We start from the raw sequence: 53,358 nt of genomic DNA, 5'->3' as shown, positions 1-53,358 counted from the left end.
CGCCGGGTCGTGGCTTTTCTTCGGTGACACCGTAGTCATTATCGGTGAAACTCCTTCTAGATCAGAGCCTCACACACAAACTTCCTGACACCCTGCCACCGAGCAGACCGAGCAGGGTGATCGCGAGCCACACCGGCAGGCGCACCGGGTCGCGGTGAGTTTGGATGAGGGCCCGCACCGCAAAGATGAGCGCGGCCACGGCGATGATCGCGGCCATGCGCGTGACCGCCCAGCCGCCATCGACCGCAAGCGCGTTCGTCCGGTAGTTCACGGCGAGGTTCGCGACCGTCACGATATAGGCGATATACAGCACCCACGCCCCAATCGCCGCCAGAGCTGCGGCGCTCGAGGTACGTAGCAGTGTCCACGTCGCCGCACGCGAGACCCCCATGGCGCGCTCGCCACGTCGGCCCCGCACGAGCCGCGTGATGCCACCGGTAGCGAGCCCGAGGAGCGGGAGTGCCACGACCATGGCGGGGCCGGCGAGCAGCCCGATGACGATCATGTCCCCGTCGGCATACCACTTCGGTTTCGGCGGCGGCTCGGCGAGGAACTGCTGGACCGGCTGCTCGCCTGCGACGCGGGGTTCGGCCTTCGCGGTATCCGGCAGGCCGGCGGTCCAGCGCGACACGTCGCGCAGGAAGGCGGGCACAATCTGCTGGTTGACCTTGATGCCGTGGTTCGCGTTCGCGTAGTAGCGCACCGTGTAGGCGGAATTCCCATTCTTCGCGATATCGGCGATGACCTGCTGGGCGCCCTGGACGATCGGCATCGACGTATCGCCCGTGCCATACGCCATGAACACGGGCGCTTTGACGCGTTCGAGATAGGGACGCACATCGAAGTCGGCATATGACAGGACACCGCCGGGCATCTGGGGGCCGAGCCCGCGCGGGATGATCGTCAGAAGCGGCTCCGGCACGTGCGTATTGCGCAGGTAGTTATCGGTCGCATAGGTCGCCTGCTCGCGCGGCGGCACGACCGGCGCCGAGACGAGGATGAGGAATGCGCTATCGGGGTAGCTCCCGGCGATGATCGACGCGATATACGCGCCTTCAGATTCGCCGTAGTACCCGACCTTCGTGCGGTCGATCTCCGGTAGCGACTGCAGGTATTCACCAGACGCGCGGTAATCGCGCGCCATGGCGACGTAATCGCGCTCGGCCGTCGTGTAGGTATCGAGGCGTTTATCGGGCACGATCGTGACGATGCCCGTCGACGCGATCGCCCGCGCGTGCGGCTCAAACTGGCGGTGCGTCGCAGTCCCGGCGCCATGCAGGAAGACCATGCCCGGCCGTTTGCCCGGCGCACCGATCGGACGGTAGACACTGGCAAGGACGCTAACCTCGTCGGTCAGTTTGATCGTCACGACCTCGACGCTCGTCTCGTAGGAGCCCTGGGGCGCCGTCAGAGCGCGAGAGCCGATCGAGGTATCGGCGCGTTGGACGGTCAAGCTCGCCGTCAGCGGCGTGGGCGCCCAGCCGGGGCCGGAGATGGACCCGAGCAGCGTAAAGCCCATGACGGCCACCAGGATCAGCGCGATGATCGCCCCGTTCTTGGGCGTGCGCGCCTTGTCCTTAGAAGCCGAGGCGTCCAAGGAGTTTAGGGTCACGCTGCCAATCCTTTGCGACTTTAACGTGCAAATCTAGGTAAATCATCTCGCCCAACAGCGCCTGGATCTGCTGGCGGGCGCGCGCGCCGACATCGCGCAGCCGCGAGCCGCCGCGGCCGATGACGATCGCCTTTTGCGAGTCGCGCTCGACGTACAGCGTGCAGTACACGTGGAGCATGTCGCCGCCGTTCTTCGCGGGCATGCGCCGCGTCTCCTCGACGACGACGGCCAGGGAGTGCGGCAGTTCCTCGCGCACGCCTTCGAGCGCGGCTTCGCGCACAAATTCGGCGATGAGGACGTTTTCCGGCTCGTCGGTGATGTCCCCGGCGGGGTACAGCGGCGGGCTGAGCGGCACGTGCGAGATGAGGACGTCGGTGAGCGTGTCGACCTGGTGTCCGGAGACGGCCGAGACGGGGACGAGGTCGACGAAGTCCGCGAGCTGGCTAGCCTCGATCAGTGCCCGTGCGGTGCGATCCTTGCCCGCCAGGTCCGTCTTGGTGATCGCGGCGACCATCGGCGTCTTCGTGGCCGCGGCCTCGGAGACGATGAACCGGTCACCGGGGCCGATCTCGTCGGTCGCCGGCAGGCACACGACGATGACATCGACCTGCGTGAGCGTTTCACGCACGACGTCGTTCAGCCGCTTTCCGAGCAGCGTGCGGGGCCGGTGGAAGCCGGGCGTGTCGACTAGGACGAGCTGGGCGTCGTCGCGGTGGATGACGCCGCGGATGGTGTGGCGCGTGGTTTGCGGCCGCAGCGACGTGATAGCGATCTTCTGGCCGACCATGGCGTTGGTCAGCGTCGATTTACCGACGTTCGGTCGGCCCACCATGCACGCGAATCCGGCACGGAAGTCCTCGGGGTATTCGGCAATCAGATGCTCTGGTGTGACGTCCTCGCCGGACATCAGCTCCTCGTCGCTGGGAAAGTTCATGACTCCTCTTCGTCTTCTTGCCATAGTCTACGTGCGAGAACCGTCTCGATCTGACGGCGCCGTCCCCCGGCGCGTTCCGCGATGAGTTCCAGTCCCTGGGCCTCGGCGCGGGCGCCTTCGATCGGGACGCGGCCGATCGCCTTGGTGAGCAGGCCGCCAACGGTATCGACGTCGTCATCGTCGACGGGCAGGTCAAAGATTTCGCCCAGCTCGTCGACGGGCAGGCGCGCCGGCACGCGCCAGGTGCCATCGCCGAGGTCTTCGACTTCGGGTTCGGCGTGATCGTGTTCGTCGGTCATTTCTCCGACGAGTTCTTCCAAGAGGTCCTCGAGCGTCACGAGGCCAGCGATGAGGCCGTATTCGTCGACGACGATCGCCATATGGAAGCTGCGGGTTTGCATCTGCTCGAGCAGTTCGTCGACCAACAGCGTCTCGGGGACGAATTCCGCGGTGCGGGCGACGTGCTCGACGGGCGGCGGTTCGGCATCGCCGTGGGGCGCCTCGAGGCGGCGCAGGAGGTCCTTCAAGTACAGGATGCCGCGCAGGTCTTCGACGTCATCGCCGACGACGGGGATCCGCGAATATCCCGAGCGCACGAATAGCTTCATCGCGCTCTTCAGCGTCGTTCCCGCATCGATCGTCACCATTTCGGTGCGCGGCACCATGACTTCGCGCGTAATGGTGCGGCCGAGCTCGAAGACGGAGTGGAGCATTTCGCGCTCGTCGTCCTCTAAGTGTTCCGATTCGGAGACAAGGTCGACCATGTCGCGCATCTCTTCGGCGGTATCGGCGCTCTGCTCGCGCCGCGTGCGGGCGGCCTTCGGCGTAAAGCGCAGCGACAGCGCCCAGATGGGTCGGCCCAGGGTCGCAAGGGCCAGAAGGATCGGGGCGAGCGTGTGTGAGACGTTGGCGGGGTGGCGACGGCCGAGCCGGCGCGGTGAGGCACCGGTGATGAGTAGGAGCAGCACGGCGGAAATCGCGACCGCGCTGGCCAGCACCGCCCACCACGTTTTGACGAGGGTCGCGAGCACGAGCGTGATCGCGACGGCGGCGGTCATCTCCGCGAGGACGCGGATAAATCCGGTCCCGAGGATCGCACTGTGGCGGTCGGCGACGAGCCGCTCGACCTTACGGGCTCGGAGCTTGCCTTCGGCGATCAAGTCGGCGGCGTGCGCCCGGGTCACGCGGGTGAGCGCGGCCTCCCCCGCCGTGAGGATGGCGCCGATGATCAGGCCGACGACGGCGAGGAGGATGAGCGGAAGGACCGGGACCTCGTTCATCGGCCAGCGAGGAACGTCAAGAGGAGTTTGCGCTGCAGGTCGAACATGACCTTCTCGTCTTTTTCCTCGACGTGGTCAAATCCCAACAGATGCAAGATACCGTGCGTGGCGAGCAGCAGCATCTCTTCGGTCGCGCTGTGCCCGGCATCGCGCGCCTGCGCCGCCGCGACCGATGGGCAGATCACGACATCGCCGAGGCAGCCTTCCGACAGCTGTTCACTGTCCTTGCCGGGACGAACCTCGTCCATCGGGAAGCTCATGACGTCGGTGGGACCTGGAAGGTCCAGCCACTTGAGGTGGAGTTCAGCCATCTCGGCCTCGTCGATGAAATGCAAGAACAGTTCTGCCTGCGGGTGCACGTGCATTTCGTCGAGCACGAACCGGGCTAGCGCGGCAAACTCGGTGAGCTCGATATCGGCCGTGGTTTCGTTCGCTACCTCAACGCTCATCGCTTATCCCTCCCCTGGTGGGACGCCGCCGGGCGCGTGGCATCCCACCGTTCGTAGGCATCGATAATCTCGGATACGAGGCGATGTCGCACCACATCGGCCGACGTGAGGTAGCAAAACTCGACGTCATCGACCCCGGTGAGGATCTCCTGCACGACGCGCAGCCCCGAGGCAGTCCCGCGCGGGAGGTCGACCTGCGAAATATCGCCCGTGACGACCACGGTCGAGTTAAAGCCGAGCCGCGTGAGGAACATCTTCATCTGCTGGGGCGACGTATTTTGTGCCTCGTCGAGGATGATGAACGCGTCATTGAGCGTGCGGCCGCGCATATACGCGAGCGGTGCTACCTCGATCGTGCCCGCCGCCATGAGGGACGGGATCGAATCCGGGTCGACCATGTCGTGCAGCGCGTCGTACAGCGGCCGCAGGTAGGGATCGATTTTGTCGGTCAGCGAGCCGGGCAGGTAGCCGAGAGACTCGCCCGCTTCGACGGCAGGCCGGGTGAGGACGATGCGGTTAACCTTGCGCATTTGCAGCGCCACAACGGCCTTGGCCATCGCGAGATAGGTCTTGCCGGTACCCGCAGGGCCGATGCCGAAGACGATCGTGTTCTGGTCGATCGCGTCGATGTACTTCTTTTGCCCCAGCGTCTTCGGTCGAATCGTCTTGCCGCGCGCCGAGACGATGTCTTCGGTCATGACCTCAGAGGGACGGCCCGCGTGCGAGCGCACCATCGAAATCGCGCGATCGACCGCGTCGGCGGTGAGCGGCGTTCCGGTGCGCGCGATCTGGATGAGTTCTTCCATCAGGTGCAGCGCCGTCGTCACGTCGCCGGAGGGTCCGGATAGCGTGACGACGCGGTCGCGCACGCCCAGGCTGATGCGCGGGAAGCCCTTTTCGAGGCTGGAAAGGACCTCATCGCGCATGCCGAACAGGCCGACGGGGTCGAGGTCGTCGGGAATGGTGATGGTGTCTTGCCGGAAGCTGGTATCAGTCATAGCTGGTATCAGTCTACGCGGCTATTCCAGCGGCCGATCCGCGAGGCGAGGTGAGCGATCGCGACCGGTCCGGCGGTCGAGGAGCGCATGACGTGTGGGCCGACGATCACCGGCGTCGCCCCGGCGCTCGCGAACAGCTCGAGCTCTTCGTCGCTAATGCCGCCCTCGGGGCCGACGATGACCGCGATCTGCTCCGTTTCGGGCAGGTCGATATCGAGGATCGACTGCGTGGCGCTCTCGTGCAAAATGAGCCAACAGCCGCCGGAGCGGATCTGTTCGGCCAGCTGACGCGAGGTCGCCATCGCGGAAACGGTCGGGACGAAGGCACGCCGCGACTGTTTTGCCGCTGCGAGCGCGATCGACTCCCAACGCTCCCGCCGCCGTTCGGCCTTCGCCGCGGGCCACGTGACGACCGAGCGCTGTGCCTGCCACGGCACGACGTCATCAACGCCGACTTCGCACGCCATCTCAACGGCAGCCTCATCGCGGCTACCCTTCGCAAGGGCTTGGATCAGCGTCAGACGCGGCTCAGCGGCCGCCTCGGTCACGACCTCGATCGCACGCAGCTTGAGTCGACTGTCGGGTTTACTCGCCGCCGTCACTTCGCCGATGACGCGAAGGCCACGCCCATTGACGACGTGGATGATCTCGCCTTCGCGAATCCGCCGCACGGCGATCGCATGGCGCGCCTCGTCGCCGCTGAGGGCGACGGACTCCCCCACGCGCGCAGCAGACAGCTGCGGGTCGACGAAGACGGGAGCGGTCACAGCCCGATCTTCTCGCGGAGCCTGCTAAAGACGGAAGACGCCGGTGCGATCGTCGGCTCGACGCGCTCTTCGCCGCGCAGTTCGGCGAGGCGCTCGAGCAGTTCCTTCTGCTCACTCGACAGGCTCGTGGGGACCGCGACGTCGATGTGGACGAGGAGGTCACCGCGGCCCGCAGCCCGCAGGTGAGTGACGCCGAGGCCGCGCAAGACCTCGGTGTGTCCGCCGGGCGTTCCGGCCTTCACCGTAAACTCGCGTTCGCCATCGAGCGTCTCGAGCGTGATGACGGTGCCGAGCGCTGCCGCGGTCATCGGAATAGTGAGCGTGCAGTGCAGATCGTCGCCCTGACGCGCGAAGACGGGATGCGACATGACGTGCGTTTCCACGTATAGGTCACCGGCGGGACCGCCTCCGGGTCCGACCTCGCCGCGCCCGGTCATGCGGATCCGGGTACCGGAGTCGACGCCGGCCGGGATATCGACGGTGATCGTCGTGCGAGTGCGCACGCGTCCGTCGCCGGAGCATTCCGTACACGGCGTTTCGATGACGGTGCCGTGGCCTCGGCAGTCCGGGCACGGCGCGGTCGTCATGACCTGGCCGAGGAAGGAGCGTGCGACGCGCTGCACACTGCCGCGGCCGCCACAGGTGCGGCAGGTCATCGGGCTCGTGCCCGGTGTGCAGCAGGACCCGTCACACATGGAGCACACGACCGCGGTATCGACGCGGATGTCCTTCGGCGTGCCGAATACGGCCTCGTCGAGGCTGATATCGAGTCGCACCAGCGCATCCTGGCCGCGGCGTCCGCGCGGCGTCGGACCGTTGCCCGCCCCACCGGTCGCGGCCGAGAAGAACGTGTCGAAGAAGTCGGAAAAGCCTCCGAAGCCGCCACCGGGCATCCCGCCGCCACCGAGGGCCGATTCGCCCCCGAGGTCATACATTTGGCGCTTCTCGGCGTTGGAGAGCACCTCGTAGGCCCGCTGGACGTCTTTGAACTCGTCCTCGGAACCCGGGCCGGCGACATCGGGGTGAAGCTTACGAGCGAGCTTGCGGTAGGCACGCTTGATCTCGTCGCTGCTGGCCGTTTGAGATACGCCCAGGATGTCGTAGTAATTCTTCACTACTCGTCTTCTCCAGACAGGATTCGGGAAATGTAACGGGCGACTGCCCGCACGATGGTCATGGTGGCGGGATAGTCCATCCGCGTGGGCCCGATGACACCGAGGGCCGCAAGGGATTCCGCAGGTGCCGCATACGTCGAGGTCACAAGAGAGGTTTCGGCGAGCGAATCATGATGCGTCTCCGACCCGATCCGCACGGTGACGGCCGCATCATCGGTCATTTCGGAAAGCAGCTTGAGCAAGATGACCTGCTCTTCAAGCGCTTCGAGAACGGGGCCGATGGAACGCGGGAAGTCCGACGGGGTACGCGCGAGGTTCGCCGTACCAGAGAGTGCGACGCGATCCACCGATTCGCTTTCGAGGATTCGCACGAGTTCCTGGCTGATGGCCGCGAGCAGCGGTTCGAGATCATGCGGAACGAGCGTCGCGAGCTCGCCGAGGGGCTTATCGAGTTCGGGCAGTTTCTTCCCGACGATCGCGGCGTTCACCGCGGTCTTGAGCGCATGCAGTTCGTCTTCGGTCAGTTCGCTTAGGCACCCGACGGTGCGCTGCTCGACGCGGCCCGAGTCCGTGATGATGACAAGGAGCAGCAGGCGCGGCGTGAGCTGGACGATCTCGAGATGACGGATCGCGGCGCGATGCAGCGACGGATACTGGACGATCGCGACCTGCTGGGTCAGTGTCGCGAGCAGCCGCACGGACCGGTCGATGATGTCTTCGAGGTCGACGGCGTCGTGCAGGAGTGTCTCGATCGCGCGTCGCTCTGCCGGTGATAGTGGCTTCAGCCGCGAGATCTGGTCGACGAACGCCCGGTAGCCGAGGTCCGTCGGGATCCGACCGGCCGAGGTATGCGGCTGGGTGATCAGGCCGGCTTCTTCCAGCGCGGCCATGTCATTGCGGATGGTCGCGGGAGATACGCCGAGCTGGTGGCGCTCGACAAGAACGCGGGAGCCGACGGGCTCCTTGGTGTTGACGTAGTCCTGCACAATTGCCTGCAGAACCTGCAGTCGGCGGTCGCTCGCCATCGGATGCCCTCCTCTCGGCTAGCCTGTCACTCTCCCCTATCGAGTGCCAAGTCTACCGCTCATGTCCGATTCGGTCAGCCGCGGGGTGTGGTCAGGTTCGTCACGGGCGAACTGGGGTAGCTTAGTCCGCGTGATTGACCGCTATGGCACTGATATTTTCGCCTCTGACCCGCATGCCGGAGCGAAACGGACGTCCCGTTCTCACGAGCTTTCCTTAGGGGACGTCGTCGAAGAGGTGGAGACCGGCTGGGTCGGCGCCGCGATTCGAGTCGAGAAGTCCGGAGGCGTCCACGTGGTGGAGCTGGAGGATCGTCGCGGAAGGATCCGGACCTTCCCGCTCGGTCCCGGCTTCCTCATCGATGGCCAGCCCGTCATTCTCACTCCCCCGCGTTCGGGTCCGAAACCCGCCCCGGCCGCTACGCGTACGGCCTCGGGATCGGTCGCTACCGGCCCGACGAAGGCCAAGGTGGCGCTGCCTTCGCGCATTTGGGTCGAGGGTCGACAAGACGCCGACCTCATCATGAAGGTGTGGGGCGAGGACCTCGCCTACGACGGCGTCGCGATCGAGCTCCTCGAGGGCGTTGATAATCTCGCGCAGATGCTGCGTGAGTTTCAGCCGCAGCAGGGCAAACGCGTCGGGGTCCTCGTCGATCACTTCGTGCCGGGTTCGAAAGAGACTCGCCTCGTCGATGAGGCCCTTCGCGGGCTGCCGGGGCGTGACCACGTTCTCGTCCTCGGCCACCCCTACGTTGACGTCTGGCAGGCGATTAAGCCCGAGCGGGTGGGACTTTCGGCGTGGCCCGAGATTCCCCGCCATATCGGCATCAAGGTCGGTTCGCTTCAGGCACTGGGCCTGCCGCATGCTAACCAAGCCGATATCGCCCGTGGCTGGCAGGCGATCCTCGCTCGGGTGCGCACCTATGCCGACCTCGAGCCTTCGCTCATCGGACGGATGGAAGAGCTCATCGATTTCGTGTTGGCCGATAAATACGGCCAGTAGTGGCCCGTGACGACTGCGCGCGAGCAAGGTTTAGAACGGTGGCGGGCCGTCGTCAGTCCGAATGTCTTTTTCGGTGAGGTAACCAAATCGCCTCGCTTCCCGTGGGATCTCCCAGGATTTCACTCCGCCGATTTCCCATAGGCGCGCACCACTGTCCTCCTCGCGGGCCACGCGGGTGAGCCCGACGGATTTGAGTCGGTGACAGCGCCGGCACAGGAGCTGGAGGTTATCGAGTGAGGTGCTTCCGCCGTGTTGCCATTCGACAATGTGGTCAATGTCGAGGTTTGTTTGGCGGGTGCACCCGGGAGCTCGACAGAATCTATCTCGCCTCTTGACAGCTGAGACGATGTTTTCCGGCGGTCGGTACCGTTCGCGGCCCACATCGAGTGGGGCGCCAGTCAGCGTATCGGTCACGATCCGCTGCCAGGTCCCGCCCGCAGCCATGAGGATCGCTACGGACGGAGCAATCGGGCCGTATCCCTCGATCCATGCGGCGTCCAGGCGCGGCCGCGTACCGTCGGGAAGCGGTTCCATCTGGGCTGCGACGTCGAAATCGGCGTGCGCCCGCATGAGGACTTCCAGCGGGATTGTCACCGATATCTTCGTCGGGGGCACGATGAATGCCTTGCCGCAATCCGTTTCCGATTCGAAGCCGTCGCGCAATACCCGGGTGAACGCCTCGGCTAAGAGGTCTCCGCGAATCTGCTGGTAGGTCCGGCAGTCCCCGGCGCCGAGCGCTCGTTTCGCCGCGGTGTCGAGCGCGACGTCAATCGAGACGCACTGCTCGATCGGAAGATCGAGCACGATCCTGCCCATGCCGGGGCTCGTCGCGCGCGGTCGAGAAACGCCGCGGCTTTGAGCATTGTTGTCCTGCGACGTATCAGAACCGTCAGGATTGAGTTCGACCAGGAGCCGATCGACTTCACGCGTCGCCTCCGTGGGAGTCAGGTGGGCAAGCTGAGGGGCGAGAGCAGTGTCAATCGCCAGCCACACCTCGGACGTCAGGTCCTTGAGTTTTTGCGTAATCGTCCGCACCAGGGACAGGGAGATGTCGCCACGGTGGAAGGCCTCCATCGTCGCAGGCATTCCGAAGTAGAGCACGTCGGCACTTTCCCGAAGCCGGGCGACGATGAAGGGCGTGGCTCCTAGGGCCGCGCCGATAGCTTCTGCCCTGACGTCGAGGTCACCGTGTTCGTCTTGCCGAGCAAAACTTGGATCGTCGAAACAGCCCCACAGGTACCGCAGCTTTCGCGCATCGGCGCGGTTGGACAGGCGGTTGGCCTCTTGCAGCGCGAGGAGATTCGTCTGGGGCGTGGTTTCGTTGAAGACTGCCGAATCGAGCAGTTCCATCTCGGCGTCCATCATGAGGTTCATGACGGTGGCGGAGCCGAGGCAGGCGTCACGAAGCTGCTCCTCGACCTTCGGGTCGAGACGCTCGGTGTCGTGCGTCGTGGCCGTCATAGATTCATTCGATCATCGACCACTGACATTGACGTCTTGAGCTATCGAACACCCAGGAGCGCGTAGGTGACGCGGTCCGCGAGCAGGCGTCCGCGCAGGGTGAGTACGACGCGGCCCTTGATGGCGGCGGCGCCGTCGATCAGTCCGTCGGCGATGAGGGTGGGGATGGCATCCTTGCCCGTCGGTGGGATTGACAGGCCTTCGCGCAGCCGGATGCCGAGCATGATGCGTTCTTCTTCGCGCGCTTCCGGGCTTAATACCTCGCGGGCGTGGGCGGGCGAGACACCACGGATGAGGCGTTCGGCATAGGCACGGGGATGTTTGACGTTCCAAAAGCGCGTGCCGCCGATATGGGAATGCGCTCCCGGGCCGAAACCCCACCAGTCCGAATTTTTCCAATAGTGCACGTTGTGGCGGCATTCCTTGCCGGGGCGCGCCCAGTTGGAAACCTCGTACCAGTCGTAGCCGGCAGCGGCGAGGACGGCGTCGGCGATCTCATAACGATCGGCTTGAACGTCCGGATCTACATCGTCGATCAATCCCCGACGTACCTGCGCCCCGAGCTTCGTGCCCTCTTCGATACCAAGGGCGTAGGCGGAGATATGGTCCGGCTCGTGGCCGATGGCTGTTTCGAGCGAGTGTCGCCACGACTCGTCGCTCTCCCCAGGCGTGCCGTAGATCAGGTCGAGGGAACATGCGAGGCCCGCCGATTTTGCGGCGGCGACGGCCGATGCGACATTGTCCGGATTGTGGGTGCGGTCGAGGATGGCGAGCACATGCGGATCGGCCGACTGCATCCCGATCGACACCCGCGTGAAGCACGCTGCTGCGAGCGCCTGCGCGTAGGCAGGTGTGAGTGTGTCGGGATTGGCTTCCGTCGTGATCTCGGCGCCGGAAGCGAGGCCGAACGCGTCGCGCAGCGTCGCGAGCATCCCGGCCAGATCGCGCGCAGGCAGGAGGGTGGGCGTGCCGCCACCAAAGAACACGGTATCGAGCGGGCGTGCCGGGAAACCGGCGAGTACGCGCTGCGCGAGCGCGATCTCGCGACCGAGTGTGGCCGCGAAGTCCTGCCGGTCGGCGCCAGGCCCGAGTTCGCTCGCGGTGTAGGTATTGAAATCGCAGTAACCGCAGCGGACGCGACAAAATGGGACGTGGACGTAGACCGCGAACGGGCGTGCAGCGGCGCCGTCACTCGACGCTGCTGGCAGCTCGCCGGTTTCGGGTGCGGGCTCGCCGTCGGGGAATGCAGGCATCGTTAACGCGGGTGCCGGTAGGCGATGAGGTCATAGGCGAATCGCCCCTCGTCCTCGGCACGCGACTCGAATTTCGTCATCGTGCGGCCCTCATAACGCCCCTCGTTGAACACGTCGAAGTCCGGGTGCTCGCTCAGCACATGGATCATGTGGGAGGCGTATCCTCGCCAGTCGGTCGCGAGGCGCCACACGCCGCCGTCGCGCAGCACGTGCGCGACATCGGTCGCGAAGGACTCCTTGACGAGGCGACGCTTGTGGTGCCGGGCCTTTTGCCACGGGTCCGGGAAAAACGTCCAGACCTCGGCCGCGGCTCCCTCAGCAATGAGTTGGATGAGGCCCTGTTCCGCGTCGGCCTGAATGAAACGAATATTGCTGACGCCGGCCTGGTTGGCCTTGATGAGGCCCTGCGCGATGCCGGGGCGCCACACCTCGAACCCGAGGAACCGGTCGTTGCGACGTTCGCTAGCTGCGTGGACGATCTGGTCCGAGGTGCCGGTGCCGATTTCGACGATGAGGTCGCCGGTCACGCCCTCGAATGCGGTGTCGAGATCGATGAGCTGGTCCGGCGCGACGCTCGTCATGCCGCCGGAGCGTTCGATCTCGAGGACGAAGTCGTCGCGGTAGCGTTCCCAGGCGGCCTCCTGGCTGCGCGTCATCCTGTCTCCGCGCCGCACAAAGGACGTGGTGCGGGCGAAGTGGCGAGCTTCCGTCATGCGTGTTCCTCCCGTGCGACGGCCGCGAGCAGATACTTCAGCGTATAGTGCGCGACCGTGATGTCGCCGCGATCGTGCATCGCGAGGATGGCGCGCGCGTCCGCCGGGTCGTTGTGCTGGAACCAGCGGGCGACCGAGACGCCATGACCGGGCCGGTCGATGAGTTCGACCGTATCTCCGGTCCGGACCTCGCCGGGCGTGATGACCTTCAAGTACACGCCTGGGCGGCCGTGGTCGCGGAAGGTACGCGCCCAGCGGTCGATCCCCATGTGATAGCCGAATGTCGCACACGGGTTGCGTGGCCCGGTCACCTCGAGCACCGTCGATCCAATGCGCCAGCGCTCCCCGATTTCGGCGTCGTCGGCGCCCCAGCGGGCAGGCGATGAGATCCGGAAGTTCTCACCAAAATGGCCATACGGCAATTCGGTATCGAGTTCGCGCTCCCAGTACGTGAACTCGGCGGAGTCCATGACGTAAACCGCCTTGTCGACGCCACCGTGGTGCTTGCGGTTGCACTGGATATCGCCGCGCAGGCCAAGCTCGCCGATCGCGACCGGTTCGGACGTCGGTCGCTTGTCGATCGCGGAGATCCCAACGGGACCCGGAACGAGCGTCAGGACGGGGTGCGCGAGGCAGACGGTCTCAAGGTAGCCAAGTTCGGTCATTTCTTCCCCGTCGGCGCATCCGAGGATAACGCGGCAACGAACGCTTCCTGGGGTACCTCGACGCGTCCGATGGCCTTCATGCGCTTCTTGCCTTCCTTCTGCTTTTCCAGCAGCTTGCGCTTACGCGAGATGTCGCCGCCATAGCATTTGGCGAGCATGTCCTTGCGAAGCGCGCGGATGGTTTCGCGGGCGATGACGCGCGAGCCGATCGCCGCCTGGATCGGCACCTCGAACTGCTGGCGCGTGATAAGGTTCTTCAGCTTGCCCGCCATCTCGACGCCGTATTCGTAGGCCTTGTCCCGGTGGACGATGGCGGAGAAGGCGTCGACGGTATCGCCGTGCAGAAGGATGTCGACCTTGACGAGGTTCGCGACCTGGTCGCCGGTCGTGTCGTAGTCGAGGGAGGCGTAGCCCTTCGTCTTCGATTTCAGCTGGTCGAAGAAGTCAAAGACGATCTCGGCAAGGGGCAGTTCGTAGCGCAGCTCGACGCGCTCCGGCGAGAGATAGTCCATGCCGAGCAGGTTGCCGCGTCGGGTCTGGCACAGTTCCATCACGGCGCCGACGAAGTCGCTCGGCAGCAGGATCGTCGCCTTCACCATCGGTTCGTGCACGGCGTGGATCTTGCCGTCGGGAAACTCTGACGGATTCGTCACGGTGAGGGTCGTGCCGTCTTCCATCTCGACGGTGTACACGACGTTCGGGGACGTCGAAATGAGGTCGAGGTTGAACTCGCGCTCGAGGCGTTCGCGGACGATTTCGAGGTGGAGCAGTCCGAGGAAGCCACACCGGTAGCCGAAGCCGAGCGCCGCGGAGGTTTCCGGCTCGTAGACGAGCGCCGCGTCGTTGAGTTTCAGCTTGTCGAGCGCCTCACGCAGGGCCGGATAGTCCGAGCCGTCGATCGGATACAGGCCCGAGAACACCATCGGTTGCGGATCGCGGTAGCCCGACAGCGGCTCGGTTGCCTCGCGGGCCGTCGTCGTGACCGTATCGCCGACGCGCGACTGGCGGACATCCTTCACGCCCGTGATGAGGTAGCCGACCTCGCCCACACCGAGTCCCTTTGATGGGGTCGGCTCGGGCGCGATGACACCGATTTCGAGCAGTTCGTGGCGGGCCTTCGTCGAGAGCATTTCGATGCGGTCGCGCGGCTCGATATGGCCGTCGACGACGCGGACGTAGGTGACGACGCCCCGATAGGTGTCGTAAACGGAGTCGAAGATCATCGCGCGCGTCGGACCGTTCGGGTCCCCGTGCGGCGCCGGGATTTCGTCGACGATCCGATCGAGCAGTTCGGCGACGCCGACACCGGTCTTGCCGGAGACCTGCAGGCAGTCCTCGGGCTCACCGCCGATGAGGCCGGCGAGTTCTTCCGCGTATTTCTCGGGCTGCGCGGCTGGCAGGTCAATCTTGTTCAGGACCGGAATGATCGTGAGGTCGTTTTCGAGCGCCATGTACAGGTTCGCGAGGGTCTGCGCCTCAATGCCCTGGGCGGCGTCGACGAGGAGGACGGCTCCCTCACATGCGGCGAGCGAGCGGGAGACCTCGTAGGAGAAGTCGACGTGGCCGGGCGTGTCGATCATGTTGAGGGCGTAGGCCTGATCTCCGACGATCCAGGGCATGCGAACGGCCTGCGACTTGATGGTGATGCCGCGCTCGCGTTCGATATCCATCCGGTCGAGATACTGCGCGCGCATCGCGCGTTCGTCGACGACCCCGGTCAGCTGCAGCATCCGGTCCGCCAGCGTCGATTTACCGTGATCGATATGCGCGATGATGCAGAAATTGCGCAGCAGCGACGGATCGGTGGCTGCCGGCCGAATCCGCTTCATGGCCGACTCATTGCTCATGGGCACGAACTTTTTCCTCGTTTCACGCTTGTCCTAGCGGTCATTGTCGCACGATCAAAGCACCGCTTCCCAGTTGCGCCGACGACGAACGAGACACGTTCACGAGTGCCATTGCCGCGTTGCGGTGTCACAGTAGAAATATGGCAGCATCCCAGGCAGTATCGCGGCTCCTTCCGACGCTGTTGCGCATGGCGCACCGGCCCGGTGGCGTCTTTCTTGCCGCCAGTGCGGCAGCGAACGCCCTCTTCACGTTGATGTCGATCGCGGTGATCGCTTCCGGCACCTCCCCGATGCGCTACCTGCCGCTGGTCGTCGCAGGCCTGTTGTGGATCTTCATCGGAGCCTTTACCTACTTTCGGGATTTCCTGCGCCGTAACGTCAACGATATTGCCCTGCAAGCGAGCTCCAGCGCGGTCGTGATCGACGGCAATGTCGTCTCCCATGACGCGGAGGTTGCCCGCACCGACGGCTCCTCGAGCGAGTTGCGCTCGTCGCTGCACGATGAGTCCGAAGCCCTCGGCGAGGCCTACCGCGAGACGACGTTCCGCACCGCGAAGTACTTCCCCCGCATCGAGGCGGCGCAGCGCGGCCTCATTCGCGCCGCTGGCGGCGTCGTCTATGCGCCCTACCTCAAACACGATCTGCGCCTCGTCGTCGGATCCTTCCTCGGCACCGCGCTCGCCCTGCCGATCGCACTGACCGGGTTCATGGTGTGCGCACTCGCGCTGCTCATTTCGTAGGGTAGGGCCGTGTCCGATATTTTTTCTCGGAGCCTGCGCCTCGTTAAGTACATCGCCCGCGACGCCATCAAAAGCAAGTCGCTGAGCTATCAGGTTCCCCAAACCGAAAAGTCCGCGACGATCGGCGAGTACGACCTGACACGCGGCCTGCCCGCATTCCAGTACGCCCCGGATCCCGATGGCGACGCCGATCCCGGCGAGGTCGTGCGGACCTGGGTTCCCTACGAGGAGGACCCGAGCAAGGGCAAGGACCGTCCGGTCCTGGTTCTTGCGCATCAGGTAGGGCAGTTCGTCGTCGCCCAGCTGACGAGCAAGGACCACGATCGGGACGCCGAACAGGAAGCCCGCTACGGGCGCTACTGGTTCGATATTGGATCGGGCGCGTGGGATAAGCGCGGCCGCCCCTCGGAGGTGCGGCTCGACCGGCTGCTCTGGGTGGTTCCCGAGGCTATTCGCCGCGAGGGCGGGCGTCTTGATAAGCCCGTGTTTGATGCGGTGACTGCTGCTCTGATTGAGCTGCATCGCGCTTAGCGGCCTCCCAGGCCTCGCGAGTCTTTTTCGACTTGCGAGCCCGGCGCATCGCGATGATGCCGGCGACGATCCCGACCAGAATCGGAATCCACAGTTTCGGGTGCCCAAGGAGCCACACCACCCATTCGGGCAGCTCCGACCAAGGGATGTTGATCTCGGGCCACGTGATATTGATGTCTGGCCAGGGGATGTTGATCTCCGGCCACGGAATATTGATCTGGGGCCAGGGGATATTGATTTCGGGCAGGAAGCTGAACAGCCAGGAGAAGAATGCCTTGAGAATCGGGGCGAGCAGCGCCCAGCTGACCTTCCCGATCCCTGCGATGATCGGAAAGACGAGCCGTTTGATGGGAGAGGCTTCCATCGCCGCGAATCGCCGTGCTGCCGGCGAGCCAGCGGGCACGTCGAACAGCGCCGTCGCGGACTTCGACGGCCAGCGGTAAAACACCGAGCGCGGCTCGCCAAAAAAGTTCACGTCGATATCGATAAACGGCGCGGGCTCCACCGCCCGGTTACCACTGCTCGCCGGTTTTTCTTCGTCGGTCCCTTCCTCGGGGTCGTAGTCGCTAATAAAGAGCGGGACTCGCGGAGATTGCATGTCCTCGAGACGGCCGCGCACCTCGCCATTACGCGTGACGAGCATGGAGCGGCCGGTGCCGGCGCTATAGCGGTTCCACAGGCCCACGGTCGCCCGCTTGATGCGGCTTTTGGCCTCGGACTTAATCTCGAACGCGAGAACTGCGCGGCGTCCCCCACAGGGAAGAAACCGCGCAGACGTGCCAGGATTCACACGCTGGACACCGCCGAGCGCGTGGTAGTGTAGATCCCCGGTGTACCGCATGGTCGTGCGGAGCACCTGTCGGAGCCAACCACGTGCCATCCCCACGGCCCAGTCCCGGTTCCGGCGACTCCCTCACTGACCGAATCCGATCGCGTAAGCGAACAACGAAAGAGTTCACCACAAGTGGCTAACATCAAGTCTCAGATCAAGCGCAACAAGACGAACGAGAAGGCTCGTCAGCGCAACAAGGCTGTGAAGAGCGAGCTCAAGACGTACGTCCGTCGTGTCCGTGAGGCTGTGGCAGCGGGCGACAAGGAAGCTGCCGAGAAGGCGCTCGCCGTCGCCGGCCGCAAGCTCGACAAGGCGCACTCCAAGGGCGTCATTCACAAGAACCAGGCGGCGAACCGCAAGAGCCGGCTCGCTCGCACCGTGAACTCCCTCTAAGGGGTTCGCGCCGGGAGCATCCCGGAACATCAAAAACCGCCGAGACATCACGTCATCGGCGGTTTTTTGTGCCCTACTTGCCCCGCCCGCTTCTCGCGCGGCCGATGCTCAGGATCGCTTTTTCGATCGCATAAACGGGGTCCTTCGCTGCGCCCTTCACACCTTCATCGGCCTCGGCGACGGCGATGATCGCCTGACCGATTCCCTCCGGGCGCCAGCCGCGCAACTCGCGACGGGCGCGGTCGACCTGCCAGGGGGCCAGGCCGAGATCGCGTGCCGTGAGGCCGCGCGGCTGCATCCCTGCCACCTTCGCGAGGGTACGCAGTTTCATCGCGAGCGCCGCCACCAGCGGGACCGGAGACGTGCCGGTTTCGATCGCGTGGCGTACGAGGGCGAGTGCCTTGGGCACATCTCCCGCGAGTGCCGCGTCAGCAACCGCGAAGCCGGAGGCCTCGACCCGGCTGCCGTAGTAGCGGCGCACCGTCTCCATCGTGATGGTGCCCTCGGTGTCGGCAATGAGCTGGGTGGCGGCCGCGGCGAGTTCCGCGACGTCAGAGCCGACCGCCTCGACGATCGCGGTGGTGGCGTCAGGTTCGATGCGTCGGCGGGCGCGCCTAAAATCCTGCTGGAGGAAATGGGCTTTATCGCCGTCGGTCTTGATCTCGTCGCAAGCGATGACCGGCACCTGCTTGGTCATGGCGTCAATGAGTTTTTTGCCGCGCTGGCCCGAGCGGTGGTGCACGATGACCCAGCACTCGTCTTCGGGTGCCCAGAGGTAGGCGAGCATGTCGGTTAAGAAGGCGTCGTTCATGTGCTCGGCGCCGTCGATGAGGATGAGGCGCCGCTCGCCGAACAGGGACGGGGAGGACAGGACTCCGAGCTGTGCGGGCGCGTAGGCGGCGGCATCGACCTGGGTGATTTCCGTGTCCGGGTCGACCTCGCGAGCCTGGCTGATCAGGCGCTGGCGCGCGCGGTCAGCAAGGACGGTCTCGGGGCCCTTGATGAGGACGATGGGGGCGAGTTCGGCCTTGTCCCAGGAAAGGCCCGGGTTGGCAGTTTTCCGACGTGGAGGCACCTACTCACTTTCTCATGAACTGGGTCGCTTCGTGAGCACGATTCCCTCGGGCGTCGAAGCGAGGGTGAGGTGGCCGTCGCGGTCGGTGCGGTAGACCTCGCCGTGCGTGTCGTAGAGGTCGATCGCGTGCGTGCTCGGGTGGCCGTACTCGTTCTCCCCCACCGAGATGAGGGCAATGGGTGCGGCGAGATAGGCCGCGAGTTCGGGGCTCTGGCTGGCAGAGCCGTGGTGGGCGACGATGACAACGTCGATCGCGAGACAGCCGGGCGTGGGGCACGTGCGTTTGAGGGTGGCAAGGAGTGATTCCTGCCCGGCCGCCTCGAGGTCACCTAAGACCAGGGCGCGGATCCCCGCGGTTTCGATAAGCACGACGAGGGAAAGGTCGTTAGCGCTCGCCTCGGTATCTCCAGCTGCGAGGAGTGCGGCGCTTGGGCCGATGATCTGCCACGTCGCGGCGCCGACGGCGCCGGAGCGGGGCGATGCGTCGCGGATGGGGTCATGCAGGGTGAGTCCTGCCTGCCTGGCCGTGGTCTTAGTCGCGGCGACGTTGGCTGCCGGGTGGCTGGCCGGCCCAGTAATGAGCGAGGCGACGTCGGCGACGGAGACGACATCGGGCAGGCCGCCCACGTGATCCGCGTGGGGGTGGGATAGGAAGACGTGGGAAAGCCTGTTGATGCGGGCGTCTGCCAGGCAGCGGGCGATACCGGCCCCGGATTTGCCGGTGTCGATCAGCAGGGCCTCGTCGTCGCCGGTGCGTGCGAGAAACGCGGAGCCCTGGCCGACATCGCACTGCCACAGGTCCCAAGGTCCGGCGCCGCGCGGCCAGAAGCGCGGCGCGAAGATGACTAGGAGCATGGCGGCGAGCAACGCCACGGCGCGGCGGGTGCGCGGCTTGCGGTCCGGTGGGTGGCGACGGTCGAGCGCGAGTACGAGGACGATGACGAGGACGCAGACAACCAGGACTAGCCCGGCGCCGAGAGCGCCTTCGGGCAGGGGCAGCCGAGCGCGCGGTGCGGATGCGATGGTGGTCGCGACGGTGGCGAGCCAGGAGGTGAAGAACGCCGAGACTTTCGCGAGCGCCAGGGCCGCGGTGGGCAGGAACGGAGACAGGAGAGCCGCGGGCAGCGCGAACAGGAGTGCGGGCACGAAGGCGGGGGTCGCGATGATATTGGCGAGGACCCCGTAGCTTTGGAACTCGGCGAGCATCAGCGCGAGGATCGGTGCGCACGCGAGTTGCGCGGCGACGGGTACGGCGATGGCGGCAGCGAGTCGACGCGGGACATAGCGTGCGAGGACCCGGGTGAGCACGGGCGTCAGCAGCATGAGCCCGGCGGTCGCGGTCACGGAGAGCGCGAAGCCATAGGAACGCGCGGAATGCGGCCACAGCCCGATCACGACGATGACCGCGACGGCGAGCGCGGGCACGCCCGCCGGTGTCCTGCCTCGCAGGCGTGCCAGGAGGACAACGAGGCCCATGACCATGGCCCGCTTGACGGACGGCAGCGGCCCCACGAGCAGGAACATGGCGAGGAGCGTCGCCGCCCCGCAGGCGAGCGATGCGGCTCGCGGGAGCACGATCGTCAGCGCGAGGACGGCGCCGAGGATGACGGCGATATGGGCGCCCGAGACGGCGGTGAGATGGGTGAGGGACGCGGCCTTCATGGCGTCGTCGAGGTCGGAGGGGATCGCCCGGCGATCGCCGATCGAGATTCCCGGTACGAGCCCGGCGCCCTGCGGCGAAAGCTGCGTACTGACGTCGCGAAACGAGGAACGAATCGCGTCGGTCACCGCCCCGATTCCACGCGGCGGCGCCGTTACTTCGATGCGCTTGGCCGTGAGCTGTGCGACGGCCTCTCCGCCCGGTGGCGCGGCGGCAAGGCGACCCACGGCGCTCAGGCGCATGCCGGCGCGGACGTCGGGGGCCGCGCCGTAGACGAGCGCGACCTCGCGGCTGGCGTGGCATTGCTGGCGCGCGCACACTCGCGTGAGTTCGACGATCATCCGGTGTCGCGCCTCTGCCCATTCCGGTCCGTCGACGGCGACGGGATCGACGCGCGCGATCCCTTCGATCTCGACGATGAGGGGCGAATCAACCTCGCTAGTCAGCTGCTGCAATGCCGCGCCACGCGTGCTCGTCGCGACGGCGGCACACGCGGCGCCGTAGGCGAGGCCGAGAGCAAGGAGCATGACGAGCGCGAAGCGGTGCCCCTGGCTGTGGCGAGCGGGACGGCGGCGCGCGGCGATGAACGCTGCCAGGGCGGTAAGGAGGACGATGCCGCCGGTGATCGGTGCCGGCGCGCTGAGCGCGAGCCAGGCGCCAGCCCACGCTCCGAGTGCGATCGGCGCGAGGCGGAGGTCGAGCGTGCGGATCACGTCGTGGCACCGGAATCTCGGATGCGGGAAAGGAGCGCCGGGCCGATGCCCGAGACGTCATCGAGGGCGTCGATCGAAGCGAACGGTCCGTTCGTCTCCCGATGGTCGACGATGCGTTGCGCGAGCGCGGGGCCGATGCCTGGGATTTCCTGGAGCTCAGTCGCGCTCGCGGTATTGACGTTCACGCCCGAGCTCGACTTGGCCGCACCCCCAGGCTGCGCATCTGACGGGGGCGGCTCGCCCGGCGTGGGAACGTGCACGTGCTCACCGTCGGCGAGATGCCGGGCGAGGTTTTGGGCGGCGGCATCGGCGTCGGGCAGCATCCCGCCCGCGGCGGCAATCGCGTCGGTGACACGGGCGCCGGCGGGCAACGTATAGACCCCGGGCGCTTGGACCTGACCGGTGACGTAGACGACGACGGTGGCATCTGGCGATGGCACGCCGCTCGGTTCCTCCGCCACGATTGGGGGTGGTGAGGGCGCGGCCGGGTCTTTTTTCACGACGCTGCCGGTCCCGCTCATCACGTGCCACGCCGTCGCCGCCAGGGCCGCGATGACGATGCCGACGATCAGCGCGAGCACGGTGCGCGGCGCCATCAGCACGCGGATGCGACGGCGTTCGATTGCCCGATCGGATGAGCCAGCCATGCGGCCACCGTAGGGCGGCGCGGCATGGCGGAAGCAGGGTGCCTACCGCGGGGTGGGGATAGCTAGGTAGCGGAGCCCACCGGGTGGATATCCCCGGCCAGCACGGGCGTGACGCACAGCCCCCAGTAGCACGCACCTGTGTGTGCTTCCAAGACCGCGGGCAGGGGCAGGTCGTAGCGATGGCGGATCCGCACGCCTGCGGCCGCACAGGACTGCTCGAACTCGTCGGCAAGCAGGTGTTCGGCGCCTTCGTGGCACACGACGTCGATCTCCTCCAGCATCCCGCCGCGCTGGCGCGCCCCCAGGACCCGGCTGATCATCTGGCTGCGGGCGCGCGCCTGACCGCGCACCGCGTCGGCCAGCTTTAACTCACCGTCGCGCATTTCGATGACGGGAACGATCCCGAGGGCGGTTCCGATGCTCGCGGTGGGTGCGCGCAGCCGTCCGCCCGCGACGAGCGGTTTGAGATCGGCAACGACGATCGCAGTGCGTGATTTGGCTACGAGCTCTCGAATGACGGCGAGGGCGCCGGCGGCATCGGATTGTCGCGTCGCCGCGAGTACCGCGAGTCCGATCGCTCCCCCGACCGTGCGGGTATCGATGATGTCGCAAGGGTAGTCCCCCTCGGCGACGATGGCGCTCAGCGCTGCGCCGGTGCCGGAAACGCGCGAGGACAACACCGGCGCGATGACGCGACGGGCACCACCGTCGCTAGCGGCATCGAGCGCGGCAATGAGCGCCTGACGGCTCGGCTGGGACGTCGTCACGCGCTCGCCGACCTCGCTCACCTCGAGCGGGACCTGGAACACGGGGGTATCGCCAGCGGAAAAACCCTGGCCGAGCGTCGCCGGTAGGGCGCACGAGGAATCGGTCAGGATCGAAAATGACATGCCACAAGCCTAGGATGGTTTCATGACCGACGCTGATCACCTCGCCGAACTCAAGGCCACCGCGGCCAAGGCCGCTGCCGAAGCCGCCGAAGCCGAAGCCAAAGCAGCCGCCGCGAGAGCCGCAGCCGCGCAGGCTGCCCTCGAAGCCGCTAGTGCTGGCCAAGCCGCTCCCCCGCCCGAACCCGAAGCCGCGCCGGAACCTGAGGCTGCGCCTGCGCCCGCTGACCTCAGCGAACAGTCCGCTGCCATTCGCGATGGCTACACGTTCGACGGCGAGGTCCTGCCGCTCGGCGTCCTGCTCGATGGCGATCAGGTAGTTCCCGACGCGAAGATTTCCCTACCGCTCGCGATGATGAACCGGCATGGCCTCGTCGCCGGCGCGACCGGCACGGGCAAGACGCGCACGCTCCAGCTCATGGTCGAGGGCCTGTCGGCCGCGGGCGTGCCGTCCTTCGTCATGGATATCAAGGGCGACCTCACCGGCCTGCTCGAGCCCGGGGTGGCCTCCGACAAGCTCGCCGCCCGCACTGCGGCGCTCGGCCAGGACTGGCAGCCACGTTCCTTCCCCGTCGAGCTGTACCGCCTCGGTGACAAGGGGACGGGCATCCCGATCCGCACGACGATCACGGACTTCGGCCCGCTCCTGCTCTCGCGCGTTCTCGAGCTGAACGATACGCAGGAAAGCGCGCTGCAGCTCATCTTCCACTGGGCGGATTCCGAGCAGCTCGCGCTCATCGACATGAAAGACTTACGCGCCGTCGTCGCCTACCTCACGAGCGATGCGGGCAAGCACAAGCTCAAGACGATCGGCGGCGTCTCCGCCGCGACGGCGGGCGTGATTCTGCGTAAGCTCGCGGCTCTCGAGGCCGAGGGCGGCACCGAGTTCTTCGGTGAGCCCGCCTTCGATACCGCGGACCTGCTCGCGACGACGCCCGAGGGCGGCACGATTTCGGTGCTGGAATTGCCGTCGGTGCACGATCAGCCGACGCTGTTTTCGACGTTCGTCATGTGGCTGCTCGCCTCGCTCTTCCAGAACCTGCCGGAGGTGGGAGACGCCGAAAAGCCGAAGCTCGTGTTCTTCTTCGACGAGGCGCACCTGCTGTTTAACGGCGCGACGTCGGCGTTCCTTTCGGAGGTCGTGAAGACGGTGCGGCTCGTGCGTTCCAAGGGCGTCGGCATCTTCTTCGTCACCCAGACGCCGAAGGACGTGCCCGCCGACGTGCTCGCGCAGCTCGGTGCGCGCGTGCAGCATTCGCTGCGCGCGTTCACGCCTGATGATGCGAAGAAGCTCAAGGAGACGGTCTCGACGTTCCCGTCCTCGCCGTACGATCTGGGCGGAATTCTCACCTCGCTCGGCACCGGCGAGGCCGTCGTGACCGTCTTGGACCGCCAGGGCCGCCCCACGCCCGTCGCGCCGACGCGGTTGTATGCCCCGGCCGCGAATATGGGTGAGGCATCGGCGGGCGCCACGCAGGCGCACGTGGACGCGTCGGCGAAGCTCGCGCGCTACCGCGATCCCGTCGACCCCGAGTCGGCGTTCGAACTGCTCGATGCCCGGATTGCCGCCGAAGCGGCGGCCGCGCAGCAGGCGAAGGAAGCCGAGGCCGCGGCCAAGGAGGCCGAGAAGGCCGCCGCCGAGGAGGCGAAGGCGCGCGCGAAGGAATACGAGCGGATGCGCCGTCAGGCCGAAAAGGACGCCGAGGCGGCCCGCAAGGCTGAGCAGCGCGCGGCCGAGAAGGCGGCGGCTCAGCGCTCGCGCGTCATGGAGGACATGCTCCGCACGGCGGGTCGGACGATCACGCGGGAGATCACCCGCTCGATCTTCGGCACCCGCCGCCGGTAGCTAGTCGCGCGGCGGCACGAGGTTCACGAGCTTCGGGGCGCGCACGATGACCTTCATGGGCTCACGGCCCTGCAGGTAGCGCTGCGCGCCCGCCGACGCGATCGCCTTCGCGGCGAGCTCGTCGTCGGCGATATCCACCAGGACCTCGAGACGGTCGCGCACCTTGCCCGCGATCTGCACGACGCAGGTCACGGTTTCTTCGACGAGCTTGGACTCGTCGGCGACCGGGAACGGCTCGCGCGCGAGCGACTCGTCATGCCCGAGGCGCTGCCACAGCTCTTCGGCGATATGCGGCGCGAGCGGCGAGACCATGAGCACGAGCGGCTCGATCGCCGCGCGCGGCACGGCGGGAAGCGACGTGAGGTGGTTGTTGAGCACGATCATCTTCGCGATCGCGGTGTTCATGCGCAGGTTGTCGAGCTCTTCGGTGACGTCCGCGATCGTGCGGGCGAGCAGGCGCTCGGTTACCTCGTCCATGGGGTCGTCGGTGACGGTGACCTCGCCGGTGTTCTCGTCGATGACATTGCGCCACAGCCGCTGCAAGAAGCGCTGCGAGCCGACGACGGCGCGGGTTTCCCACGGGCGGGATAGGTCCAGCGGGCCCATCGACATCTCGTAGATGCGGAAGGTGTCGGCGCCGTAGGTCTCACACATGTCGTCAGGAGTGACGATGTTCTTTAAGGACTTGCCCATCTTGCCGTATTCGCGCGTGACAACCTCGCCCTGCCAGGTAAATCCGGTGGTCTCATCGCCCTTGACCTCGTCGGCCGGCACGTACTGGCCGCGCGCGTCGGTGTAGGCATAGGCCTGGATGTAGCCCTGGTTGAACAGGCGGTGGAAGGGCTCGAAGCTCGAGACGTAGCCGAGGTCGTACAGGACCTTATGCCAGAAGCGGGCGTAGAGCAGGTGCAAGACGGCATGCTCGACGCCGCCGACGTACAGGTCGGCTCCGCCGGCGCCGCCGGGCGTGCGCGGGCCCATCCAGTAGGCCTCGTTCTCGGGCGCGATGAACGCATCGTCGTTGTTCGGGTCGAGGTAGCGCATCTCGTACCAGCACGAACCGGCCCACTGGGGCATCGTGTTCGTGTCGCGACGGTAGGTCTTCGGCCCGTCGCCGAGATCGAGCTCGACGTTCAGCCAGTCGGTCGCGCGGCCGAGCGGCGGCTCGGGTGCGCTCGTGGCGTCCTCGGGGTCGAAGGTGCGCGGCGAGAAGTCGTCCATTTCGGGCAGCGTCACGGGCAGCATGTCCTCGGGCAGCGCGTGGACGCGGCCGACCTCGTCGTAGACGACGGGGAACGGCTCGCCCCAGTAGCGCTGACGGCTAAAGAGCCAGTCGCGCAGACGGTAGGTCGTCGTCGCCTTGCCTAGGCCCTTCTTTTCGAGCCAGGCCGTCATCGCGGCCTTCGCCTCGTCCTTATTCATGCCGTTCAGGCTCAGCTCATCGTTCGCCGAGTTGATGATGATGCCATCGCCCGTGTAGGCGGCGTCCTCGGCGCCGTCCGGGGAGTCGATCGTCGCGGTGATCGGCAGGTCGAAGCGCTTGGCGAACGCGTGGTCGCGCTCGTCGTGGGCGGGCACGGCCATGATGGCGCCGGTGCCGTATCCCATGAGGACGTAGTCGGCGACGAAGATCGGGACCTGCTTGCCGTTGACGGGGTTGATGCCGAAGATGCCGGTGAAGACGCCGGTCTTGACGCGCTCCTCGTCCTGGCGTTCGGCCTCCGACCGGTTCGCGGCCTGGGCGCGGTAGGCGCGCACGGCCTCGGCGGGGTCGAGGGCTCCGCCCTTCCACGCCTCGCGGGTGCCGGCGGGCCAGAGCGCCGGAACGAGCGGGTGGTCGCTATCCTCGCCGAGCAGCGGATGCTCCGGGCCGATGACCATGAACGTCGCGCCGAACAGCGTATCGGGGCGCGTGGTGAAGACCTGCAGATCGCTCGCCTCGCGCCCATCGCCGGCGGGCACGGTGAAGGCGACGGTCGCGCCGTCGGAGCGGCCGATCCAGTTGCGCTGCATCGAGCGGATCTTTTCCGGCCAATCGATCGTATCGAGGTCGTCGGCCAGACGGTCGGCGTAGGCGGTGATCCGCATCATCCACTGGCGCAGGCGCGAGGCGAAGACGGGATAGTTGCCGCGCTCAGAGCGGCCGTCACTCGTGACCTCTTCGTTGGCCAGCACCGTGCCAAGGCCCGGACACCAGTTCACCGGCGCGTAGTCGATGTAGGCGAGGCGGTAGGAGTCGATGAGCGAGGCCCGCTCGGCCTCCGTGTATTCGGTAAACGGCCGGCCATCGGGCGTGGTGCGCTCTCCGGAGGTGAACTCTTTGATGAGGTCGCTGATCGGGCGGGCGCTGCCCTGCTTGCCGTCGTGACGCGTCGCCTCGGGGTCATACCAGGAGGAGTAGACCTGCAGGAAGATCCACTGCGTCCAGCGGACGAATTCCTCATCCGTCGTCGCAACCGAGCGACGAAGGTCGTGCGACAGCCCGATGCGGGCGAGCTGGCGTCGCATGTTCGCGACGTTCTCGTCGGTCGTGATGCGCGGGTGCTGGCCGGTTTGGACCGCGTACTGCTCGGCGGGCAGGCCGAAGGCGTCGTATCCCATGGTGTAGGCGACGTTCTTGCCCTTCATCCGCTGGTAGCGGGCGACGACATCCGTAGCGATATATCCGAGAGGATGCCCCACGTGCAGGCCCTTGCCCGAGGGGTAGGGGAACATGTCGAGCAGGAAGAACGGCTCGCGCTGCGCGCCCTCACCGGCGAGGTCGCCGACGGGATTATCGGCATGGAACGTTCCGCGCTCGCTCCAGGTGCGCTGCCAGGCGGATTCGAGTTCGCCAGCAAGCTCCGCGGTGTAACGGTGGGCGGGCAGGCTAACGTCAGGCATGGTCTCGGATGTCATGATTCGCATTCTAACGGTGGCGTGGGACTCGAAATGCGGACGTCCGTCTTAAAGGACGCTCGCGATCTGGTCGCGCATTCCGATCACGACCACGAGGACGATGATCGCGTACAGCGCGAGGGTATAAAGCCAGCGGAACGTCCACAGGTTGGCGCCGAGGCTGCGGGCCGGAAGGTGGCCAAGGGCCATGGCGCGGGCGATCGTAAAGACCGCGATCGGGATCGTCGCCGCCCAAATCACCATGCAATAGGGGCAGAGCGCCGCAAAGACCGCGATCGACTGGTAGGCGAAATAGCCGATGAAGGCCAGGCCGCCGAGCGAGCCGGCAGCAAGAGCGAGCCACAGCCAGCGCGGGAACGTGAGTTTCGACAGCTGCAGGAGTGCGATCAGGATCAGGACGCCGAACGCGATCGCACCGACGGCGGAATTGGGGAACCCGAACAGCAGGTGCGCCTGCGGTGAGAGCAGTGAGGTGCCGCAACCGATCAGCGAGTTGACGTCGCACGTCGGGGTCGAAAATGGGTCTTTGAGCTGGGTGAGCTCGGCCTTGAGGAGCGCGAGGCTCGCACCGAGGCCGACGACGGCGCACAGCAGGAGGACGAGTCCATACTGGGTGGCGCCGAAGACCTGGCGGGCGCGACGGTTGCGGGTCATTCTTCTACTCTAGCGATCGCCTCGGACGCCAGAAGCTGATAGTAGGGTCGCAGCGGTGTGATTCCCACGCTCGCATCGGGCCGGATGGAGACGACGCGGTAATCGATCGGCGAGCGATGTTTGGTATCGAAGCGCAAAATCGTGATCTCGGCGTCGGAGCCCATCGCGCCCATGACGGTGTCATCCTTCAGGCCGCGACCGGTCGACGCGTTCGTATAGCGCACTTGCGCGCCGTCGGCGCCCGGCACGATCTCGGGGCCGACGCGGCGGTGGACGTGGCCGGAAATCCACATGGGCGCGCAGCCGGTGTTTTCGGGCACGCGCTGCGTATACGGGTCGTGGACGACCATGAGATCGATCGGGGCGCGGCATGCGAGCGTCGCAAGGCGCTGCGCCATCTCCGGTTTTGACTCCTCGCGCTTGGCGAAGGTGCCCTGACCCAGCTTCGTGATCGTCGGGGCGATATCGCCGAGGATTCGCAGGCCCCCGACGGTGAGGGCCTCCCCCGCAAGGACGTGCCAGCCGACCTCGCGCTCCTGGGCGGTCGTCGTCGTGGAATCGTGGTTGCCATCGGATACGACGACGGGATAGTTCTTCCACGCGGTCGCGAAGGCGTCGACGCAGAACCGCTCAGCTGAGGTGCCGTTCGTCGTCGTATCGCCGCCGTTGATGATGAGGTCTGCGCCCGCCGCGTCGGCGATCCGCGCGATCGAGCCCGCGAGCGCGATATTGCAGTGCAGGTCGGTGGCGAAGACGGCGGTGACGATATCGTCGCCGCTCGCTTCGACGGCCTTGCCGCGCGTGCCATCGGCGTTCAGCAGCCGGTAGACGACATGTGAGGGTGCCGGGCGCAGCTGGGCCGCGATTGCGGCGTCGGCCCGCGCGTAAAAATCCATCGTCTTGGTGTACTGGCCGACGGCGGCATCGGCGCCGAGTTCGAGCAGCGGGCCGAGCTGGCCGACGACGCCGACGTCGGCAAACGGGGTGTCGGCGAGGGCAGAAATCCGTCGCGCGCCTTCGACGGGGGCGCGCAGCAGCGGCACGATGAGCAGCAGGGCGCTCACCCCCGCGACGCTGATGGCAAGCGGCCGTACGCCAGGGCGGCGCAGCAGGTTGGCGAGGGTGCGGCGCGCGTGCCCACCCGTAGCGAGGCGCAGCGCGGCGATCCCCATGACCGAGAACCCGAATGTGATCGCGGCTTTGGACAGGACATCGCGGATGAGGGCATCGCGCGGGCCGCGGATCGCAGCCTCCGGGTTTTCCGCCAGTTGCAGGTAAGCGTTGAGGTTGGCCGACAGCTGGGTCTGCAGATCCTGGGTGATATCGGCGGCTGGCACTTCGTGGATATCGATCTGGATCCCGAGCGGCGCCGGCAGCGGGGAGTCGAGGACGACCGAGCCGAGGGGGCCGAGCCCGACGCGAATATCGTTGCTCGCCGTCGTGTGGATGACGGCCTTGTGCGGGCCGATTTCGGTGTTAACGCGCGCGGTCGCCCACCCGGTGGCAAGCGAGACGATGAGCACAATGAGCAGCGCTAAGCCAGCGCGGATGCTCCGCCGCGCCGCGACCGGCAGGGACCACCACCAGCGGGTAGTGGGCGAACCCGGCGCTACGGGCTCGTGGATGCTAACGAGCCGAGCCACGAGGCAATCGAGACGATGAGGACGTTACTCCCAATCCCGAGCGCGATGAGGGACGCCCAGGTCGCGGCACGCCGCTGCGCCAGCGCAACGACCGCGACGACCACGACGATGAGGGAGACGATCAGCGAGATGAACAGCAGGACCGACGCCGCGGTCTGGTCACCGCTGGCAAGCGATCGGCCCGTCGAATAGGCGAAGGCCGCCTGAATGAGGACGACGAGCAGCGCGAGCGCCAGCGCGATCCAGGGCAGCCACGAGTCACCGGGCAGCTTGAACGGGTTTTTAGCGGAACTGGGCTCAGGATCGGTGGCCTTCATACCTTAAGTTTGGCACGCTAGTGGTCCTCGTCAAGGCGAGCAACGACGTCGTGGATGTAGCTCGCGGTATCCCGCCAGCTCGCGACCTCGTGGCAGGCGACGCCGAGCGCCTTGACCGGATAGTCATTGCCGTGTTCGTCGAGCCGGTCGCCGACGAAGAGCATGTCCGCAAGGCCGATGCCCGTCGCCTTTTCCAGCTCCTTGATCCCGTAGGCCTTGTCGATTCCACGGGCGGTGATGTCGACCGATGTCGAACCGCCGGAGCGGACCTCGAGATCCGGCAGTAGCGGGGCGAGGGTATCGCGCAGCAGGTTCTTCTTACTGCCGCTCATATCCCACGCGACCTTCGCCTCCAGGGGCGCTTCCTGCCCGAGCGCAGAGAACGTGATCTGCGAGCCGCGGTCCTCGATGATGTCGCCCCAGGGATCTGCTTCCCACAGGCCGAGGTCGCGAGCCGTCGCTTCCACCGCTTCGATCGCGCGTGCGCGCTGTTCATCGGACAGGTTGCGCGCGTAAATCTCGGCGTACTTCGTGCCATCCCAGCGTAGGTAGCGCGTCCCGCAGGTCGGCATGAGATGCAGCCGGTCGGCGGCCTCGTCTCCCAGGTGCAGGGCAGGCAGCAGCTGGGTTTCGAATTGGCCGAATTGGCCGCCGGAGATCACGCAAACGGGGACGCGACGCAACAATTCATTGAGCGCGTCGGCGACCTCAGGGGGAACTGGCGATTTCGACGGGGCCAGCGTATCATCGAGGTCGAATGCGACGATCTTCGGCGCGGGCCGGGTGGCAAGTTCTCGTTTGTCAGTCACACTGGCGATGCTATCCCAGAAGGACGACACCTCAGACTTGTGGGGGACGATTTCGCCCACGACGGCCACTAACGTGGCTCGGGTAGAAAACCGGTAGATCATTTCGCGGAGGAGTATTCATATGACTCGTGAGCGTCGATGGGCAGTTACTGCTGTCGCGCTAGCCATTGTCTTTGTCGTGGGATTAGCGCTGACCAACGCCTGGTGGGTGCGCACCCACCGTCCGGAGGCTGCCTCCCCGCCGGTGACTGCTACTCCGAGCGCGAGCCCGACCCCGGAACCTGAACCGCTAGTCTCCCCACCGCCGACGCGTGGCACGACGAGCATCGACAACCTCACCGACGTCCACGACTCCGTGACGGAGGAAGGTGCGAGCATCGATATCTCCGAGCCGAAGGCGACCGGTGCTTCGCAACTGACCGACCCGATCGCGCAGTACATCGCCAAGGTGCGCTCCGATTTCGCAGCCCACGCCAAGAGTGCGACCGGCGCGAAACTCAAAGTTGCGTGGGACGTCATTACCGCGACGGGCCCCTACCTCGGCATCACGGTGAATGTCTCCACCGTGACGGATGCGGACCACTCGCGCACCGAAACCAAGAGCTTCTTCGTCGACACCGTCAAGGGCGAGACGGTCGAGGGGCAGCGCCTGCTCACCAACGCCGCGCGCGACCGCGCCACGAACCGCCTCGGCACTGCCGCCGAAGACGTCCGCTTTTCGGATGCTGGCGAGCCGCTCGTCGTCGGCCACGAAGGGGCCTACCCGCTTCCGGCCTCCGACGAAGCGTTGACGCCCGCCGGGTTGAAAATCTCCAAGGCCGTATCCGACAAGGAAGATTTCGCGCCGCTGCCCGCTCCCCCGAAACCGAAGCCGAAGCCGGATGGCGATGGTGTCGACTGCTCGAAGGCCAAGTGCATCGCTCTCACGTTCGATGACGGACCCGTACCGTCGACCTCGACGCTGCTGCCGATCCTGCGCAAGCACCATGTGCATGCCACGTTCTTCATGCTCGGCAATTCCGTTGCGGCCCACCCCGATATCGCCGCGGCCGTTGCTAAGGACGGGCATGCCATCGGTAACCACACGATGACGCACCCGCAACTGACGAAATTATCGAACGACGAGATCGCAAGCGAGCTCGACCGGGCCGCCGCCCAGATCGAGAAGGCGACGGGCAAGCGCCCGACGCTCGTCCGCCCGCCCTATGGCGCTCAGAATGCGCGCGTCCTTTCCGTCCTGCGCTCGCGCGGCGAGTCCTCGATCCTGTGGAGCGTCGACACCCTCGACTGGAAGCATCGCAACCCTGCGACGACGATTAAACGCGCCCTCGCGAGCTCGAAGCCCGGTGGCATCATCTTGATGCACGACATCCATCCCACGTCGGTGCAGGCCGTCGAGGGCGTCATCACGGGCCTGAAGGAGCGGGGCTTCACCTTCGTCACGGTGGACCAGTTGCACCGGTAGGCTTATCGGGAGCCGACACAACAAGGAGATTCCCATGGCAACGCCGCATATTTCTGCCGAAGCAGGAGATTTCGCCCCCGCCGTCCTTATGCCCGGAGACCCGCTGCGTGCCAAGCGCATCGCCGAGCAGATCATGCCCGACGCGCGACTGGTCAACGAGGTGCGGGGCATGCTCGCCTACACCGGCACGGTGAACGGCAAGCCGCTGTCCGTCATGGGTTCGGGAATGGGCCAGCCGTCGGCCTCGATCTACGTCACCGAACTGTTCAAGTTCTACGGCGTCGAGCGTGTCATCCGCGTCGGCACGACGGGCGGTATCTCCCGCGACGTCTCCGTCGGCGATGTCATCGTCGCGATGGGCGCCCACACGGATTCGAACATGAACCAGCAGCGCATCCCCGGCGTGAACTTCTCCGCCGTCGCCTCCTTCAACCTCGCCCGCGCAGCCGTCGACGCCGCCGAGGGCGCCGATAACGTTCACGTCGGCACGATCATCTCGCGCGACCACTTCTACCTCGCGATCGAGGGCCAGATCCAAAAGCTCGCCGACTACGGCGTGCTCGGCGTCGACATGGAAGCCGCCGCAATGTACGGCATTGCCGCGGAGTTCGGACGCGAGGCCCTCACGGTCCTCACCGTCTCCGACCACCTGCTCGACGGCTCGAAGGACATGAGTGCCGAAGAGCGCGAGTCCAACTTCGGCACCGCGCTGAAGCTCGCGATTGCCGCCGCTCACAGCTAGTGCTGCTGCGGATCAGCGAGGCGGGCGACCTCGCCGACTACACGCGGCTGACCGACGTTGCGCTGCGCAAGAAGCTCGAGACCGAGCGCGGCCTGTTCATGGCCGAGTCTTCCCAGGTCATCAAGCGTGCCGTCGCGGCCGGCTACCGGCCGCGCTCCTTCCTCATGGCCGACCGCTGGCTTGAGTCGATGACGGAGACGATTGAGGCGGCGACGGGCGCACCCGATGGCGGAGACATCCCGGTGATCCTCGGCAGCGACGACGCGCTGCGCGCGCTCACGGGCTTTCACGTCCACCGCGGGGCGCTCGCCGCGATGCACCGACAGGGACTCCCCTCACTTGCGGACACGCTCGCGGGCGCGCGGCGCGTCGCGATCCTCGAGGACATCGTCGACCACACGAACGTCGGCGCGGCCTTCCGATCCGCGGCTGCCCTCGGCTTCGATGCCGTCCTCGTCACGCCCTCCTGCGCCGACCCGCTGTACCGGCGCAGCGTACGCGTCTCGATGGGGACGGTCTTCCAAGTGCCGTTCACGAGGATTTCCCCGTGGCCCGGCGCGATTACGCAATTGCGGGAGCTCGGCTTTCGCGTCGTGGCGCTTGCCCTCGCGGATGACTCGCTGACGATTGACGAGCTCGCCGCGCGCGGCGACGACAAGCTCGCGGTCGTCCTCGGGACCGAGGGCGATGGGCTCGCCCGCTCGACGATCGCGGCGTGCGATGACGTTGTGCGAATCCCGATGGCTCACGGCGTGGACTCCCTCAACGTGGCCGCCGCGGCCGCGGTCGCGTTCTACGCGCTGCGCGCTCGCTAGACGCCGCCGGTAAACCCGTGCTGGCGCCAGGCTTCGTAGATCGCAATCGACGCAGAGTTCGCGAGGTTGAGGCTGCGACGGCCCGCCATCATTGGGATCCGCACGACGTCGGCGAGCCGCGCGTCGGTAAGCACCTGCTCGGGTAGCCCCGTGGGTTCGCAACCAAAGAGCAGCACGTCCCCGGCCTCATAGGACACGTCACCGTAGTAGCTCTCCGACTTACCCGAAAACGCCCAGACGCGCGCGCCCGGCAGCGCCGCAAACATCGCGTCGAGATCCTCGTGAATGACGAGGTCCGCCAGGTCGTGGTAGTCGAGCCCCGCGCGTTTTAAGTGCGCGTCGGAAAAATCGAAACCGAGCGGCTTAATCAGGTGCAGCGTCGCCCCCGTACACGCGGCCAAGCGGATCGCGGCGCCGGTGTTTCCCGGAATCCGGGGTTCGTGAAAGACGATGTGGAACACGGGACCTATTAGAACATTGGTCCCAGTCGCCCCCAGATATTCATGACACAATCACCCTATGACGCAGGACACATCCGAAGCGATGGCGGCACTGACCGTCGGCGGCACTCCCCGTGTCCTCGACATCGATTTGGAGGGGCGCGTGCTCCTTCGCACCCCCTCGAGCCCGCACCAGCTCCTGGAGATCGGCCGCAAGGGCCAGCCCCGGATCCTCACGCTGCTGGAATCGGATTGCACGGGCCGCTATATCCCGGGCCACCGCACGATCGTGGTCGAACACGACTGGGGCGCCAAGACCGCGCGCCAGCTCTCGCTGCTCAACATGGTCGCGACCCAGATTCCGGCGGGCCTCGACGGCTTCCACCTGCTCGCCCACGGCGCCGGGATCAGCCACCGCCTATTGCATGTCCACCACGACGGCGTCACCTACCTCGCCCACCACGAGCGGCGCGGCACCTGCGGGCTGTATTTCCGGCACTGGATGACCGGCGTGCACCCCCTGGATGCGGCCGCTCCCCTCGACTATCAGGCGACGACCGCGACCGACGGCCAAACGGTGTTCGCATTCTCCCCGAGCACGGGCCGCGCGGCGTTCTACCGCGTCGACAGCGAGGAAGCGACGCCCATCGACCTGGACTCGAGCGATACCCCGACGAGCGCCCGCCTCACACCCGACGGCACCCGCGTCGCGGTGACTTTCAAGCAGGCAGATGGCAGCCAGGTGGCGCGCTGGTACGGCATCGACGGGCCTACGGCGTGCCCGCAGCGTCGAGACGTCGTGCCTGGGTGCTTCTCCCCCGATGCCGCCCACATGCTCACCTTCGACCGCGCCGGGCGGCGCATCGTCATGATGGCGCTCGACGGCGACGAACTGTTTTCCGTCCCGTGCTTGCGCCTGGGCGCGACCGCCCACGCGGAGTGGAATATCGCGGGCGATATGTGCGCGATCGACTCGGGCGCGGTCGGCGCGTGGCGGCTGCGGCTCGCCGACGGCGCGGTTATGTCTCTTTGGTGATCGGCGCGAGTTCGCGATAGTGCCGGTCGAGGTAGACCAGCGGCCGTACCTCGGCGTCTTCATCGACCCAGATCTTTTCGACTTCGGCCACAACGAGGAAGGAATCCGCGACCTCGTGCCGCGCGACGATGCGCGCGGCGAGCCAGCCGGAGGCGGCCTGCAGGACCGGTAGGCCAGCGTCGGTGAGGTGATAGGAATCGACATCGAAGCGCGGCGTGCCGCGTGAGGCAAAGCGGCCAGCGAGTTCGGATTGGCCGTCGTCGAGGAAGTTCACGACAACACGCTCGACGCGCTTGATCGCCTGGCCGGCCCCGGAGTGGCGTGAGACCGCGAACGCGATCGTCGGAGGAGCCGCAGCGACCGAGATCACCGATGTTGCCGTGAGGCCTCCCAGTTCACCTTCGAGCGTGAAGGTAATGACGCTCACGCCCGCAACGTGTCGACGGAAGATCGCTCGGAAAATCTCACGTAGCTCACTCATGGCTCGATTGTCTCATCGCCCGATTACGATGGAACAACCCGCGAGAAATCCGCAAGGAGACGATCATGCCCATCGATTTGAATTCCGATTCCGGCGAGTCCTTTGGTAACTGGCCTATGGGAGATGACGCGACGATGATGCGCATCGTCACCTCCGCGAACGTCGCCTGCGGTTTTCACGCGGGCGATGCCTCCGTGATGCGGACGACGACGGGCCTTGCCGCCGAGAACTCCGTCGCGGTCGGCGCCCACGTGTCGTATCAGGACCTTGCGAACTTCGGTCGGGTATTCCACGACGTGCCCGCCAATAACCTCACGAATATCGTGCTCTACCAGCTGGGTGCCCTCTCGGCGATTGCCGCGAAGGCGGGCACCTCAATCCGCTACGTCAAGCCACACGGTGCGCTCTATAACGCCATCATCTCCCACGAGGCGCACGCGAAAGCCGTCGTTGCGGCGCTTAAGGAGTTCGACGATTCGCTGCCGATCCTGTGCCTGCCGAACTCGGTCATTTTCGATACTGCCGACCGCGCGGGGCTGCGGCCCGTCGTGGAGGCCTTCGCGGACCGGGCCTATACGCCGGAGGGCACGCTCGTTTCCCGACGCGAAGCGGGCGCCGTCATTACCGATCCGGACGTCGCGGCCGAACGCATGGTGAGGCTTGTCGCCGACGGCGTCATCGAGGCGATCGATGGGTCCGATGTGCGGTTCGAAGCCGAATCGATCTGCGTCCACGGCGACACGCCCAGCGCGGTTTCGCTCGCCCAGCAGGTCCGCGAGGCCCTGACCGCCGCCGGCATCGAGTTGAAAGCCTTCGCATGAACCGCACGATCGTTCCCTGCGGGGATTTGGCCTTCCTCGTCGAACTCGATTCGCTCGAGGATGTCCTCGCCCTCCACCAGGAGCTCGTCACCTCGAAGCCCACGGGCATGCTCGAATGCCTCGCCGCCGCGCGCACCGTGCTCGTGCGGGCGATCTCGCCGGTCGCCGCGATCGAGCTCGCGCGCCATGTCCGCGAACTACAGGTCACCGGGCCAGTCACGCGAGACTCCGAAGAGATCACCCTCGACGTCTGCTACGACGGCGAAGACCTCGACGATGTCGCCCGCCTCGTCGGGATGAGCCGCGAGGCCGTCATCCAGGCGCACACCTCGCAGGCCTGGACCGCCGCGTTCGGCGGGTTCGCGCCGGGATTCGTCTACTGCGTCGGAGAGAACGACTCGCTGGACGTTGAGCGTCGCTCCTCCCCACGTACGGCCGTGCCCGCCGGCGCAGTCGCGATCGCCGGGAACTTCTCGGCCGTCTATCCCCGTGCCACGCCGGGCGGCTGGCAGTTGCTGGGCCGCACCGCCGAGCCGATGTGGGATACCGCCCGCGAGCGCCCCTCGCTCATCGCCCCCGGCGATATCGTGCGTTATCGCGCGGTGCCGGAACTGATCCAGCTCGCCGAGCGCCCCACAGGCGAGGCCCCGCCCGTTGACTACGGGTTTCGCGTCGTCGCAACGGGCCTGCAGTCGCTGTTCCAGGACCAGGGCCGCGTCGGCTTTGCCGACCTGGGGGTCTCGGCTTCGGGCGCAATGGATTTGCGTAGCGCGCGCCGCGCGAATCTCCTGGTCGGGAATCCGACGGGCGGCACGGTCATCGAAAACCTCATGGGCGGCCTCACGATTGAAGCGATCGGCGACCTCGTTGCCGGGGTCGCGGGCGCTGACGTTCCGCTGCGGATCACGGGCGAGCCGCTCGGCGGCGACGTCAGCGAGTACACGCCGGAGATCAACCGGCCGTTCGCGCTGCTGTCGGGCCAGCGCCTTGCGATCGGTGCGCCGCGCCGCGGGCTGCGCTCTTACCTCGCCGTGCGAGGCGGTATCGAGGCCGACGAGGTCCTCGGCTCGACCTCGAGTGACCTCCTCTCGGGCGAAGGGCCGGCGCCCCTTGCCGCGGGCGACGTCGTGCGGGTGGGGGCCCCGCAGTGGCCGTCGTTCGTCTCCGATCCGAAGCATGCGCCGACGCTGCCGCGCGACCTCGTGTCGGTCTCGGTGATTTTGGGGCCGCGCGACGAGTGGTTCGATCCCGACCAGATCGACCTGCTGCTGTCCCAGGAGTGGACCGTCACTGATATTTCGAACCGGATCGGGCTGCGGCTCGATGGCGAGCCCCTCACGACGCGCGACCTCGGCGAACTGCCCTCGGAAGGGACCGTTGCCGGCGCGATCCAGATCCCGCGCGAGGGCAAACCCGTCGTGTTCATGCGCGACCATCCCGTGACCGGTGGCTATCCCGTGATTGGGGTCGTCCCCCATCACGATCTCGACGTGCTCGCCCAACTGCCGCCCGGCTCCAAGATCCGGTTCCGCCTCTACCACCTGCCCTCCGTCGCTGACGACGCCATAGGAGACCACTCATGAAGAAGGTTCTGATCGCCAACCGCGGTGAGATCGCGGTCCGCATCGCGCACACCTGCGCCGAGGCGGGGATTTCCTCCGTCGCGATCTTCGCCGACCCCGACGCGGAGGCCCTGCATGTGCGCGTCGCCGACGAAGCGTATTCGCTCGAGGGCGACGCGGTCCCCGACACCTATCTCAACGTCGACAAGATCCTCGCGATCGCGAAGCGCAGTGGCGCCGACGCTATCCATCCCGGTTATGGTTTCCTCGCCGAACGTGCCGAGGTTGCCCAGGCCGTGATCGACGCGGGCCTGACCTGGATCGGGCCGAACCCTGAGACGATCGAGCTGCTCGGCGATAAGGTCGCGGCCCGAAAGATCGCCCAGAAGGTCGGCGCGCCGCTCGTCAAAGGCAGCGACGGCAACGTCTCGGATTCGCGCGAGGCGCGCGCCATCGCCGAAGAGCTCGGTTTCCCGATCGCGATCAAGGCAGCCTATGGCGGCGGCGGCCGCGGCATGCGCGTCGTGCACAAGCTCGCCGATGTCGAGGAGGCCTTCGAGTCGGCGGTGCGCGAATCCCAGGCCGCGTTCGGACGTAGCGAGTGCTATCTCGAACAGTTCCTCGAGCGGCCTCGCCACGTCGAAGCCCAGGTCATCGCCGACAGCCACGGCAACGTGTTCGTGCTCGGCACCCGCGATTGCTCGCTGCAGCGCCGCAACCAAAAACTCATCGAAGAGGCCCCCGCCCCGTTCCTCACGGACGAACAAAAGTCCCTCATCGTGAACTCCGCGCGCGATATTTGCCGCGAGGCCGGCTATATCGGCGTCGGCACCGTCGAATACCTCCTCGGTGCCTCCGGCACGATCTCGTTCTTGGAGGTCAACACCCGCATCCAGGTCGAACATACCGTGACCGAGGAGGTCACCGGCATCGACATGGTCCTCGCGCAGTTGCAGATCGCCGACGGCCAGCCCGTCCCGCTGGCAGGCGACGTCGAGCCGACCGGCCACGCGTTCGAATTCCGGATCAACGCCGAGGACGTCGGCCGCGGCTTCCTACCCGCGACGGGCACGGTCGACGTGTTCGACCCACCGACGGGCCCTGGCATCCGCGTCGATACCGGTGTCCACACCGATTCGGTCATCTCGGGCCGCTATGACTCGATGCTCGCGAAAGTCATCATTTCGGGCATCTCGCGCAAGCACGCGATCCGGCGGGCCCGTCGGGCCCTCAAAGAGCTGCGCATCCGCGGAATCACGACGGTGTTGCCGTTCCACCGCGCGGTCTTGGAAGAAGAGGCCTTCACGAGCGATGAGGGCCTTGGCGTCTATACGACCTGGATCGAAAACGAGTTCGCCGCCCGCATCGAAGGCGACCCGGCCTTCCGGCAGGCAGTGCCGAGCCAAGAACGCGTCCGCATGATGATCGAGGTCGACGGGAAGAACGCCAAACTCGGTGTCCCGGCCGCATTCATGCGGGCCCTCGTCTCCGGGGGCGGGGGCGCAGGGCTCGAGGCGCTCCAAGGGACCGCGCAAGAGGAGACGGCAAACCCGGACGAGCTACGCTCCCCCATGGCCGGCAGCGTGCTGAAGGTGCTCGTCTCCGATGGTGAGGAGGTCGAGCAGGGCGATCCCATCGTCGTACTCGAGGCGATGAAAACCGAGACCCCGGTGCCCGCCCACCGGGCAGGCACCATCGAATCCCTCAAGGTCGCCGTCGGCGATAAGGTCGCGCTCGACGACCTGCTCGCGCAATTCGCTACGGAATGAGGTAGTCGGTATCGGCCGCGTCCGTGATGAGCATGCACCCGGGCGCGTGTCCGAACGCGATCGGCGGGCGTGACTCCATCACGGCCGCCTGCGGGGTGACGCCGCACGCCCAAAACACCGGGATCGTGCCATCGGGAACCGTGACGGGCTCCCCGAAATTCGGCCGCGAAAGGTCCGAAATACCGATCCGGCTCGGATCCCCGACGTGCACGGGCGCGCCGTGGACGGCCGGATAGCGCGACGTGATGCGCACGGCATCGGACACCCGCGTCGCGGGGATCGGACGCATTGAGACGACCATCGGACCGGCCATCCGGCCGGCACTCTCGCAACGGATCGACGTGCGATACATCGGCACGTTGCAGCCCTGGTCGATATGCGCGATCGGGATCCCCGCCTGCAACAGGGGCGCTTCGAACGTGAAGGAACACCCGACGATGAACGTCACGAGGTCATCGCGCCAATGCTCGCTCAGGTCCGTGACCGTCTCGACCAGTTCGCCATCGCGGTAGACCGTGTACGCGGGCAGGTCGGTGCGGATGTCGCCGCCACGCAGCAGCGGCCCCGTCGTTTCCCCGGCGTCGAGCACGCCGAGGATGGGGCACGGCTTCGGGTTGCGCTGTGCGAACAGCAACGTGTCAAAGGCGTAGTCCTTCGGCACGATGATGAGATTCGCCTGCGCATAGCCGGCGCACCACCCGCTCGTCGGGACGTGCAGTCCGTCCCGGAAGCGGGCGCGCGCCTCCGCCGGCGTCAGGGCGGCAACATCCGTACTCATGACTATCCGCCCTGCCAGAGCTTGGCGATGCCGCCGAGGGCCTGCCAGCCGAGGTAGATCGTCAGCAGCCACGTCACGGTTCCGATGACGAGCAGCCAGACCGGGTAGACGTAGCCGTTCATGAGGTCGCGGCGGCGCCAGCCGACCCATAGGATCAGCGCGAAACCGACGGGCAGGATGAGGCCGTTGACGGAGCCCGCGATGATGAGCAGCGTCGTCGGGGCCTTGCCGAGGAACGTGAAGACTATCGACGAGACGACGATGAAGGCGACCGTGACGATATTGCGGGTCCACACCGAGGCGCCCTGCTTCGTCAGGAACGACACGGAGGTGAACGCCGCGCCCACGACCGACGTGATCGCCGCGCCCCACAGGATCATGCCGAACAGTCGCAGGCCGAGGGTGCCGGCAGCGTGCTGGAAGGCGGAGGCCGCCTGGTTTTCCTCGTTCGTGAGGTCCACGCCGGTGGAGACGACGCCGAGGATCGCGAGGAAGAGCAGGAAGCGCATGACGCCTGTGACGAGGATCGAGACTATGGACGAGCGGGAAATGCGGGAGATATTCTCCGGGCCCGTGATGCCCGTGTCGATCATGCGGTGGGCACCGGAGTAGGTGATGTAGCCGCCGACGGTGCCGCCGATGAGGGTGGTGACCGCGACGAAGCTCCACTGATCGGGAATCACCGTCTGCTTCAGGGCCTCGCCGTAGGGCGGGCTGGAAACGGCCGTCACGTAGATCATGAGGATGATCATGATGAAGCCGAGAACGATGACGAGAGTATCGAGGGCCTTGCCCGCGGCCTTCCAGAGGAAGACGCCGATGGCGATCGCGGCGGTGATGAGGCCACCGATCTTCGCGTCCAGCCCGAACAGTGCGTTCAGGCCGAGTCCGCCGCCGGCGATATTGCCGACGTTAAAGACCAGGCCGCCGAGGGCGACCATTCCGCCGATCGCCCAGCCAAGACCCGGCAGGACCTCGTTGCCGAGGGTGTTCGAACGCTTCGCGGAGACGCCGATGACGCGCCAGACGTTCAACTGGACGGCGATATCGACGAGGATCGAGATGAGGATCGCGGCCGCGAAGGCCGCGCCCATAGTGATCGTAAAGTTCGTGGTTTGGGTGATGAAACCGGGTCCGATAGCGGACGTAGCCATAAGGAAGATGGCGCCGAGGAGGGTGCCGGAGCCAGTGGCCTTAGGGGTGCGGACAGCCGCGGTGTTCTCGGCTGTCGAATCGTGACTCGACATGGCAAGTCCTTTCGTGGCAGATTGGTCACACTCTAGCCCACGAATGGCGCAAAACCGGCGATCTGTCCAGATGGTCGCCGAATCGAGACCTTAGGCACCGCGCGCTTCTTTCCGCTGCGCGACAACCGCGACGATCGCTCCCCCGATGGCACCGAAGAGATGCGCCTGCCAACTCATCGTGCCGCGCGGGAAGAGTCCGGCGAAAAACGACGTGCCCCACCACAGGAAAATCACGGTGACGGCGGCGATCCGCGCGACCTTTTGTCGCCGGTTTTGCTCGACGAACGCGGCCACGAGCAGATAGCCGAAATACCCGAAGATCACGCCAGACATCCCGATCGTCACCGAGCCGGGCGCGCTGAGCGCGATCACGCCGATACCCGCGGTGAGTGCCGAGATGGCCGTGACGAGCCAGAACCTGCGGGGACCTTCCACCGCGGTGAGCATCCCGAGCCACAAGAACGCGATCGTGTTGTTGATCAGGTGCAGGATGCCGCCGTGCAGGAACGGCGAGGTGACGACAGCCCACAGGTGATCCCACTGTCCTGCCGGCAGGCCGAGGTGTCGCCACCCGGCCGGGCCGACGATGACCTGAACGATATAGACCACCCACATCGCGACGATGATGGCGGCGGGCGCGATGAGGCGGCGGGCCCACGGCGTGCGCGGCGTGGCGGGATACGGATCCGATGAATACGTCACGGCAGCCATTGTGCCCGCTTCCTGCGTAACCGGGCGATTTGGCGCTAGGTTGGTGACATGACAAAAAAGATTCTTATCGTGGCCGCCTCCACCCGTCCCACGCGGATTGGCCACCACTATGCGGAGTGGTTCGCGCAGCGCGCGGGAAACCATGAGGCGTTCGAGGTGCAGTCCGTCGACCTGCGGGAGCTCAACCTCCCGCTCATTGACGAGCCGCGCCACCCGCGCTTCGGCGACTACCAGCACGAGCACACGAAGAACTGGGCCGCGACCGTGGTGGGCGCGGACGCCGTCGTCTTCGTCATGCCGGAGTACAACTTCGCGTTCACCGCTCCGCTGAAGAACGCGATCGACTACCTGTTTAAGGAGTGGAACGACAAGCCCGTCGGGTTCGTCTCCTACGGCGGCGCCTCCGGCGGCCTGCGCGCGGTCAATGCCCTGACCCCAGTGATGTTCGCCCTCAACATGAAGACGGTGCACCCGGTCGTCGCGATCCCGTTCGCGATGCGCTACGTCAAGGACGGCACGCTCGAGCTCCCCGAGTCCTTCGACGAGACCGCCGACGCGCTCGTCGCGGCGCTCGCCGATGCGATCGGCCCGTTCGAGGCCGATACCCAGGCCTAAGGCGAGACCTGCCCGCCGTTCGCGTTGAGGGTCTCCCCGACGACGTAGCTGGACTCCGGCGACGTCAAAAAGACATAGCACGGCGCCATCTCGGTCGGCTGACCGGCGCGGCCGAGGGGCGTGTTCTTCCCGAACTCGGGAAGCGCGTCCTTCGGCTGCCCATCGGAAACCTGCAGCGGCGTCCACACCGGCCCCGGGGCGACCGCATTCACGCGGATGCCCTTCGGCGCGAGCGACTGCGATAGGCCCTTCGTGAAGTTGTTGATCGCGGCCTTGGTCGCGGCATAGTCGAGCAGGTGGTCGGAGGGCGAATAGGCCTGAATCGACGTCGAGTTCACGATCGTCGAGCCCGGCGCCAGGTGCGGAAGTGCGGCCCGGCAGGTCCGGAACATCGCGATGATGTTGACGTCGAAGGTCTGTGTGACCTGCTCGTCACTCAGGTCGGCGAAGTCCTCGATGGCGATCTGCTTGCCGGCATTGTTCACCAGGGCATCCAGGCCGCCGAGTCCCTCGACCGCTGCGGCGACGAGGCGTTCGCACGCCTCCTTGGTCGACAGATCCTCGGGGATGAGAACGCAGGTGCGGCCCTCCGCCTCGATGAGTTCCTTGACCCGGTGCGCATCGACCTCTTCGGCCGGGAGGTACCCGATGGCCACGTCGGCGCCTTCGCGCGCGAACGCGATCGCGACGGCGGCACCGATCCCGGAATCCCCGCCCGTGATGAGGGCCTTGCGCCCCTGCAGGCGGCCGGTCCCCCGGTAGGTCTCCTCGCCGCGGTCGGCTGTCGGTGTGAGCTCCGCGTCGAGCCCGGGTTCTTCTTGATGCTGCTTCGGCGGTGTAATGCTTTCGTAGCGGGTCACAGGATTTTGGAACGTCAACTGGTCGTGGGTGCTCATACGTCTACCCAAACACGGACCGAGCAGGCGCGCGCGTCGGCCCGATCACGGATGATAGGAAAGATGCAGCCGACCAGAAAGGAGCCGCGATGGACGAGACGCCACGCCTTGCCGCGCTTCGCGCCCTCGTCGGCCGGGTCATGGCGGGTGAGGAACTGCCGATGGTGCGAGTCCCCTTCGCCATGCAGGGCGACCCCGCGACCGAGCGGATCATCGCGATGTCGTCCTATGAGCTGCGCGCCTTCGTCGCCACCTCCGATGGCAGCTACGCGAAGAGCCGGGGGCTGTTCCTTGGCACGGGCAAGATTGGCCTCGCCCTGACCGCAGGCGTCATGGCGGGTCAGGCGGTGTGTAACGCCCGGCGGAAAAAGGCCGCCGAACGGGCGATGCAGCCACGCTGGGTTCGCGGCGAAGGCGGCGCCCTCGCGATTTCCCCGCTCGGCTTCTACCTCGCTTCCCCCAGCGGTATCCACTATTGGGCCTGGGGAGCGATCGACTACTGCTCCGTCGTTGCCGACCAGGTCATCGAGATCGTCGGACGCTCCACTCAGGGCAGCATCCGCTGGCAGCTGACCTCCGAGCTCGCCGAACTGATCTTTTACCTGTGGGCGATCGTGCGCGCCCCGCACCACCCCCAGTTGCCGGAAAGCCTCGCGGGGCCAGCCTCGCCTCCAGAACTTCCCCACTGAGCCGGAGACTATCCACTAGACTCTTAGCCGTGCCGCCCCATGCCATTGGTTTTGACCGAGCCCGCTATATCGAACTCCAGTCTCAGCAAATCGCCGCTCGCCGCCAAACGATCGGCGGCAAACTCTACCTCGAGATGGGCGGCAAACTCTTCGACGATATGCACGCCTCGCGGGTGCTGCCGGGCTTCACCCCGGATAACAAGATCGCGATGCTCCAGCAGCTCGTAGACGAGATCGAGATCGTCGTCGTCATCAACGCGAAGAACCTGCAGGCGAAGAAGTTCCGCTCCGACCTTGGTATCCCCTACGAAGACGAAGCGCTGCGGCTGATCGACGTCTTTCGCGAACGCGGTTTCCTCGTCGAAAACGTCGTGCTGACCCAGCTCGATGAAAACAATCCCGTGGCGCGCGCTTTCCGCACACGCCTGGAACGGCTCGGTCTGAAGGTCTCGCGGCACCGCACGATCAAGGGGTATCCGGCCGACACCCGAACGGTCGTGTCGAAAGCGGGCTTTGGCCGCAACGACAATATCGAGACCAGCCGCGACCTCGTCATCGTTACCGCACCCGGCGCCGGCTCCGGCAAGCTCGCCACGTGCCTGTCGCAGATCTACCACGACCACCAACGCGGCATTCAGTCCGGGTACGCCAAATTCGAAACCTTCCCGATCTGGGACCTGCCGATCAACCATCCCGTCAATCTCGCCTATGAGGCGGCCACCGCCGATCTCGACGACGTCAGCCTGATCGACCCCTTCCACCTGGCCGCCTACGGCGTGCAGGCAGTCTCCTACAACCGCGACGCCGAGGTCTTCCCCCTGCTGAAGGTCCTGCTCGATGAGATTTCCGGCTCCTGCCCCTACCAGTCCCCGACGGACATGGGCGTCAACATGGTCGGCAGTTGCATTAGCGACGATGTCGTCTGCCGTGAGGCCGCGACGCAGGAGATCATCCGACGCTACTACAAGGCGCTCGTTGCCGAACGCCGCGACGAACTCGACTCGACGATCTCGGACAGGATCGCCCTCCTGATGAGCAAGGTGGGCGTATCGGGCACGGATCGTGCCGTCGTACCGCCCGCCCTCGAGGTTGCTCGGCGCACGAAGGGCCCGGCCTCCGCCGCGCAACTCGCCGATGGCACGATCGTCACGGGAAAGACGACGCCGCTTCTCGGATGCTCCGCAGCGATGCTGCTTAACGCGTTGAAGGTCCTCGCTGGCATCGATGATGAAGTCCAGTTGCTCGCGCCAGAGTCGATCAAGCCGATCCAGACGCTCAAGACGGAGCACCTGGGCAGCCGGAACCCGCGGTTGCATACCGATGAGGTCCTCATCGCCCTGTCGGTCTCGGCGGATTCCTCCCCCTATGCGAGCCGCGCTCTGGCGGAGCTGAAGAACCTGCGCGGATGCGAGGTGCACACGACGACCATCTTGGGGTCGGTCGATGAAGGCATTTTCCGTAACCTCGGAGTCAATGTCACGAGCGAGCCCGTCTTCCAGGTCAAGAGCCTGTACCGAAAACGCTAGCCGTGGACCTGTTTACTCTCCGCTCCCAGGTCCTGTTCGTCTACAACAAGGACGAAGAGTGCACCGTCGTCGAGCATCATTGTGGGACGAATGATTTCGAGGCGTACGCCGCGCTAGATAAAGCGAACGCGCACTATGATGACGCGTCGCGCTACCACGTCTGTCTTGTCGGGCAGCGCGCCGAGATCGTCTACTAAGACTTATCCGTGCACGTAGTCGTGCAGGTGATCGCGTTCGGCCTCGAGGTCATCGAGCCGGGACTTCACGACGTCTCCGATGGAGACGATGGCGACGAGCTCATCGCCGTCCATGACCGGCAGGTGACGGATCCGCCGTTCGGTCATCTTCGCGGCGAGATGCCGGATGTCATCGTCGCGTCCGCAGGTCTGAAGGTCGCGGCTCATGATGGATGAGATCTGGCCCTCGACACTTTCGGTGTCGGCCAGGTGTCGAACGACATCGCGTTCGGAGACGATTCCCACGACTTTATCGCCGTCGACGACGACGACAGCGCCGATCGAATGCTTAGCCAGCGTGGCGAGCAGCGTGGAGATCGAAGACTCGGACGACAGGGTAACGACCTCGGTGCCCTTCTTCTGGATGATGTTGTCAACTCGCATGTGTCGAACCTAACACGGATATCGAGCAAGATGCCCGACGCACTCGGGGTGCGTCGGGCCGCGGGCCATGTTGTCCTGAGGTTCTGGAGTCCCCAGGATGGACCGCGGCGGTATTGATACCAGAGCCAAAAGCTTGCCAGAACAGCTCAATGGTCAACCGCCACAATCACCCTGCCAGAACTCTGTGACCTTCGCCAATATAGACATCTATGTATTTTGTCGCATATCACTCAAATCTCTGCGGTTGTGCGGTTTTTCCAAAGCTACCAAGCTATATAAATGCCAGACACTTTTCCCCTTAGCGCTGCCAAAGCCGCTGACCTTGCAGCGTGCCATCGGGCCCTCGGCGATCCCGTGCGCCTGCGTATCTTGTCGGTGATCCTTGCCGCGGAGAATCAAGAGTCGTGCGTCAACGAAGTCGCCGCACATTTTGATCTCACACAGCCCACGGTGAGCCACCACCTCAAGGTTTTGCATGAGGCAAAGCTCGTGAACCGTGAGCGTCGTGGCAACTGGATCTATTACTCGGCCGCACCCAACATCGCGGCGATGGTCACGCGGTTCCTCCCCGCGATCTAATCACCTACTCCCCCAGCGGGTCAGCGGGCTACTCGTCTCCCAGTCGCCGTCACCAACGACGACCGATTTCAGAAGGTACTCATAGCCCTTGCCGGACGACATGACCCGGATGGTCATCACCACGACGGCCCCTCCCCGAGACCGTCACGGGAGGGGCGATCTCGGGGGTCAGGTGCGCGCGCAGCGCGCGGCCCGCGCTCTTATTGCCAGACGTGTGGAGGAGATAATGAGCTCTCGGGCCAGTCACGGCTGCCAAAGGAATCTCCGGAGCGGACCGAAAGTTCGGCGCATCGTATTTTGATGTTTGGTACTCTCTTCGCGTGACGGTTTCAGCTCTTTCAGCGAGTAGTCAAAACTACCTCAAGGCGGTGTGGAGCCTTGGGGAGTGGTCTGATGAGCCAGTGACAGCGTCGACAGTAGCTGCGAGGACGGGGGTGAAGCTGTCGACGGCGTCGGACGCGGTCAGGAAGCTGACCGATCAGGGCTTGTTGGAGCACACCCCGTATGGCGCAGTGACGTTGACCGAGACTGGGCGGGCGCACGCGGTCGCGATGGTGCGTCGGCACCGGCTGATCGAGGCGTTTCTGGTGGAGGTGCTTGGGTACCGATGGGATCAGGTGCACGATGAGGCGGAGACGCTGGAGCACGCGGTGTCGGACTTCATGATCGACCGAATCGATGAGCATCTCGGGCATCCTGACCGCGACCCGCATGGGGATCCGATCCCCGGCGCGGACGGCACGGTCTCCAGGCCTGATGCGGTGTTGTTGACGGGGCTGGAGGCAGGGCGGCGGGTTCGTGTCGAGCGGATCTCGGACGAGGACTCGCAGTTGCTGCAGTTCTTCGCGGATCATGGTGTCGGGTACGGGACTGTGCTGGAGACGCGACCGGCCGCCCCCTATTCGGACACCATCGAGGTGGTGACCGAGGAGGGTGAGGCACCGTTGTCGTTGGGTCGGTCGGCGACAGATGCGGTGTGGGTGACGCCGGTCTCGTAGCCGTCAGGGCGTACGCGTCGAGGGTGCGGCGATCGCGGCGATGTGTTCGGCGCTGCCCAGTCCGATGCTCGTGGGACCGCACAGTGTGGTCAGGGTGATGACGCCGGTGGCTTTGTCGAGGCTGCTGATCTGAACCGCTGCGTGAGGGATGAGCCCGAGCGTATGGAGCCGTTCGAGGATGCGCGTGTCGTGGTCATCGACGCGAGTGACCCTGACGTTTATGGGCGCAGCGAAGCTGCTGAGTGGACGGTCACTGATCCGTGCGATGTTTCCCTGCTGGTCGGGGATGGGGTGCCCATACGGGTCTGCGCCCGATGCTCCTGCGGTGCGGTGCATCCGTTCGGCGAGCTCGTCGTTGAGAGCGGGGCTGAGCGTTGCGGCTTCCTCGCCGACGTTCGGCCACGGCCAGGAGAGCACCTGGTGGAGGAACGCGCGGGCGATGCGCTCCTGACGGATCGCGGCGACCGCGCCCCTGCGTCCAGGAGGGGTGAGGGCTATGGGACCGTAGCGTTCGTGGGTGATCAGGGCCTGTCGCGACAAGGGATTGGACGGCTTGCGAGACGGTCGCTGGTGACTTGCGGAGGCGTTCCGTGAGAGTCGTGACGCCCACGCGGGTAAATCCGCGTTCTTCGAGGCACCAGATCGTCTTGAGGTACTGCGTCGCCGTCGTCTCGCGCATGCGCTTCCCTCCCGCCCGGGCCCCGGTCAGGCGGGCGCCACCGCCGGGGTGCGTCGCTTCTCTCGTTGCCGTGCACGTTGTGTCAGCCGGGTGGCGGCGAGCACGGTTACAAATACGAGCCCGTAGAACACGGCCATGCCCGCGCTGGTCGCAGCGTTGAGCACATACGCGATCCAGAACCCTGCCAGTGCGCCGGCAACGGCGATAATCGCGGTGAGGGCGATCATGACCGGCAGAGACCTGCTGAGCAGGTACGCGGTGGCGGGCGGCACGATCATCAGCGCGATGACGAGGATCGCGCCGGCGGCGTTGAACGCGGCAGTGACGGTGACCGAGACGAGGAACATGAACGCGGTGTTCACCAGGCCGGTGCGGATGCCAAGGCTGGTGGCGAACTGGGCGTCGAAGGTGGTGACCTTGAGCTTGGAGTAGAACAGGCCGAGGAAGACGACGTTCAGGGCGAGCACGGCGAGCATCACATACAGGTAGGACGGCCCCCAGGAGGTGCCGCCGATGACGAGTTGATCCCAGGCGGCGAGGTTGAGGCCGCCGACGAGGACGGCGTGGGTGTCGAGGTGGACGTTGGCGAAGTTCAGGGTCACCAGGATCACCCCGGCGCTGAACAGTGCGGGGAAGATCAGCCCTTGGGGGGCGTCGCCGGTGAGCAGGCCGGTGCGGGTGAGCCATTCGCTGCCGAGCACGACGACAAGGCCGGCGAGGGCGGCGCCGATGATCAGCAGAGGCGAGTCGAGGTTGTGGGTGAAGAAGTAGCCGACGACGATGCCGGGGAGCACAGCGTGGCTGATCGCGTCGACGAGCATCGAGTTCTTCCGCAGCACGACGAAGGTGCCCGGCAGGGCGCAGGCCAGGGCGGTGACGACGGCGAGGAGGGTAGTGCCGAGCACGAAGCTCATCTGGCCGCTCCTTCCAGGATGAGCTCGCGTTTCAGTGCGGCCCGGGCACGGCTGCGAGTGACGATGCGGGTGATGACGCTGCGCCTGGGCGAGGCCAGCAGCGAGACCAGGAAGATCGCGAACAGGGTAAGCACGATCAGCGGTCCGGTGGGCACCTTGCCGAGCACGATCGACAGGTAGGCGCCGGTACCGCTACCCGCCGCTCCGAACACCGCCGAGAGGGCCACCATGCCGGGAAGCGTGCGCGTCCACTGGCGGGCGGCCGCGGGCGGGGTGACGACGAACGTGACCATGAGGACCAGACCCACGGCCTTCACGCCGATCACGGTGGCGATCACGATCGCGGTGAACATGAGCGTGTCGATGGTGCGCGCCCGGAACCCGAGCACGGTGGAGTGGTCAGGGTCGAAGGTGCGCAGCGCGAACTCCTTCCAGAACACCAGCATCAGCACTAGCGCGAGAGCGCCAACGGTGATGCTTGTGGTCAGGTCGGCGATCGTGATCACGGAGGCGTTGCCGAACAGGTAGTCCTGGATGCCGCCCTTGCCGGGGAACGCACCGTTGGCGATGATCCGCATGAGCAGCATCCCAGCGCCGAAGAAAATCGCGAGTGAGACGGCCATCGCCGTGTCGATGCGGATCTTCGAGGTACGGGTGACGCCGTTGGCAAACAGCACCGCGATCGTGCCGACGACGACCGCGCCGATGATGAGCCCGATCATGTTGCGTCCATCGGTGCCGAGCACGACGGCGGCGGTGAGGAACGCCAGCAACGTGCCAGGTAGGGCAGCGTGGGAGATGACGTCGCTGATGAGGGACTGCTTGCGCAGATACGCGAAACTCCCCAGCGCGCCGGCGACCAGCCCGATGGTCATGGCGCCGAAGAACACCATCCGATAGGTGTGGTTGCCGAAAAACTCGATCAGGCTCATGACGCGAACTCGAGGAACGCGTCGTCGTCCGCGGTGACCTCGTACGCGGTGCGGATATTGTCCTTCGTGAACGACTCCTCCGCGGGGCCGGAGGCGACGATGCGGCGGTTCAGCAGCGTGACGTGGTCGCAGTAGTCCCGCACGGTCGCAAGGTCGTGGTGCACGATGACGACGGTCTTGCCATGCTGACGGAGAGCGTGCAGAACGGTGACGATCGCCTGCTGGCTCTTCGCGTCGATACCCTGGAACGGCTCATCCATGAAGTACAGCTCGGGCGCTTGCACGAGGGTGCGGGCAAGGAACACCCGCTTCCGCTGCCCACCGGAGAGCTCCCCGATCTGCCGGTCGGCGAGATCGGGGATGCCAGTCTGCTCCAGCGCCGCGAGGGGCGCGGGCGCGCTCGGTCTTCCCGGGCCGGCGTACCCAGCCGAGTGCGCCGTAGGTGCCCATCGTGACCACGTCCAGAACCGTGGTCGGGAAGTCCCAGTCCACGCTGGTGGACTGCGGCATGTACCCCACTCGCTTGCGCTCCTTGGCGAGGGACTGTCCGAAGAAGGTGCTCGTTCCGGTGAGGGGTTTCACGAGGCCGAGCATCGCTTTGATGAGGGTGGACTTGCCGGCCCCGTTCGGGCCGACGATCCCCATCACGACGCCTTTCGGCACCCGGAAGTTCACCCCGCGCAGCACGGGCTCTGCCCGGTACGCCACCGAGAGGTTCTCGGTGGCGCACGCGAGCGCGGCGTTCGGGTCGATCACGGTGGCGCGGTCGGTTACGGGCGCGGTCATGCCTACTCCGTTCCGAGGGCGTCGGCGACGGCCTTCGCGTTGTGGGTGAACACGCCGAGGTAGGTATCCACGCCGGCATCTGCGCCGAGGGAGTCGGCGTAGAGCTCTTGGTCGGAGATCTCGACCTCCCAGCCGAGCGCGCGGATGGCTTCGCGCAGGCTGGTGATCGCCTGCGGGTTGGCCTGGTTGTCCTGGAAGATCACCGGCACCTGATTGTCCGCAATCAGCTTCGCGAGCTCCGAAAACTCTTCGGCGCTGAGGGCCGCCTCGGTGGAGACGAAGGCGGTGGCGTAGACGTCCAGATCATAGGTGTCGCCGAAGTAGTTGAACGCGTCGTGTCCGGTGATCAGGATGCGCGGGGCCGGGACGCTGGCCAGCAGTTCCTCGGCCTCGGCGGCGGCCGCCTCGATCTCCCCGAGATACGCGTCGGCGTTCGCCTAGTACTCCTCGGCGTTCCCGGGGTCGATCTCGCCCAGCTTGTCGGCGACGTAGCCGACCACGAGCGACCACGCCTCGGGACTGTTCCACACGTGCGGGTCGTGCAGCGGGTTGCCCTCGTCATCGGTCTCCGGCCAGGACAGCAGCAGATCCTCGGGGAGCGCGTCGCCCAAGGCAAGCTGCTTGTCGCCGAGGCTTTCGAGCTGATCGATCATCTGCGCCTCCAGGTGGAGGCCGTTCCACAGCACCACGTCGGCGTTCTGGATCGTCTCGATGTCCTTGGTGGAGGGCTGGCAGGTGTGCGGGTCGCCGCCGGGGCCGACCATCGTGGTCACTTCCGCGTCGTGGGCGATGTTCGCGACCGGTCGTGGACGGCACGGATCGCACCGGGCAGGCCGGGGAACTGCGCGAGATGCTTGTCACGGTGTGCCATCTCCTGCTGCCACCGGGCCGTGTCGATGCTCAGAGTCGGTCGGGGTCGTCCTACGGGAGGTCGAGTTCGTCGAGATTGAGCTCGGCAGGGTCGGGGATGGTACTGACCGGGGCGACCTTGCCAGCTGCGGCCATCGTCGTCGGTGGAGACGACCTGCACCCGTTCCGGGTGGTGATCGTTGCTCACCCCGGCATCGTCCAAGACGGTGTCGGTTGCGGCACTCATGCGATCCTCGTTCCGGCAGTGCCGCCCGGGGCGAGCGCGTGGACCTCTTGGAGGTGGATGAGGACGGCTGCGGTCGGGGTTTGCATGCCGCGCTCGGCGGCGAAGGCGACTGCCGCGTCGAACACCTCGCCTGCGTCATGCACCTGGGGTGTTCCCACGAACCGGTAGCCGTCGAGGGTTTCCCGGTCGATTACCGCGACTGCGGCGGGCGAGCCAGCTCGAATGTTCGCCAGGTGCCGCCCGGCGGTGTTCTCGTTGTAGATCAGCGTGCGATCGTCCCACGCCCGCAGCGACCGCTTCGGCCGGGCCTGTCAAGTTTTTTGTGTAAGTTGATTGGTTACAAGTAGGGGTTGATACGGTCTGGGTAGGCGGCTGCGAGTTGGGCGAGTGCTTGTTT

Annotated in this window: 53 protein-coding genes and 3 pseudogenes; 18 read left to right on the top strand and 38 right to left on the bottom strand. The window is 66.0% G+C overall.

Features of this window, described 5'->3' with window-relative positions:
* Positions 1-61 precede the first annotated feature (61 nt).
* From BSZ39_RS02810 to hrcA, 8 genes are read right to left on the bottom strand one after another with little or no spacing between them, the layout of a single operon-like run.
* Positions 62-1,612, bottom strand: a complete 1,551-nt coding sequence (locus tag BSZ39_RS02810; protein WP_143180340.1) for an alpha/beta hydrolase family protein — start codon at positions 1,610-1,612, stop codon at positions 62-64.
* The gene (era, locus tag BSZ39_RS02805) at positions 1,578-2,546 is read right to left on the bottom strand and encodes a GTPase Era (protein ID WP_083602887.1); all 969 of its coding nucleotides are present in this window, start codon (positions 2,544-2,546) and stop codon (positions 1,578-1,580) included. The genes BSZ39_RS02810 and era overlap by 35 nt, the downstream gene beginning before the upstream one ends.
* Complete coding sequence (locus BSZ39_RS02800) at positions 2,543-3,826, bottom strand: hemolysin family protein (RefSeq protein WP_073715872.1); 1,284 nt, start codon at positions 3,824-3,826, stop codon at positions 2,543-2,545. The genes era and BSZ39_RS02800 overlap by 4 nt, the downstream gene beginning before the upstream one ends.
* Positions 3,823-4,275 carry an rRNA maturation RNase YbeY gene (gene ybeY, locus BSZ39_RS02795; protein WP_073715871.1) on the bottom strand — a complete coding sequence of 151 codons (453 nt, stop codon included), beginning with the start codon at positions 4,273-4,275 and terminating at the stop codon, positions 3,823-3,825. Before ybeY ends, BSZ39_RS02800 begins: the two co-directional genes overlap by 4 nt.
* On the bottom strand, positions 4,272-5,273 hold the full coding sequence (locus tag BSZ39_RS02790; protein ID WP_073715870.1) for a PhoH family protein: 1,002 nt from the start codon (positions 5,271-5,273) through the stop codon (positions 4,272-4,274). Before BSZ39_RS02790 ends, ybeY begins: the two co-directional genes overlap by 4 nt.
* Before the next feature lie 8 nt (positions 5,274-5,281).
* Positions 5,282-6,040, bottom strand: a complete 759-nt coding sequence (locus BSZ39_RS02785; RefSeq protein ID WP_073715869.1) for a 16S rRNA (uracil(1498)-N(3))-methyltransferase — start codon at positions 6,038-6,040, stop codon at positions 5,282-5,284.
* The gene (dnaJ, locus tag BSZ39_RS02780) at positions 6,037-7,155 is read right to left on the bottom strand and encodes a molecular chaperone DnaJ (protein WP_073715868.1); all 1,119 of its coding nucleotides are present in this window, start codon (positions 7,153-7,155) and stop codon (positions 6,037-6,039) included. The genes BSZ39_RS02785 and dnaJ overlap by 4 nt, the downstream gene beginning before the upstream one ends.
* The gene (gene hrcA, locus BSZ39_RS02775; protein WP_073715867.1) at positions 7,155-8,180 is read right to left on the bottom strand and encodes a heat-inducible transcriptional repressor HrcA; all 1,026 of its coding nucleotides are present in this window, start codon (positions 8,178-8,180) and stop codon (positions 7,155-7,157) included. The genes dnaJ and hrcA overlap by 1 nt, the downstream gene beginning before the upstream one ends.
* Before the next feature lie 130 nt (positions 8,181-8,310).
* Between hrcA and BSZ39_RS02770 the strand changes: the two genes are divergently transcribed.
* Positions 8,311-9,180: a DUF3097 family protein gene (locus BSZ39_RS02770; protein ID WP_073715866.1), complete on the top strand. Its 870-nt coding sequence runs from the start codon at positions 8,311-8,313 to the stop codon at positions 9,178-9,180.
* A 30-nt stretch (positions 9,181-9,210) separates the two neighbouring features.
* On the opposite strand, the gene BSZ39_RS02765 is transcribed toward BSZ39_RS02770, so the two are convergent.
* The 5 genes from BSZ39_RS02765 to lepA are packed head-to-tail and all read right to left on the bottom strand — an operon-like array spanning position 9,211 to position 15,101.
* A complete protein-coding gene (locus BSZ39_RS02765) occupies positions 9,211-10,641 on the bottom strand; it encodes an HNH endonuclease (protein WP_073715865.1) in 1,431 nt (476 codons plus the stop codon).
* Positions 10,642-10,682: 41 nt separating this feature from the next.
* A complete protein-coding gene (gene hemW / locus BSZ39_RS02760; RefSeq protein WP_073715864.1) occupies positions 10,683-11,894 on the bottom strand; it encodes a radical SAM family heme chaperone HemW in 1,212 nt (403 codons plus the stop codon).
* A 2-nt stretch (positions 11,895-11,896) separates the two neighbouring features.
* Positions 11,897-12,607, bottom strand: a complete 711-nt coding sequence (trmB, locus tag BSZ39_RS02755; protein ID WP_073715863.1) for a tRNA (guanosine(46)-N7)-methyltransferase TrmB — start codon at positions 12,605-12,607, stop codon at positions 11,897-11,899.
* Positions 12,604-13,272, bottom strand: a complete 669-nt coding sequence (locus BSZ39_RS02750; protein WP_073715862.1) for an MOSC domain-containing protein — start codon at positions 13,270-13,272, stop codon at positions 12,604-12,606. The genes trmB and BSZ39_RS02750 overlap by 4 nt, the downstream gene beginning before the upstream one ends.
* Positions 13,269-15,101 carry a translation elongation factor 4 gene (lepA, locus tag BSZ39_RS02745; protein WP_143180339.1) on the bottom strand — a complete coding sequence of 611 codons (1,833 nt, stop codon included), beginning with the start codon at positions 15,099-15,101 and terminating at the stop codon, positions 13,269-13,271. The genes BSZ39_RS02750 and lepA overlap by 4 nt, the downstream gene beginning before the upstream one ends.
* Before the next feature lie 158 nt (positions 15,102-15,259).
* Between lepA and BSZ39_RS02740 the strand changes: the two genes are divergently transcribed.
* Both BSZ39_RS02740 and BSZ39_RS02735 read left to right on the top strand, forming a co-directional pair.
* The gene (locus BSZ39_RS02740) at positions 15,260-15,859 is read left to right on the top strand and encodes a hypothetical protein (RefSeq protein ID WP_073715860.1); all 600 of its coding nucleotides are present in this window, start codon (positions 15,260-15,262) and stop codon (positions 15,857-15,859) included.
* Between the two features lie 9 nt (positions 15,860-15,868).
* Complete coding sequence (locus BSZ39_RS02735; protein ID WP_073715859.1) at positions 15,869-16,390, top strand: type II toxin-antitoxin system PemK/MazF family toxin; 522 nt, start codon at positions 15,869-15,871, stop codon at positions 16,388-16,390.
* On the opposite strand, the gene BSZ39_RS02730 is transcribed toward BSZ39_RS02735, so the two are convergent.
* Positions 16,308-17,246 (bottom strand): hypothetical protein, encoded by a 939-nt coding sequence (locus BSZ39_RS02730; RefSeq protein ID WP_073715858.1) that lies wholly within the window; start codon positions 17,244-17,246, stop codon positions 16,308-16,310. The genes BSZ39_RS02735 and BSZ39_RS02730 overlap by 83 nt on opposite strands.
* A gap of 108 nt (positions 17,247-17,354) precedes the next feature.
* Between BSZ39_RS02730 and rpsT the strand changes: the two genes are divergently transcribed.
* Entirely contained in the window at positions 17,355-17,615 is a 261-nt protein-coding gene (rpsT, locus tag BSZ39_RS02725) for a 30S ribosomal protein S20 (protein WP_073715857.1), read from the top strand.
* Between the two features lie 73 nt (positions 17,616-17,688).
* On the opposite strand, the gene holA is transcribed toward rpsT, so the two are convergent.
* The 4 genes from holA to BSZ39_RS02705 all read right to left on the bottom strand — a co-directional run bounded on the left by holA (position 17,689) and on the right by BSZ39_RS02705 (position 22,600).
* Positions 17,689-18,690, bottom strand: a complete 1,002-nt coding sequence (holA, locus tag BSZ39_RS02720; protein WP_073715856.1) for a DNA polymerase III subunit delta — start codon at positions 18,688-18,690, stop codon at positions 17,689-17,691.
* Positions 18,691-18,702: 12 nt separating this feature from the next.
* Complete coding sequence (locus BSZ39_RS02715) at positions 18,703-21,063, bottom strand: ComEC/Rec2 family competence protein (protein WP_073715855.1); 2,361 nt, start codon at positions 21,061-21,063, stop codon at positions 18,703-18,705.
* Positions 21,060-21,710: a ComEA family DNA-binding protein gene (locus tag BSZ39_RS02710; protein ID WP_073715854.1), complete on the bottom strand. Its 651-nt coding sequence runs from the start codon at positions 21,708-21,710 to the stop codon at positions 21,060-21,062. Before BSZ39_RS02710 ends, BSZ39_RS02715 begins: the two co-directional genes overlap by 4 nt.
* 62 nt (positions 21,711-21,772) lie before the next feature.
* Complete coding sequence (locus BSZ39_RS02705) at positions 21,773-22,600, bottom strand: DegV family protein (protein WP_073715853.1); 828 nt, start codon at positions 22,598-22,600, stop codon at positions 21,773-21,775.
* A gap of 22 nt (positions 22,601-22,622) precedes the next feature.
* Here BSZ39_RS02705 and BSZ39_RS02700 point away from each other — a divergent pair, with 22 nt between their 5' ends.
* A complete protein-coding gene (locus tag BSZ39_RS02700) occupies positions 22,623-24,443 on the top strand; it encodes a helicase HerA-like domain-containing protein (RefSeq protein WP_073715852.1) in 1,821 nt (606 codons plus the stop codon).
* Here BSZ39_RS02700 and BSZ39_RS02695 read toward each other — a convergent pair whose 3' ends face one another.
* The 5 genes from BSZ39_RS02695 to BSZ39_RS02675 are packed head-to-tail and all read right to left on the bottom strand — an operon-like array spanning position 24,444 to position 30,764.
* Positions 24,444-27,341 carry a leucine--tRNA ligase gene (locus BSZ39_RS02695; RefSeq protein ID WP_073715876.1) on the bottom strand — a complete coding sequence of 966 codons (2,898 nt, stop codon included), beginning with the start codon at positions 27,339-27,341 and terminating at the stop codon, positions 24,444-24,446. It abuts the gene before it with no gap.
* A 48-nt stretch (positions 27,342-27,389) separates the two neighbouring features.
* A complete protein-coding gene (locus BSZ39_RS02690) occupies positions 27,390-27,995 on the bottom strand; it encodes a vitamin K epoxide reductase family protein (protein WP_073715851.1) in 606 nt (201 codons plus the stop codon).
* Positions 27,992-29,638, bottom strand: a complete 1,647-nt coding sequence (locus BSZ39_RS02685; RefSeq protein ID WP_143180338.1) for a metallophosphoesterase family protein — start codon at positions 29,636-29,638, stop codon at positions 27,992-27,994. The genes BSZ39_RS02690 and BSZ39_RS02685 overlap by 4 nt, the downstream gene beginning before the upstream one ends.
* Positions 29,605-29,955, bottom strand: a complete 351-nt coding sequence (locus BSZ39_RS02680; RefSeq protein ID WP_073715849.1) for a hypothetical protein — start codon at positions 29,953-29,955, stop codon at positions 29,605-29,607. The genes BSZ39_RS02685 and BSZ39_RS02680 overlap by 34 nt, the downstream gene beginning before the upstream one ends.
* Positions 29,956-29,972: 17 nt before the next feature.
* A complete protein-coding gene (locus BSZ39_RS02675) occupies positions 29,973-30,764 on the bottom strand; it encodes an HAD-IIB family hydrolase (RefSeq protein ID WP_073715875.1) in 792 nt (263 codons plus the stop codon).
* Between the two features lie 178 nt (positions 30,765-30,942).
* On the opposite strand from BSZ39_RS02675, the gene BSZ39_RS13145 reads away from it, so the two are divergent.
* Genes BSZ39_RS13145 through BSZ39_RS02660 form a run of 3 tightly spaced genes read left to right on the top strand, consistent with a single transcriptional unit; the run spans position 30,943 to position 33,786 of the window.
* The gene (locus BSZ39_RS13145) at positions 30,943-32,229 is read left to right on the top strand and encodes a polysaccharide deacetylase family protein (RefSeq protein ID WP_222842848.1); all 1,287 of its coding nucleotides are present in this window, start codon (positions 30,943-30,945) and stop codon (positions 32,227-32,229) included.
* A gap of 34 nt (positions 32,230-32,263) precedes the next feature.
* Positions 32,264-32,971 (top strand): purine-nucleoside phosphorylase, encoded by a 708-nt coding sequence (gene deoD / locus BSZ39_RS02665; protein WP_073715848.1) that lies wholly within the window; start codon positions 32,264-32,266, stop codon positions 32,969-32,971.
* Positions 32,971-33,786: a TrmH family RNA methyltransferase gene (locus tag BSZ39_RS02660; RefSeq protein WP_073715847.1), complete on the top strand. Its 816-nt coding sequence runs from the start codon at positions 32,971-32,973 to the stop codon at positions 33,784-33,786. The genes deoD and BSZ39_RS02660 overlap by 1 nt, the downstream gene beginning before the upstream one ends.
* Here the strand turns inward: BSZ39_RS02660 and BSZ39_RS02655 are convergent.
* Positions 33,783-34,247 (bottom strand): tRNA (cytidine(34)-2'-O)-methyltransferase, encoded by a 465-nt coding sequence (locus tag BSZ39_RS02655; protein ID WP_073715846.1) that lies wholly within the window; start codon positions 34,245-34,247, stop codon positions 33,783-33,785. The genes BSZ39_RS02660 and BSZ39_RS02655 overlap by 4 nt on opposite strands.
* A gap of 58 nt (positions 34,248-34,305) precedes the next feature.
* Here BSZ39_RS02655 and BSZ39_RS02650 point away from each other — a divergent pair, with 58 nt between their 5' ends.
* The gene (locus tag BSZ39_RS02650) at positions 34,306-35,262 is read left to right on the top strand and encodes a TolB-like translocation protein (protein ID WP_073715845.1); all 957 of its coding nucleotides are present in this window, start codon (positions 34,306-34,308) and stop codon (positions 35,260-35,262) included.
* Here the strand turns inward: BSZ39_RS02650 and BSZ39_RS02645 are convergent.
* Positions 35,246-35,743 (bottom strand): flavin reductase family protein, encoded by a 498-nt coding sequence (locus tag BSZ39_RS02645; protein ID WP_073715844.1) that lies wholly within the window; start codon positions 35,741-35,743, stop codon positions 35,246-35,248. The two genes, BSZ39_RS02650 and BSZ39_RS02645, sit on opposite strands and share 17 nt — an antisense overlap.
* A 65-nt stretch (positions 35,744-35,808) precedes the next feature.
* Between BSZ39_RS02645 and BSZ39_RS02640 the strand changes: the two genes are divergently transcribed.
* Genes BSZ39_RS02640 through BSZ39_RS02630 form a run of 3 tightly spaced genes read left to right on the top strand, consistent with a single transcriptional unit; the run spans position 35,809 to position 39,895 of the window.
* Positions 35,809-36,564, top strand: coding sequence for a LamB/YcsF family protein (locus tag BSZ39_RS02640; protein ID WP_073715843.1), 756 nt, complete (start codon positions 35,809-35,811; stop codon positions 36,562-36,564).
* Positions 36,561-38,147 (top strand): 5-oxoprolinase subunit B/C family protein, encoded by a 1,587-nt coding sequence (locus tag BSZ39_RS02635; RefSeq protein ID WP_073715842.1) that lies wholly within the window; start codon positions 36,561-36,563, stop codon positions 38,145-38,147. The genes BSZ39_RS02640 and BSZ39_RS02635 overlap by 4 nt, the downstream gene beginning before the upstream one ends.
* Positions 38,144-39,895, top strand: coding sequence for an acetyl/propionyl/methylcrotonyl-CoA carboxylase subunit alpha (locus tag BSZ39_RS02630; RefSeq protein WP_073715841.1), 1,752 nt, complete (start codon positions 38,144-38,146; stop codon positions 39,893-39,895). The genes BSZ39_RS02635 and BSZ39_RS02630 overlap by 4 nt, the downstream gene beginning before the upstream one ends.
* On the opposite strand, the gene BSZ39_RS02625 is transcribed toward BSZ39_RS02630, so the two are convergent.
* The 3 genes from BSZ39_RS02625 to BSZ39_RS02615 form a co-directional block, all read right to left on the bottom strand.
* Positions 39,885-40,673, bottom strand: coding sequence for a putative hydro-lyase (locus BSZ39_RS02625; RefSeq protein ID WP_073715840.1), 789 nt, complete (start codon positions 40,671-40,673; stop codon positions 39,885-39,887). The genes BSZ39_RS02630 and BSZ39_RS02625 overlap by 11 nt on opposite strands.
* 2 nt (positions 40,674-40,675) lie before the next feature.
* Positions 40,676-41,920, bottom strand: coding sequence for an NRAMP family divalent metal transporter (locus BSZ39_RS02620; RefSeq protein WP_073715839.1), 1,245 nt, complete (start codon positions 41,918-41,920; stop codon positions 40,676-40,678).
* Between the two features lie 90 nt (positions 41,921-42,010).
* Positions 42,011-42,622 (bottom strand): rhomboid family intramembrane serine protease, encoded by a 612-nt coding sequence (locus BSZ39_RS02615; RefSeq protein WP_158025075.1) that lies wholly within the window; start codon positions 42,620-42,622, stop codon positions 42,011-42,013.
* Positions 42,623-42,679: 57 nt separating this feature from the next.
* Between BSZ39_RS02615 and BSZ39_RS02610 the strand changes: the two genes are divergently transcribed.
* Entirely contained in the window at positions 42,680-43,246 is a 567-nt protein-coding gene (locus BSZ39_RS02610) for an NADPH-dependent FMN reductase (protein WP_073715837.1), read from the top strand.
* Here the strand turns inward: BSZ39_RS02610 and BSZ39_RS02605 are convergent.
* Positions 43,243-44,106: an SDR family oxidoreductase gene (locus BSZ39_RS02605; protein ID WP_281247109.1), complete on the bottom strand. Its 864-nt coding sequence runs from the start codon at positions 44,104-44,106 to the stop codon at positions 43,243-43,245. The genes BSZ39_RS02610 and BSZ39_RS02605 overlap by 4 nt on opposite strands.
* A gap of 125 nt (positions 44,107-44,231) precedes the next feature.
* On the opposite strand from BSZ39_RS02605, the gene BSZ39_RS02600 reads away from it, so the two are divergent.
* The 3 genes from BSZ39_RS02600 to BSZ39_RS02590 are packed head-to-tail and all read left to right on the top strand — an operon-like array spanning position 44,232 to position 46,554.
* Positions 44,232-44,831, top strand: coding sequence for a hypothetical protein (locus BSZ39_RS02600; RefSeq protein ID WP_073715835.1), 600 nt, complete (start codon positions 44,232-44,234; stop codon positions 44,829-44,831).
* A gap of 29 nt (positions 44,832-44,860) precedes the next feature.
* Positions 44,861-46,357, top strand: coding sequence for a DUF1846 domain-containing protein (locus tag BSZ39_RS02595; protein WP_073715834.1), 1,497 nt, complete (start codon positions 44,861-44,863; stop codon positions 46,355-46,357).
* Positions 46,358-46,359: 2 nt separating this feature from the next.
* A complete protein-coding gene (locus tag BSZ39_RS02590; RefSeq protein ID WP_073715833.1) occupies positions 46,360-46,554 on the top strand; it encodes a hypothetical protein in 195 nt (64 codons plus the stop codon).
* 3 nt (positions 46,555-46,557) lie between these two features.
* Here the strand turns inward: BSZ39_RS02590 and BSZ39_RS02585 are convergent, their stop codons facing one another.
* Positions 46,558-46,977: a CBS domain-containing protein gene (locus BSZ39_RS02585; RefSeq protein ID WP_073715832.1), complete on the bottom strand. Its 420-nt coding sequence runs from the start codon at positions 46,975-46,977 to the stop codon at positions 46,558-46,560.
* A 279-nt stretch (positions 46,978-47,256) separates the two neighbouring features.
* Between BSZ39_RS02585 and BSZ39_RS02580 the strand changes: the two genes are divergently transcribed.
* Complete coding sequence (locus BSZ39_RS02580) at positions 47,257-47,556, top strand: ArsR/SmtB family transcription factor (RefSeq protein WP_073715831.1); 300 nt, start codon at positions 47,257-47,259, stop codon at positions 47,554-47,556.
* Positions 47,557-47,876: 320 nt separating this feature from the next.
* A complete protein-coding gene (locus BSZ39_RS02575; RefSeq protein WP_073715830.1) occupies positions 47,877-48,554 on the top strand; it encodes a metal-dependent transcriptional regulator in 678 nt (225 codons plus the stop codon).
* Positions 48,555-48,557: 3 nt separating this feature from the next.
* Here the strand turns inward: BSZ39_RS02575 and BSZ39_RS02570 are convergent, their stop codons facing one another.
* From BSZ39_RS02570 to BSZ39_RS14790, 8 genes and pseudogenes are all read right to left on the bottom strand, one after another.
* Entirely contained in the window at positions 48,558-49,094 is a 537-nt protein-coding gene (locus BSZ39_RS02570; protein ID WP_073715829.1) for a metal-dependent transcriptional regulator, read from the bottom strand.
* 55 nt (positions 49,095-49,149) lie between these two features.
* A pseudogene (locus BSZ39_RS14970) lies at positions 49,150-49,233 on the bottom strand (hypothetical protein); the annotation flags it as partial.
* Between the two features lie 26 nt (positions 49,234-49,259).
* Positions 49,260-50,147 carry a metal ABC transporter permease gene (locus BSZ39_RS02560; RefSeq protein ID WP_073715828.1) on the bottom strand — a complete coding sequence of 296 codons (888 nt, stop codon included), beginning with the start codon at positions 50,145-50,147 and terminating at the stop codon, positions 49,260-49,262.
* The gene (locus BSZ39_RS02555) at positions 50,144-51,079 is read right to left on the bottom strand and encodes a metal ABC transporter permease (RefSeq protein ID WP_073715827.1); all 936 of its coding nucleotides are present in this window, start codon (positions 51,077-51,079) and stop codon (positions 50,144-50,146) included. Before BSZ39_RS02555 ends, BSZ39_RS02560 begins: the two co-directional genes overlap by 4 nt.
* On the bottom strand, positions 51,076-51,417 hold the full coding sequence (locus BSZ39_RS14510; protein ID WP_281247110.1) for a metal ABC transporter ATP-binding protein: 342 nt from the start codon (positions 51,415-51,417) through the stop codon (positions 51,076-51,078). Before BSZ39_RS14510 ends, BSZ39_RS02555 begins: the two co-directional genes overlap by 4 nt.
* Positions 51,332-51,865, bottom strand: a complete 534-nt coding sequence (locus tag BSZ39_RS14795; RefSeq protein ID WP_281247108.1) for a metal ABC transporter ATP-binding protein — start codon at positions 51,863-51,865, stop codon at positions 51,332-51,334. Before BSZ39_RS14795 ends, BSZ39_RS14510 begins: the two co-directional genes overlap by 86 nt.
* A gap of 2 nt (positions 51,866-51,867) precedes the next feature.
* Positions 51,868-52,656 (bottom strand): annotated as a pseudogene (locus tag BSZ39_RS14500) (metal ABC transporter substrate-binding protein).
* 301 nt (positions 52,657-52,957) lie between these two features.
* Positions 52,958-53,257: pseudogene (locus tag BSZ39_RS14790) on the bottom strand (pyridoxamine 5'-phosphate oxidase family protein); the annotation flags it as partial.
* Positions 53,258-53,358 lie beyond the last annotated feature (101 nt).

The organism is Bowdeniella nasicola, from assembly GCF_001907295.1.
In the GTDB taxonomy this organism is placed as follows: Bacteria; Actinomycetota; Actinomycetes; order Actinomycetales; family Actinomycetaceae; genus Bowdeniella; species Bowdeniella nasicola.
Note: the sequence above shows the minus strand (reverse complement) of the source record. Positions and strands in the feature narration are given on the sequence as shown.

Bases quoted from the DNA above. Each gene is read 5' to 3' on its own strand.
- era (WP_083602887.1), bottom strand. From the start codon at position 2,546: ATGAACTTTCCCAGCGACGAGGAGCTGATGTCCGGCGAGGACGTCACA.
- BSZ39_RS02800 (WP_073715872.1), bottom strand. From the start codon at position 3,826: ATGAACGAGGTCCCGGTCCTTCCGCTCATCCTCCTCGCCGTCGTCGGC.
- ybeY (WP_073715871.1), bottom strand. From the start codon at position 4,275: ATGAGCGTTGAGGTAGCGAACGAAACCACGGCCGATATCGAGCTCACC.
- BSZ39_RS02790 (WP_073715870.1), bottom strand. From the start codon at position 5,273: ATGACTGATACCAGCTTCCGGCAAGACACCATCACCATTCCCGACGAC.
- hrcA (WP_073715867.1), bottom strand. From the start codon at position 8,180: ATGGCGAGCGACCGCCGACTGCAGGTTCTGCAGGCAATTGTGCAGGAC.
- BSZ39_RS02765 (WP_073715865.1), bottom strand. From the start codon at position 10,641: ATGACGGCCACGACGCACGACACCGAGCGTCTCGACCCGAAGGTCGAG.
- hemW (WP_073715864.1), bottom strand. From the start codon at position 11,894: ATGCCTGCATTCCCCGACGGCGAGCCCGCACCCGAAACCGGCGAGCTG.
- trmB (WP_073715863.1), bottom strand. From the start codon at position 12,607: ATGACGGAAGCTCGCCACTTCGCCCGCACCACGTCCTTTGTGCGGCGC.
- BSZ39_RS02750 (WP_073715862.1), bottom strand. From the start codon at position 13,272: ATGACCGAACTTGGCTACCTTGAGACCGTCTGCCTCGCGCACCCCGTC.
- lepA (WP_143180339.1), bottom strand. From the start codon at position 15,101: ATGAAGCGGATTCGGCCGGCAGCCACCGATCCGTCGCTGCTGCGCAAT.
- BSZ39_RS02740 (WP_073715860.1), top strand. From the start codon at position 15,260: ATGGCAGCATCCCAGGCAGTATCGCGGCTCCTTCCGACGCTGTTGCGC.
- BSZ39_RS02710 (WP_073715854.1), bottom strand. From the start codon at position 21,710: ATGGCTGGCTCATCCGATCGGGCAATCGAACGCCGTCGCATCCGCGTG.
- BSZ39_RS02705 (WP_073715853.1), bottom strand. From the start codon at position 22,600: ATGTCATTTTCGATCCTGACCGATTCCTCGTGCGCCCTACCGGCGACG.
- BSZ39_RS02700 (WP_073715852.1), top strand. From the start codon at position 22,623: ATGACCGACGCTGATCACCTCGCCGAACTCAAGGCCACCGCGGCCAAG.
- BSZ39_RS02695 (WP_073715876.1), bottom strand. From the start codon at position 27,341: ATGACATCCGAGACCATGCCTGACGTTAGCCTGCCCGCCCACCGTTAC.
- BSZ39_RS02690 (WP_073715851.1), bottom strand. From the start codon at position 27,995: ATGACCCGCAACCGTCGCGCCCGCCAGGTCTTCGGCGCCACCCAGTAT.
- BSZ39_RS02680 (WP_073715849.1), bottom strand. From the start codon at position 29,955: ATGAAGGCCACCGATCCTGAGCCCAGTTCCGCTAAAAACCCGTTCAAG.
- deoD (WP_073715848.1), top strand. From the start codon at position 32,264: ATGGCAACGCCGCATATTTCTGCCGAAGCAGGAGATTTCGCCCCCGCC.
- BSZ39_RS02650 (WP_073715845.1), top strand. From the start codon at position 34,306: ATGACGCAGGACACATCCGAAGCGATGGCGGCACTGACCGTCGGCGGC.
- BSZ39_RS02645 (WP_073715844.1), bottom strand. From the start codon at position 35,743: ATGAGTGAGCTACGTGAGATTTTCCGAGCGATCTTCCGTCGACACGTT.
- BSZ39_RS02640 (WP_073715843.1), top strand. From the start codon at position 35,809: ATGCCCATCGATTTGAATTCCGATTCCGGCGAGTCCTTTGGTAACTGG.
- BSZ39_RS02635 (WP_073715842.1), top strand. From the start codon at position 36,561: ATGAACCGCACGATCGTTCCCTGCGGGGATTTGGCCTTCCTCGTCGAA.
- BSZ39_RS02630 (WP_073715841.1), top strand. From the start codon at position 38,144: ATGAAGAAGGTTCTGATCGCCAACCGCGGTGAGATCGCGGTCCGCATC.
- BSZ39_RS02625 (WP_073715840.1), bottom strand. From the start codon at position 40,673: ATGAGTACGGATGTTGCCGCCCTGACGCCGGCGGAGGCGCGCGCCCGC.
- BSZ39_RS02620 (WP_073715839.1), bottom strand. From the start codon at position 41,920: ATGTCGAGTCACGATTCGACAGCCGAGAACACCGCGGCTGTCCGCACC.
- BSZ39_RS02610 (WP_073715837.1), top strand. From the start codon at position 42,680: ATGACAAAAAAGATTCTTATCGTGGCCGCCTCCACCCGTCCCACGCGG.
- BSZ39_RS02600 (WP_073715835.1), top strand. From the start codon at position 44,232: ATGGACGAGACGCCACGCCTTGCCGCGCTTCGCGCCCTCGTCGGCCGG.
- BSZ39_RS02585 (WP_073715832.1), bottom strand. From the start codon at position 46,977: ATGCGAGTTGACAACATCATCCAGAAGAAGGGCACCGAGGTCGTTACC.
- BSZ39_RS02580 (WP_073715831.1), top strand. From the start codon at position 47,257: ATGCCAGACACTTTTCCCCTTAGCGCTGCCAAAGCCGCTGACCTTGCA.
- BSZ39_RS02560 (WP_073715828.1), bottom strand. From the start codon at position 50,147: ATGAGCTTCGTGCTCGGCACTACCCTCCTCGCCGTCGTCACCGCCCTG.
- BSZ39_RS02555 (WP_073715827.1), bottom strand. From the start codon at position 51,079: ATGAGCCTGATCGAGTTTTTCGGCAACCACACCTATCGGATGGTGTTC.
- BSZ39_RS14795 (WP_281247108.1), bottom strand. From the start codon at position 51,865: ATGACCGCGCCCGTAACCGACCGCGCCACCGTGATCGACCCGAACGCC.